The organism is Ruegeria sp. AH12 (assembly GCF_056541465.1).
Genome location: NZ_JBQFYL010000001.1, coordinates 1 through 55831, shown reverse-complemented (window position 1 = coordinate 55831; position 55831 = coordinate 1). Strand labels below are relative to the sequence as shown.

Here is a 55831-nt window from a genome sequence, read left to right as displayed (position 1 = left end):
CGCGGGCTATGGCGGGGTTTTGCACAAGGTGCCCTATGCCAGGGATCAGGAAGACCCACAGGCCCTGTTTGCGAAAGCAGCCGAGGTCGACGCGAAACTGGTCTATCTGGCCAATCCTGACAACCCGATGGGCAGCTGGCATAGCGGAGCAGATATTGTTGCCGCGATGGACGCTCTGCCCGAGGGATGTTTGCTGGTGTTGGACGAGGCCTATGTGGAATGCGCTCCGGAAGGCACAGCAGCCCCTTTGCAAGCCGATGATCCGCGCGTGATCCGCATGCGCACATTTTCCAAGGCCTACGGCATGGCAGGCGCGCGGGTTGGATATGCCATTGGTGCGCCCGAGTTGATCCTGGCCTTCAACAAGATACGCAACCACTTTGGAATGAACCGCGCAGCACAAGCGGGGGCACTGGCTGCGTTGGCAGATCAGGCTTGGCTGACCGAAGTGCAACACCGCATTGAAACCGCACGCCACCGCATTGGCGAGATCGCGCGTGAGAATGGGCTGATCGCTTTGCCTTCGGCCACAAATTTCGTCGCAATTGATTGCGGTGAAGATGGCGAGTTTGCCAAGGCGGTGTTGGCATCCCTCGTGGCGCAAGGCATTTTTGTTCGGATGCCATTTGTTGCCCCGCAAAACCGCTGCATCCGCATCAGTTATGGTACCGAAGATGATCTATGGGCTTTGTCCAGGGCTCTGCCGATCGCGTTGCAGGCTGCGCGGTCGGGTGGATCGGCAGGTTGAGTTAGGGGGCCCTGCCCCCGCCGCGCTGCGCGCGCCTCCCCCGGGATATTTATGGCCAGATGAAGCGGATCAGGCCTGGTTGGCCAAAGTCGTCGCAGCAGCCTCGAGCGCGCCGTTGCCGCGTGGTATGTTCAAGGCCGCCATTGCAGTTTCCACGCCGCCTAGCATCGCCATAACCATCTGAGCGTTTACATGGCCCATATGGCCGAGGCGGAAACAGCCGTCCCAGTCCTCCATCCCCAATCCAATGCCGAGCGTAAGACCGAGGTGATTTTCGGTAAAGTTGCGCAGCGGTGTGCCACGCCTTTCGGTCAGGCGCAGGGCGGTGACCGCATGGCTGCGATAGGCCGGATCGGTGACATTGAAATGGAGGGCACCGCCCTGCGCCCAGACCTCGCAGGCCGCCCAGATCGCTTTGGCAAGGTGCCGGTGACGGGCCCAGACGTTTTCGATACCCTCTGCATGAATCATGTCGAGCGCTGCACGTAGACCATAAAGGTGATGTGTCGGCGCGGTGCCGTCAAAATATTGGTAGAATAATTCAGGATTGGCGCGCGGCTGCCAATCCCAATAGAGCGAGACACGAGGCATTGCGGCCCGTTTTGCCTGCGCTTTGTCGTTAAAGAAGACAAAGCCCATTCCGGGCGGCGTCATCAGCCCTTTTTGGCAGGCGGTGACTGTCACATCGACGCCCCAGGCGTCCATTTCGAACCGGTCGCACCCGAGTGAGGCGATGCAATCCGCCATGAACAGCGCCGGATGGTTCAACTCGTCCAGCAGCGCGCGCAAGGCTGGGATATCATTGCGGATCGAGCTGGATGTATCCACATGGACGGCAAGAACTGCCTTGATCTCATGTGCTTGGTCGGCCCGCAGCACATCCGCAATTTGCTCGAAATCCCACGGAGAAGATGTGCCGAAATCAATCGTTTTGACCTTGGCGCCAATCCCTTCGGCCATCTCGGCCCAGCCATAGGTGAAACGACCAGAGGCCGGGGCCAGAACGGTTTCGCCGGGCGCGATCACGTTCGACAGCGCGGCCTCCCAGGTGCCGTGGCCGTTGGCGATATAGATCGCGACATTCTGGTCGGTGCGGGCCACGCGCTTAAGATCCTGTGTCAGCGCGGGCATCATCTCGATCAGCGCGCCGTCGTAAATGTTGGGCGAAGGACGGTGCATGGCCTGTAGCACCGCGTCGGGCATCACCGAAGGGCCCGGAATGGCCAGATACTCGCGCCCATGCACGAGGGAGGTTTGGTTTGTCATGAGGGTAACCTGCTTAACTTGTGGCCTACCCTAGCGTTTCGCCTTGCGGCGTCAATCCGTCAGGTGGGTCGCCTCACGCGCAAGCGCTTCGATCCCGGACCAGTCGCCCTCTTGAACCATCTGCTTTGGCGCGACCCAGCTGCCACCGGCGCAGATCACGTTGGACAGCGAAAGATAGTTGCGGGCATTCGAGGGCGATACTCCGCCTGTAGGGCAGAAAGTGATCTGAGGCAGGGGCGCCCCTATGGCTTTCAGGGCCGGTGCGCCGCCCGAGGCCTCGGCAGGGAAGAATTTCAGCATGTCATAGCCCTTTTCCAGCAGGGCCATCGCCTCACTCGCGGTGGCCGCGCCAGGCAGAAGGGGCAGGCCTTCGGCTTCGCAGGCGGCGATCAGAGCATCGGTCGCGCCGGGCGAGACGCCAAACTGCGCGCCCGCCTCTTTGGCGGCGCGGACGTCTTCGGGGGTGACCAGCGTGCCTGCGCCCACGACGCCTCCGGGCACGTCCGCCATGGCGCGGATGGTCTCCAACGCGGCCGGGGTGCGCAAAGTGACTTCAAGCGCGGGCAGGCCGCCTGCAACCAGCGCCTCGGCCAGAGGGCGGGCGTGGGCAGCGTCATCCACGACCAGCACGGGAACGATGGGGGCCAGCGCGCAGATCTCGCGGGTGCGTTGGGTTTTGGACATGGGTTAAACTCCGAAAATGCTGGCACCTGTGTCGGCGGACCCGACATTCTGGCGGAACGCGCCGAAGAGGTCGCGGCCGACGCCGTGCTGGTTGGCAGATAGATCAGCAGTGGCTGGGGTACGGTCGAGGACGCCGGGTGTGAGGATTTCAAGCTCACCCCTGACCGCATCAACGCGCAGCAGATCACCGTCTTGCAGATAGCCGATGGCACCACCGTCCAGCGCCTCAGGGCAGACATGGATGGCGGCGGGAACCTTGCCCGATGCACCAGACATGCGGCCATCGGTGACCAGGGCGACCTTTTGGCCCCTACCCTGAAGGATCGAAAGTATCGGCGTCAGCGAGTGCAGCTCGGGCATGCCGTTGGCCTTCGGGCCCTGGAATCGAACAACGACGATGACGTCATCAGTGAACTCTCCGGCCTTGAAGGCGGCTTTGACGTCGTTCTGGTCGTGAAACACACGGACAGGTGCTTCGACCACCTGGTGTTCGGGTGCCACGGCTGAGACCTTCATCACGCCGGTGCCCAGATTTCCGGTCAGGCGCGACAGGCCACCGGTGGACTGAAACGGATCCTTGGCCGGACGCACGATCTTTTCATTCAGGCTATGGCCTGCACCGTCTTCCCAGACTAACTCGCCGTCTTTCAGCTTGGGTTCCTTGGTGTAGTTGTGAAGGCCCTGCCCCGCGACGGTCAGTGTGTCAGGGTGCAGCAGCCCATCATCCAGCAGTGTGCTGATGGTAAAGCCCAAGCCCCCGGCGGCGTGGAAGTGGTTCACATCGGCCAGACCGTTAGGATAGACCCGCGCGACCAGAGGGACCACGGCAGAAATATCCGAGAAATCCTCCCAATCCAGAACAATGCCGCCCGCGCGCGCCATGGCGATCAGATGGATCAGCAGGTTGGTGGAGCCACCCGTGGCCATCAGGCCAACGATACCATTGACGAAAGCGCGTTCGTCGAGGATCTGGCAGACCGGTGTGTAGTGGTTACCCAAAGCGCTGAGAGACAGGGCGCGGCGCGCGCCTTCCTCGGTCAGAGCATCGCGCAGAGGCGTGTTGGGGTTGACGAAGCTGGAGCCCGGCAGGTGCAGGCCCATGAACTCCATCAACATCTGGTTGGTGTTGGCGGTACCGTAGAAGGTGCAGGTGCCGGGGCCATGGTAAGCTGCCATTTCAGCCTTCATCAGGGCGTCGCGACCAACCTCTCCGGCAGCGAATTGCTGACGGATCTTGGCTTTTTCGTCATTCGGCAGACCGCTGGTCATCGGACCAGCCGGCAGGAAGACGGCAGGCAGATGGCCAAAAGCCTGCGCGCCGATGATCAGGCCTGGTACGATCTTGTCGCAGACTCCCAGAAACACCGCCGCGTCATAGGTATTGTGGCTGAGAGCCACGCCCGTCGCCAGCGCGATCACATCGCGCGAGAACAACGACAGCTCCATCCCCGCCTCGCCTTGGGTTACGCCGTCGCACATGGCGGGAACCCCGCCTGCGACCTGTGCCGTGCCACCTGCCGCGCGGATCGCTTGACGGATCAGCTCGGGATAACGCTCAAACGGCTGGTGAGCCGAGAGCATGTCGTTATAGGCGGTGACGATGCCAAGATTCCCAGCCGTCCCAGTCGCCATCGAGTTCTGATCCTCACCCGCACCGGCATAGGCGTGCGCCTGACCGCTGCAGGACAGATGCGCACGGGCTGGGCCTTTGGATTTGGCCTGCTCCATCCGTTCAAGATGCGGGCCGCGCAAGTCGGTGCTGCGGTCGATGATACGTTTGGTGACGTCGGAAATAACTGTATTGACCATGATTACCCTCCGATCTGACGCCAGCGGCGTCCATCGCGATGCATCAGCATCAATGCTTCTTCGGGCCCTGAACTGCCCTGATCGTATTTTGCGGGCTTGTCGCCACGCTCTTCCCAGCCGTGAATGATGGGATCGACCCAGGCCCAGGCAGCCTCGGCTTCGTCCCCGCGCATGAACAAAGTCTGATCGCCGCGGATCACGTCCATGATCAGGCGTTCGTAAGCGTCGGGGGATTGACCATCGTCGCCCAGCGCGTCGGCAAAGCTCATGTCCAGCGCCACGTCGGACAGACGGAAACCGCCCTGCCCCGGTTCCTTGATCGTGGTGCGCAAAGTGATGCCCTCATCCGGCTGCAAGCGGATCACCAGCACGTTGCCATGCAAAGGGCCAACATTCGGGAAAATCGTATGCGGAGGATCGCGGAAGAACACGGCGATCTCAGATTCACGAGCCCTCAGACGTTTGCCCGTGCGCAGGTAGAACGGCACACCCGCCCAGCGCCAATTGCCGATATGCGCCTTCAGCGCGATATAGCTTTCAGTGCGACTGGCCGGGTCACCAACATGATCCAGATAGCCATCGCTGCCCTTGCCCGTGCGATACTGACCGCGCGCGATATCTTTGGGCTCAACGGGTTCCAGCGCTTCGATCACTTTGACCTTTTCATCCCGCACCGCGTTGGGTGCAAATTTCGAAGGTGGCTCCATCGCCGTCAGACACAGCAATTGCACCAGATGGTTCTGGATCATATCCCGCATCGCGCCGGATTGATCATAGTAAGCGCCGCGCCCCTCAACCCCCACCGTCTCAGCCACTGTGATCTGGACATGATCGACATGTGTGGCGTTCCAGAGCGGTTCGAACAAGGAGTTGGCAAAACGCAGCGCCATCAGGTTCTGTACGGTTTCTTTGCCCAGATAATGGTCGATACGATAAATCTGATGCTCTTCGAAACAGGCGCGCAACCCTTCGTTCAACGCCTTGGCCGAGGCCAGATCATGGCCAAAGGGTTTTTCCACCACGATCCTGCTGTCAGGCGTGGCCAATCCATGATCGTGCAGCCGTTGCGCGATACCCGAAAACAGGCTGGGGCCCACGGACAGATAGAAAGCGCGCACCACATCAGGTCGCAGCGATTTTGCCAGATCAGGCCATCCTGAATCACCCAGCGCATCCACTGGGACATAGTCGACGCGTGACAGGAACCGATCCAAAATGCCCTTATCGTACTTCGGGGCAAACTCATCCATTGACGCGCGCAGTTGTTTGCGAAACCCTTCACTGTCCATGTCCGAGCGCGCCGTACCAATGATACGCGCATCTTCGGGCATCTGACCGACCTCAAAACGGTGATACAGCCCGGGCAGGATCTTGCGTTGCGCCAAATCGCCCGTCGCGCCAAACAGCACGAGGTCAAACGGGTCTACAGGAATTACACGTGAGACCATGGCCTGGTTCCTTTTGCATCCACCTGTGCCAGCTTATCATGCCCCATGATTTGAGAAGGTGACACTGCCATCATAAGAATGTTAACGCTAACATTTGTGGTTGTAATAAGAAGATAGACCCAAGAAATCAAGCATGGATTTGCGCAAAGCCGCAGGTTTTCCGGTTAGCTCTGGCTACGCAACCACTCCATCACCGAAGGTCGAACGGATTGCTCGCCCCGGTGGCGCGCATCGGCGATGATCTTGCGCACCTCCTGAAGGTTCGAGCGCAACAACAGGCTTTTCACAGGACCAATCGAGGCTGGACGCATCGACAAAGTCCGAATTCCCATCGCCGCCAAGCACAGGGCCTCAACAGGCCGGCCCGCATCCTCACCACAGAAGCTGAGCGGCGTATCCGAGATATCGCAACGTTCAACCACGCGTTCGATAAAGCTGAGGAAGCTGACATTCAGGGTGTCATACCGCCTACGCACTAGCTCGTTTTCGCGATCGGCCGCAAAGAAAAACTGTTTTAGATCGTTGCCACCGATTGAAATGAAATCGACCTCATCAAAGAACTTCTGCGGTGCAAACCCCAAAGACGGCGTCTCGAGCATCGCGCCGACTTCCAGCGTTTCGGGCAGCACATGACCCAGCCGCTTTTCCCGCTCGATGGTCTTGTTGACCTCCCATCGGGCTTCACGAAACTCATCGGCCTGTGCGACAAAGGGGAACATAACCGTTAAGGGCCGCCCATTCGCAGCGCGGATCAGCGCCTGCAGCTGCATCCGCATGACGCCACGCTTATCCAGACCCACGCGGATCGCGCGCCAGCCAAGGGCCGGGTTTGGCTCGGCCACATGTTTCATGTAGGGCAGCACTTTGTCTGAACCGATATCCAGCGTGCGGAACACCACGCGCTTTTCGCCAGCTGCATCCAGTACGCGCTGATATTGCGTAACAAGTTCAGACCGCTTCGGCATCTGATTGCGAACCAGGAACTGAAGCTCGGTCCGGAACAAGCCAACCCCTTCGGCCCCCGAATTATTAAGCGACGGCAGGTCTGCCATCAGGCCTGCGTTCATAACCAGGTTCATCCGTGCGCCGTCCTGCGTCACGCATGGTGTTTCGCGGATCGAGGCATAGCGTTCCTGCGCTTTGGCCTGCATGGCGATCTTGTCGCGGAAGGCGCTGACCACGGTATCCTCGGGGCGCAGGTGCACAACACCTTGGTCGCCATCGACCAGGATATGATCCCCATTGAGCGCCTCGGTCGTGATGCGCCCCACATGGACAACCAATGGGATCGCCAAGGCACGTGCCACGATGGTCGCATGACTGCCCACAGACCCTTCCTCAAGCACAATCCCTTTCAGCGAGCGGCCATATTCCAGCAGATCGCCGGGGCCAATATTGCGCGCAATTAGAATCGGATCCGGTGGCAGGTCTGAGCTGTCAGTTTTACCCTGCCCCGTCAGGATCCGCAGCAGGCGGTTGGACAGATCATCCAGATCGGCCAACCGTTCGCGCAAATAAGGGTCGGTCACCTGCCCCATACGGGCCCGCGCCTGCGATTGCTCTTTCTCAACCGCCGCCTCGGCGCTGAGGCCCAGCGCAATGTCTTCCTCCATACGGCGCATCCAGCCTTTGGAATTCGCGAACATCCGGTAGGCTTCCAACACTTTCAGCTGGTCAGAGTCCCCGCCCTGAGAAATCTCCAACATCTTGTCGACGCCAACGCGCAACTCTTCGACCGCCTCGACCAGTCGCTCACGCTCGCGATGTGGATCATCGGCAATCGGGTTGGTAATAACAACGCGCGGCTCGTGTAGCCAGACATGCCCTTCGGCTGACCCTTCCTGCGCCGGTCCGCCCCGCAGCAGCACGGATTGCTGGTGCAATGGAGACAGCGCCGCACCTTCACCGACGAACGCGCCCAGCTCGGCCATTTCGGCCAACACCATGGCGACAACTTCCAGAGCGTAGACCTCATCAGCAGAATACTCGCGCGCCTCGCGTGACTGAACGACCAGTACGCCTAGGTTTTCGCCCAATCGCTGTATCGGAACACCCAGAAAAGACGAGAACCGTTCTTCACCGGTTTCCGGCATGTAGCGAAAACCTTTGGCCGATGGCGCGTCGGCGGTGTTCACGATCTTGCCAGACTTGGCCACCCGACCTACCAGCCCTTCACCCATCCGCATCCGCGTTTTATGTACCGCCTCGGGCGATAGGCCTTCGGTTGCGCAAAGTTCCAGCGTTTCCTCGTCTCGGAATAGATAGACCGAGCACACCTCGGCCCGGATGCTATCGGCGATCAGATGAGTGATCCGGTCAAGCCGTTCCTGACCGGCGGCCTCGCTCGCCATTTCTTCGCGCAGCCGTCCCAGCAGCTTGCGGGATTCAGTTTCGGTGCCGTCCGCCATGGCCCACCCAAATTAGTGCGTCAGGCAAGACCTTTGGCTGAAATGCTCAGGCCGCCTTGTCCAGTTCAAAGGCATCATGCAGTGCCTGAACAGCAAGTTCCATGTATTTCCGATCCACAAGAACGGAAATTTTTATCTCAGAGGTTGTAATGACCTTAATGTTGATCCCCTCATCCGAGAGAATCTTGAACATTTTGGCCGCAACGCCGGATTGCGAGCGCATACCGATTCCAACCACCGAAACCTTGCAGACGTCATTATCGGCAACCAGTTCGGCATAGTTCAGCTCGCCCGCATCCTTGATCGCCAGCAGCGCTTTTTCAGCGCGCGCGACCTGATCGGTCGGGCACGAGAAGGTCATGTCTGTGCGACCTTCGTCCGAGATATTCTGTACGATCATGTCGACATTGACGCCCTCATCGCTGAGCGCGGTAAAGATGATCGAGGCGATCCCGGGTCGGTCGGCCACCGAGACCACAGTCATCTTGGCTTCGTCGCGGGAATAGGCCACACCGGCCACAACATTGGATTCCATAATATCCTCCTCATCGCAGACCAGCGTGCCTGCATTGTCGGATTGTTCTTCGAAACTGGACAGCACCCGCAGGCGCACCTTATAGCGCATCGCCAACTCGACCGAGCGGGTCTGTAGAACTTTTGCGCCCAGAGAGGCCAGTTCCAGCATTTCCTCGAACGAGATTTTCTCGAGCTTGCGCGCCTTCTCGCAGATGCGTGGGTCGGTCGTGTAAACACCGTCCACATCCGTGAAAATATCACAGCGCTCGGCCTCGAAAGCGGCAGCAAAGGCCACGGCTGTCGTGTCTGAACCACCCCGACCCAGCGTTGTGATACGCCCTTCTGGGCTCAGGCCTTGGAACCCGGCGACAACAGCCACTTTCATGCCTTCCCCGAACTTCTGGTTCAGGTTGTCGGTCGGGATTTCTTCGATCCGTGCAGAGGAATGAGCGCCATTGGTCAGCAGCGGAACCTGCCAACCCTGCCAACTGCGCGCCGGGATATCCATTTCCTGTAGAGTCAACGCCATCAGACCTGCGGTCACATTCTCGCCCGAGGACACCACAGCGTCATATTCACGCGCATCGAACAGGGGTGATGTTTCATTGACCCAGCCCACCAGCTCATTGGTCTTGCCTGACATGGCCGAAACAATGACGATCACGTCATATCCCTTGGCCACCTCAACGCCCACACGCTTTGCCGCGCGGCGGATACGGTCAAGATTGGCAACCGATGTGCCACCGAATTTCATCACGAGTACGGGCATGAGGCCAACTGTCTCCGTGCCTTGGGCTGTTAGTTCCGTGCCTCATATGCGAGGGGGGGATCAAGGGCAAGGGCGCAATCAGGCTTTGCCTGCGACCCAGGGCTGCTTTACAATCAGCTAGCACAGTGTCAGCCTGTCCTTTGCAATCATTCCAAGAGGTTATTTATGCTCCGCCTTGTCGCCGCCTTCGCCGTTCTATCCTCTCCCGCCGTTGCGCAGGTCGCAAGCGTGGCAGGAACCGATGGAAAGAATGCTTTGGGCACTGTCCCTTGCGCGGTCAATGCCGGTGACCCGCTGCAAAGCTGCAATGCCGAGTTGCGCCGTCGCGATGATGGCAGCGTCACCCTGGCGGTGGCCTTGGGCAATGGCGAGGTGCGCAACATCTATTTCACCGATGGCGTGCCGGAGTCCAGTAGTTCACCTTCGAAACTCAGCTACGAAACACGCGGTGATCTGCTGATTATATTCATCGAACCCGGAGAGGTTTATGAACTGCCAAAGGCAGCGCTGAACACTCAGTAAGCATGCGGCTGGCCGTCATAGGTTTCAAAACAACCGGTATTCTCCAATGAGAGCGCATCAAAGCGTTTGATGAGGCCTGAAACGGCCTCATCCACGTGAATATCCGCTGACGATCCGCCCATATCCGTCTGTACCCAACCCGGATGGTAAATCCCGACTGCAATGCCATCTGCCCTTAGATCGGTCGCCAGATTACGTCCCAGATTCAACGCTGCCGCCTTCGAGGCACGGTAGATATAACTGCCACCTGGCGCCCGCGAATGTGATGCCATTTGTGATGAGAGAATTGCGATTTTGCCGCCAGCTGCCTGCAAATTCGGTAGCAAAGCCTGAATGGTTAGAAATACACCGGTAACATTCGTCGCAAAGCTCTGTGCCCACATGTCCGCCGGATAGCCTTCAAGGCCCTGACCCTTGTCAAGATAGACGCCTGCATTGCAGATCAGCAGATCAAGCGGTTGCCCTTCTAGTTGCCGCGCCATCGCCTGATGATGCGCGTTGTTTGAGACATCCAACCGTATTTCAGCACTATTGTCGCGGGCCGTGCCGGTAACACTATGCCCGTCAGCGCGATACTGATCCGCCAGAGCCTTCCCGATTCCGCGATTGGCTCCGGTAATCAGTAGATGCATGGATCAATTCGTCTTTCTGCTGGGCACAAAGGGCAACGGGGCGACGGGCACGCCGTCTTCGATCAGCGCTTTCGCCTCATCTGGCTTGGCCTCGCCATAGATCGAGCGTTCGGGTGCGTCGCCCAAATGCATCTTCCGGGCTTCGCTGGCAAAATCTTTGCCAACATAGTCCGAGTTCTCCTCAACCTTGCGGCGCAGCTCGGCCAGCGCTTTCTCTATTTCAGGCGCGGGTGTCGCCACGCTGATCTCATCGGATCCGGCGGGCGCTGTTGCGTCGGGTTTAGCCGCGGCCTTACGTGCAGGACGTACCCGTGGTGTCATGATTGCTTTTTCCACCTGCGAACAGCCGCAGACCGCACAGGTCACAAGACCTGTTGCTGCCAGCTTGTCAAACGCTTCGGCTGACTGGAACCAACTGTCGAATGTGTGGCCTTCGACGCATTTCAACGCGTATTGAATCATTTTTCACCCAAAGAAGCGATGGCCGAATAGATACCGACCGGCAAGACAATATCAAGCCCTACCAAGGGATGATCAATGCAGGCCGGACTTAAAGCTACGTAAAATGACGGCAAGTTCGGGTGAGGCCACCTTGGACGCTGCTTTTTTCAGCGAGCACCATTGCCGCTTGCGCTGCCCTTTTTCCGGAAACTCCTGTGCCAGGGATTTCACGTGCAGCGGATACACGTCGACCATACACAAAACCGGCCCTTTTCTGGGTCGCATCTTCACAAAAGGGAACTGTCCCAGCGATTGGTCACTGCATTTTCCGACAACACCCGCCTCTTCCCAGGCTTCCTGCGTTGCAGTTTCGGCCGCCGTTAATCCGGGCATCAGCCAGCCTTTGGGGATGATCCATCGCCGGGTTTGCCGTGTCGTGATCAACAGAACCTCCGGCCGGCCCAGCTCAACCCGATAACATAAGGCAGCTGCTTGCGGCAAAATCGCAAGATTTTCCACACCGTGCCATAGCTCGTATGAAAGCCGGGCGCTCATCGCGACAATCCCTTTCACAAGAGGTTCAAGCCTGTCTGCCAGGTCGCTGATTTTTATCCTATTTTGCGAACCTGATAGTTTTTGATACCACATCATGCGGTTCAAGCCAAGGTTGCTGGTCTCAGGCTACATTCTGGACGACAGCATACGAACCAGTTGATCGTGCGGAATATCGGCATCAATCGCCAATCGGCGCAGACCAAAATGAACATGCGCGATTTGCTGATAGTAGCGGGTATAGATATAATTTGTTCCGCCACCTGCGAGTGCCCCCAGCACCGGCACCGACTGCGCAGCGAGTTTTTGCCCCAGAACGATCGATAGCCGCGGCGCAACCGCTGCGATCAGGCGCTGCATGGCTGGTCCGGTAAGCGTCAGGCGCACGGAAAAGAACCCCAAATCAGCCCCATCATCATATGACAATGGGCCCGCAGCTGACAAAACGCGAACGCAATCGAATTTGACGTTTTCCTCAGCCGGGTCAAAGCCTTCGCGCGCGGCCGCACCCTGAATTGAGCGCAACAACATTGCAGTGGTTGCCGGCAGTTCAACCAATGACGTCGATAGGCCGCCAATACCACCTGCCGCGCCCATCGCGGTTGTAACCGCCGTATTCACCCATGGTTCCTGATCCGGTACAGCGCGCCTTGAGCCTTGCGCTGCCTGAATGGCCAACCATAGAGCGCTCTCAGTCGCTCCGGTCAGGCCTTGACGTACGGGTTCAGGCAACTGGTCAATCAGGGATTCAGCCGACCCACCCAGTGCATTCAGTAGTCGAACCCCGGCACCGCCCGCAGTTCTATAGTGCTGCGCCAAGCGGTCCAGCTCTGCCTCAGCATCTATGTCTTCAACAAGAACCACATCCTGCATCTGATCCCTCCGTTCTTTGAACAGATCGGGGTTTGCAGTCAGAGTTTCAATAGGTCAGCGTGTCCATCTTGTGACGAAACCCGCCACATTAGCCCATCCGCCAGGGATTAAATCCAGCCCCAGAATACGATCCGGGTTCGTCGGAGGTGGCATCTCGACACCTCTCAACCGGGCGAAGCCGAAGCGAGAATAGTAAGGCTCGTCACCGACCAGCATGACGCGCTGCCATCCCAGATCGCGCCCGGCCTCGAGACCGGCGTGGATTAGATACCCGCCCAAACCTTCACCTTGGCGCGTGGGGTGTACTGCGACTGGCCCCAATAGCAGCGCATTGTCTGTGCCGACATGGACCGGCCAGAACCGGATGGCGCCTGCCAGAATGCCCTGCCCATCGCGCGCGACCAAAGAGAGCCCGGAAACAGGCGGAACATCGTCGCGTAAGCGATAGGAAGACAGCGCTTCGCGCCCCGGTGCAAAGCACAGGTCATAAAGGGCTTCAACCTCCCACCAATCGTCCGGCTCTTCCGGCCTGATCCCGAATTGCTGCACGCCTGCCCTCTTTTCCTTGCTGGCATTCGCCCTAGCACTTCGATACGCCTTGGGCAAACGCTTGGAGACCATATGTTCTATCGCCCCGAAGACGGCCACGGACTGCCGCATAATCCATTCAACGCCATCGTCACCCCCCGCCCGATCGGGTGGATATCAACGCGCAGCCCAGACGGAATCAACAATCTGGCCCCTTATTCCTTCTTCAACGCTGTCGCCTATACCCCACCGCAGGTCATGTTCGCCTCGACGGCGTCTAAGCCGGATCAGGATGGTACTAAAGACAGCGTTGCCAATATCGAAGCAACCGGCGTGTTCTGTGTAAACGTTGTGGCTCAGACCCATCAGGATGCGATGAACGCAAGCTCGGCCGCATTGCCGAAAGACACGGATGAATTTCACCATGCGGGACTGACGCCAGAAGAATGCGAAACCATCCCCTGCGCGCGGGTCGCCAACGCTCCGGCTGCGCTCGAGTGCAAACTGACCCAGATCATCACTTTGCCAGGCGAAGCAAACCGAGTTGTTTTTGGCGAGGTTATCGGCGTGCATTTGCGCGATGACTGTATGAAGGATGGCAAGTTCGACGTGACCTCATTTCAACCCCTGGCACGACTTGGATACCGCGACTATTCCGTGGTGTCAGAAGTGTTCAGCCTATCTAGGCCCGATGAATAATGCCCCTGCCCCACGCCTCACGCCGATACCCGGTGACCCTGCCCAATGGAACCGAACATCCGGGGACTGTGTTCCTGAACCAGGCCATTGATCATCCTTGCATTGAAGCAGGTGACTACAGCTATGCCTCGGATTTCGACGCGCCAACGGATTGGGCCGCTCGCCTGGCTCCGTTTCTATTTCCGTTTTCCCGCGAACGACTCGTGATTGGTAAGTTCTGTCAATTCGCCCACGGTGTTCGATTCATAACGTCATCTGCTAACCATGCGATGGATGGGGTGACGTGCTATCCCTTCCCGGTTTTTGATCCCAAGAAGCTGTTGGAGTATCAGCCAGACACGCGAGACACCGTAATCGGCAATGATGTCTGGATCGGTTACGGTGCCCTGATCCTGCCGGGTGCAAGGATCGGGGACGGGGCGATCATTGGTGCCGGATCGGTGGTGCGCGGTACGATCCCACCATATGGCATCGCAACGGGTAACCCTGCCGAGGTTCGGAAGTTCAGGTTTCCGCCTGACGTCATCGAGCGGTTGCTTGCCTTGGAGTGGTGGAATTGGCCTGCCGAGCAGATCGAGCGCGCCGAAGATGCGCTGGTTTCGGGCGATGTTGATGCGTTGGAACGTATCGCGCACTAAGAAAAGGCGGCCACCATGGCCGCCTTTTTTGGGATCAGTGGCCGCCCAGAATTCCGGTTCGCACAGAGTAGTCGACAGCCAGACCGTAATCCGGGTCATCGTCGCTATCGACCATCAGGTGACCGGCCTTGTTGAGCAGCCTGTGGCAGTCGCGGCTGAGATGACGCAACATAACGCGTTTGCCGGCAGCCTCGTATTTGCCAGCGATGTTTTCGATGGCCTGCAGGGCCGATTGATCCACCACCCGGCTTTCTGCAAAGTCCACAATCACGGTGTCAGGGTCGTTTGACACATCAAACAATTCAACGAAACCGTCAGACGATCCGAAAAACAGCGGGCCTTGGATTTCATAAACCTTAGCACCTTTTTCAGTCTCCGAGTCGCGAGTGACAGCATGGATGCGCTTGGCGTTGTTCCACGCATAGGCCAGCGCCGAGACGATTACACCGACAACCACTGCTACGGCGAGGTCTTCCATCACCGTCACAACCGTGACCAGCACGATGACGAAGGCATCCGTCAACGGTACCTTCCGCATGATCTTGAAGGAGTTCCAGGCGAAGGTGCCGATCACCACCATGAACATCACGCCAACCAGTGCGGCCAGCGGGATTTGTTCGATCAAAGGCGAGGCAAATAGGATAAAGATCAGCAGGAACAAAGCCGCAGCGATCCCTGCAATCCGCGTGCGGCCGCCGGATTTTACGTTGATCATCGACTGCCCGATCATCGCGCAGCCGCCCATGCCGCCAAAAAAACCAGTTACGATATTCGACGCGCCCTGTGCGATGCATTCCTGCGAGGCTCCGCCGCGTTTGCCGGTGATCTCGCCCACGAGGTTCAGGGTCAGCAGGGATTCGATCAGGCCGATGGCTGCCAGAATAACAGCGTAGGGCAGGATGATTTCGAGCGTTTCCCAGTTCAGCGGAACCATCGGAATGTGGAAAGCTGGCAGGCCACCCTCGATTGACGCCAAATCGCCTACGCGCGGAACATCCAGACCCAAACCGATCACAAGCGCCGCGACGACCATAATACCTGCCAGAGGCGCAGGGATGATGCGCGTGATGCGCGGCATCACCCAGATCACCGCCATGGTCAGTGCTACAAGGCCCAGCATGGTGTAGAGCTGAAGTCCCGACAGCCATTCACCACCGCTCATCCCATGGCCGGTGTTTTCCATTGTACCGGGTACTTTGAACTGACCCATCTGGGCCAAAAAGATCACGATGGCCAGACCGTTCACAAAGCCCAGCATCACCGGATGCGGCACAAGGCGAATGAAGCGGCCCCAGTGCATCGCACCTGCGATGACCTGTAAGATGCCCATCAGAACAACGGTCGCGAACAGATATTCCACCCCATGCTGCGCCACCAAGGCCACCATGACCACGGCCAAAGCCCCCGTTGCGCCCGAGATCATACCTGGGCGGCCACCGATCAGGGCCGTGATCAGACCAACCAGGAAAGCCGCGTAGAGGCCCACAAGCGGATGAACGCCCGCAACAAACGCAAAAGCCACGGCTTCCGGAACCAACGCCAGCGCAACGGTCAGACCTGATAACAGCTCAATCCGCAGGCGCGAGACGGTCAACCCCTCATCCGGTACCCAACGCAGATCGGGTTTGGCTATACGGTTGGCAAAGCTTGCCAGCATGGCTCGGGGCATGGGACGGTCCTGTGGGTCGTTATGTTCGCGCGAAAGGGGCCTTCTACCGGGTAAGCCACGGCTGAGATACCGCATTAGCGGGAACCCGCTATGCGCTAGATGCATGGCTTGGTAAGGTTTGCCCGGTGTTGCACACAAACAGTTGACTGCACTTGCCAATTCGCGCGCCGCCCCGCAGAAATCGGGTATCAGAAATTCGCATCGGAGGCCGAACGTGACCCATACCAAAATCGCCGTCATCGGAGGATCGGGCATTTATGACATCGATGGGCTGGAAAATGCAGAATGGGTCACGGTTGATACCCCTTGGGGTGCCGCCTCGGATCAGATCCTGACCGGATCGCTGAACGGCGTCGAGATGGCCTTTCTGCCTCGTCACGGACGTGGGCACGTGCATTCACCAACCGAGGTGCCCTATCGTGCGAATATCGACGCGCTGAAGCGTCTAAAGGTGACTGATGTCATCTCGGTCTCGGCCTGTGGGTCGTTTCGCGAACACATGGCACCCGGAGATTTCGTGGTCGTCGATCAGTTCATCGACCGAACCTTTGCGCGTGATAAGAGCTTTTTTGGCACAGGCTGCGTTGCCCATGTCAGCGTTGCCCACCCAACTTGTCCGCGCCTAAGCGATGCGTGTGAGACAGCTGGCAAGGCCGCAGGCATCACCATCCACCGCGGCGGTACTTATCTGGCGATGGAGGGGCCCCAGTTCTCAACCCTAGCCGAATCCAAGATGTATCGCGAGCAATGGGGTTGTGATGTGATTGGAATGACCAATATGCCCGAGGCGAAACTCGCCCGTGAGGCCGAGCTTTGCTATGCCTCCATCGCAATGGTCACAGACTATGACAGCTGGCACCCGGACCACGGAGAGGTCGACGTGACCGCCATCATAGCGACACTGACCGGCAACGCCGAAAATGGCCGCGCGCTGGTCAAAGGCCTGCCCGCCTTGCTGGGGGCCGAACGCGCACCCTGCCCGCATGGCTGCGACAGGGCGCTGGAATATGCGATCCTGACCGCGCCGGAGAAGCGTGATCCGGCGCTGCTGGCCAAGCTGGATGCAGTGGCGGGACGGGTTCTTTAGTCCTTCAAGGCACTTCGGTTCGGGCTTGTGTGCCTATTCGATGCGCACCAGCTCCCACTCCGCCTTCTTGCGCGTCAGCCAGCCAATCTTGAGAACCTGATGCTTGGGCGCCCGGTTCAGGCAGTGATCACCGCAATCCTTTGGAATAATGCTGGAGCGTGACAGCTGGACGAGTGTCGGCTGGTCCGGGGTGTCTCTATCGTAGTAGACCATGTCTACAATGAACACGGACTGGTCCGGCATTCGCACATACTCGATCACGCGATCCAGGCAATTGCGTTCCAACTTCGTATTCAGCTCATCACTTCGATGTATTTTGTCGAACTCCCAGACAACATCCGCATCTTCCAAATTCATCCCGGCCAGAATCTTCTCGCCGACAAATTGTCCAACTTGCGAAATCGCGTCGTGAAGACCTTTTCCCCATTCGTTGATACCAGCAAATCTGACCCGCGCGATTGGGTACTCGTCCGCCATGTGCAGCGTGCAGAGTTTGATCGACGCAAATTCACCGGTCGAATGATCAAATGCATAAGCATCGCCTGGCTTCGGGCTGCCCAGCCAATTTGCCGGAATGCTGTTGCGATTGTAGCGCAGGTCAGCCTCGTCAGCGTCCAGGATCAGAGGCGCACAGAATGAAAAGACTGCAACTACGCCTGCGATCACCAGCAAATACGCTGCGCGCTTGTGTAAAGTTTCCAAAATCGATGTCAGTTTCATGGCTGCACCGTGGGACAACACAATTCCCCACCACAATCCGAATATCCTTCGGGGCAGCCATTGGCAGCAACGTATGCTGGAACAAGCAAAGAAAGGAGCAAAAGCCCCGCTGCAAAACGTTTCATACTAAAATCTCCACCTTAAAAAACGATGTTGTTGTAGCACAAGCTCAGACAATAAGCGAATCTGAGATAAATTACTCAACGCACGGGCGCAATTGGGATTGCCGCTTCTGGTTGACTTCGGCGCAGTCTGAGTTCTAGCTATGGCGATTGTTTTCAAGGAGAAGGGCGACTCATGTCCCTCGACCTCTGGCTGGCCTTCGTCGCCGCATCAACCGCCCTGCTTTTGATCCCGGGACCGACCGTGCTGCTTGTGCTCAGCTACGCATTGTCCAAAGGGCGCAGCGTGGCCGTGGCCTCGGCGACCGGAGTTGCATTGGGCGATCTGATCGCCATGACCGCCTCGCTACTTGGCCTGGGCGCTTTGGTGCTGGCGTCGGCCACACTCTTTTCCATTCTGAAGTGGGTCGGCGCGGCCTATCTGGTTTGGCTTGGGATCAAGCTGCTGCGCAGCGCGCCGTCCGGCGGGTTGGCCCCGTTGGAAACAGGCCGCGATGTCACCGCGCACAGCGTTTTTGGACACGCCGCCGCTGTCACGGCCCTGAATCCGAAATCCATCGCCTTCTTCATTGCCTTTGTTCCACAATTCATACGCCCCACAGACCCGCTGGGCCCACAATTTGTCATCCTGATCGCCACATTCGTCGGTCTCGCCGGGCTGAATGCGCTCGCCTATGCATTGCTGGCAGATCGGTTGCGTATGATGGTCGGACGCGCGGGTGTGATCACCGCTCTGACACGGTTCGGAGGGGTCGCGTTGATCGGAATGGGGCTGGCGACCGCTGTCTTGCGCCGCCCGGCCTAGGCTAGTCTTCGGCGTTTTCTTTCATGAAACCGCGAATGAAGCGGCGAATTTCGCGTGCGGCCGAGGTGTCCAGCTCTTTGCACAGTTCAACAAACGCATCGCGTTCATCCTTATCCAGACGCAGCACTAACTGACTGTTTTTCTTAGTAGAACCTTTACCGTCTTTCTTCGCCACGCGTCTTATTCCCGTCAAAACCTTGATTCTCTACGCGATGCAATGTATATACACAGCATAGAGGTTGTAGATATCGTGCACCTAACAATAAAAAAAGGATTATGGCAATGAACCTTCATACCGCCCAAGCATTTCTTTTGCGAGATCAGCGCAATTGGCGCAAACCACACCTGTCGTGGCTGCCGGCAGCATTATACCGCTACTACGGTCTACCAAACGCCGTTTCCAAAAGCCGCAAATAGGCACAATCGCGCAGTCTTTTCTTGCATGGTTAGCCCCGATAGGCCAAACACCGCCGGGTGTTTTGTCGCCAAAGGGTTGCCTCATGTCCAGAACCAAAACGGTCAAAGATTACATCCGAACCATCGTCGATTTCCCACATGAAGGGATCATGTTCCGCGATGTGACGACGCTTTTTGCCGACCCACGTGGCTTTCGCATGGCCATCGACCAAATGCTGCACCCTTACGCAGGTGAGCGCATTGATAAAGTCGTCGGTCTTGAAGCACGCGGGTTCATTCTGGGCGGTGCGATTGCCCATCAGCTGAGCGTTGGATTTGTACCCATTCGCAAAAAGGGTAAGCTACCCGGCACCACCATCAGTCAGGACTACAAGCTGGAATATGGCGAAGCCATCGTAGAGATTCACGATGACGCCATTCAACCGGGCGAGAAAATCCTTGTGGTTGACGACCTACTGGCAACCGGCGGCACCGCTGCTGCGGGGATCAAGTTGATCGAACGTTTGGGGGGCGAGATCGTCTCGTGCTCCTTCATTATCGACCTGCCCGAACTTGGCGGCCGAAAAGTGCTGGAAGAAATGGGCATGGATGTGCATGTTCTGTGTGAGTTCGAAGGACTCTGACCCGAAAGAAATCACTTATTTTTGAGTGGAAATTTCAAATGGCGCGGGCATAGCCCGGGTAAGGCAGTTTTCAAGCCAATTCTTTGCACGTTTGCTGTGATCTTTTTCCTTAGATGACCGTATCCCGTATGATGCTACTGAGAGCATCCCAACTTAGGGAGACTACGCTATGTTTCGCAAATTCGCCGCCGCAAGTGTTGCAACAATCCTCTTCAGCACCTCGGCCATGGCCGATGGTCACGGCAAAGACATCGTGGACACCGCTGTCGCCGCTGGCAGCTTTGAAACACTCGTTGCTGCTGTGCAAGCCGCCGAACTGGTTGAAACGCTGAAAGGTGAAGGCCCGTTCACCGTGTTTGCCCCAACAGATGAGGCCTTTGCGGCCCTGCCCGAGGGCACGGTTGCTGATCTGCTAAAGCCAGAAAACAAAGACCAGCTGGTGGCAGTTCTGACTTATCACGTTGTTCCGGGTAAAGTGATGTCTGGCGATCTGTCCGACGACATGACCGCAGCCACCGTTCAGGGCGGCGACATCACCATCGATCTGGATTCGGGCGTTATGGTCAATGACGCAAATGTGGTTCAGGCCGACATTGAAACGTCAAACGGCGTCATCCACGTCATCGACAAGGTGATCTTGCCATCGTCGTAAGCGACTATCGATCACGGCCCGGTCATACCTGGGCCGTGATCATACCTTAAGAACCGCGCCTGGGTTCATGATCCCTTTAGGGTCCAAAGCGGCCTTGATCGCACGCATGGCGGACAGTTTGGCCGGGTCGGAAAACCGTTCCAGATCATCCGTCTTCAACCGCCCGACGCCATGTTCTGCACTCACCGAGCCCTCAAACGCATGGACAAGCTCGTGCACGGCCTGTTTGACCACCATGCGATCTTCTGCAAAGTCCGAACGGTTTTGTCCCTTAGGGGGAAACACGTTGTAATGCAGATTGCCATCCCCCAGATGACCAAAACAATTGATGCGGAATGGGCCCAATGCGTTGATGATCTCGGCCCCGTGCTGGATGAACTCAGGGATTGCCGAGATGGGTACGGAAATGTCGTGGCTGGACACCGACCCAATCAGGCGATTGGCTTCGGGAATACGTTCACGAACTGCCCAAAGGTCCTGGCGCTGCGTTTCGCTTTGCGCCACCACCCCGTCATTGACCAGCCCTCTTGCATTGGCAACACTGAACAATGCCTCCAATGCCTCAATGGGATCGTGCCCCTTAGGCAGTCCCAATTCGACTAAAACCGACCAATCCGGCGCGGTTTCAAAGGGTTGGCGTACATCCGGCAAAACCTCTGCGAGAAAGTCAAACCCCTGCCGATGGATCAGTTCGAATGTGCTGACCACCTCGCCCACCTGATCCCGCGCTACAGCGAGCAGGTCAATCGCAGCCGTGGGGGAGGCCACCTGAAACATCGCCGTCCCAGTTGCAGCGGGCTGCGGATACAGCTTCAGTGACGCCGCCGTAATGATCCCCAACGTTCCTTCGGACCCAATCAGAAGGTTGCGCAGATCATAACCAGTATTGTCCTTCCGCAATCGGCTAAGGCCATGCCAGATCTCCCCACTTGGCAACACGGCTTCAAGACCAAGACAAAGATCGCGGGCGTTTCCATAACGCAGCACATTGACGCCGCCCGCGTTGGTCGCAAGGTTGCCACCAATCCGGCAAGAGCCCTGCGCGGCCAGCGATAAGGGAAACAACCGGTTCACCGCCTCAGCCGCGGCCTGAACATCCGATAGAATGGCACCTGCTTCGACGATCAGGACGTTTTCCGTGGGATAGACCTCTCGGATCGCGGTCATGCGTTCCAACGATATCAACAGCGGCGCTGGACCATCGCTTATCACCTGCCCGCCAACCAAACCTGTGCCACCTCCATAAGGCAGAACGGCAACCGCCTCGTCAGACGCCAAGCGGACAAGCGCAGATACCTCTTCAACCGTGCGCGGTAACGCCAGCAGCCCCACCTGCCCGGCAAATCGACCGCGCGGTTCTTCCAGATACCGCTCTTCGATCGGGCGCAGCACATCAATGCCCACAGAAGCCCGGATCAGGTCGGCAATTCGGTCATCGGCAGAGTTCAGGGTCATAGTTCTTACTTGCCCAAGGTGCGCAGCACCCACAAGCCTTATTCCAGATCAATCAGATATTCCGGTTCAAGCACCACCACGGTTGGCCGATCCGGCAACGTGCGCAGCGAGACGGTGATCTCCGATACCCCCTTGCGCACAACCGGGAAATCATCCCGGATATCCACCAGGAACCGATCCAGCGAGAAACCGGAAAACCAATGCATAGGAATGATGACCGAGCTTTCCAGCCGCTTCAGAACCGAGATCATATCCGGCAAAGGCATGGTCGTGCCCCCATCCACGGCTGCCATGACAACGTCCAGCCGCCCAAGGGCCGCAAATTGCGCGTCCGATGGCACATGGTGCAGATGCCCCAAATGGCCGATGCAAAGGCCCTCGACTTCGAACACAAAGATCGAATTCCCCCGCTCTTCAACCCCGCCATAGGCAGACCGAATATCGGTAGAAACATTCCGCACAAGCAATTCACCCAGATCAAGGTGATGATCAATGCCCTGGCCAAATTCCCCCCACCCTGGCAGGACATGCGGGATTGCAGGATCAGGGTTCGCGGTCCAATGCGTGCTATGCGCATGGTTCATTGTGACGACGTCCGGGATAAGATCGGCGCCACCGATGAAACCAGTGAAATCTGTGACAGCGTTCAAACCGCCTCGCGTTTGGATCAAAAACGACGCATGCGCCACGTAGCTGATCCGAACCGAATACTCCGGCACACGGTCCTGCCAGGCGGCCTTGTAGATATATTCAATTCCAGGTGCGGCATCAGCGATGGCGATGCAATGGCTTGGCCGCCGCTCCTGCGCAACCGCCCCGCCTGAAATTACCATCAATGCTGCAACAAACCAGCGCATGCTCCAACTTTAGCGCAGAACGCCACCAAGTCATGCCTTTTTGCTGCGGTCCCACCCTATCGAAACTCTACCGGCTTCGCGCAATCGATCCCCTGCTTCATCTGGCCAAAAATATCTCGGGGGAGGCGCGGCTTGCCGCGACGGGGGCAGAGCCCCCTACCCCGCGTCGGTCTTGCCGCGCCGGTCTGATCGTAAGCTGGCATACAACACATGCGTCCGCCACCGGCCATTGATCTGCAAATACGATTGCGCAACGCCTTCATATTTGAACCCGGAACTTTCCAACAATCCCCGAGAGGCCGCATTCTCAGGCAGGCAAGCCGCTTCAATCCGGCTCAGATCCAGTCGCGTGAAAGCGTGGTGCACCATCGCGCCAATCGCTTCGCGCATATACCCGTTGCGCGCAAAGGCCTGACCTGTCCAATAGCCCAACGTGCCCGCCTGCGCAGGGCCACGCCGAATATTGTCCAGCGTGATCGCACCCACCAGCACATCATCTTCGCGCCGAAACAAAAACAGCGGGATCGCAGTTCCACTGGCCACAGACCGCTGGGCCCAATAGACCCGGTTAGTAAAGGACTTCCGGCTCAGGTGGTCCTTAGCCCAAATCGGCTCCCACGGGGTGAGATAATCTTTCGACGCCCGGCGCAGCGCAGTCCAGGTGCCGAAATCGGAATGCACGGGCGGTCGCAAGCTCAGCCGCTCGGTTTCGAGTTTCAGCTTGCGTCTGCCCAACAGCATCACGCCGCACGCCTCTCCTGCAGATCAGCCAGTGAAGGCGCACCAGAGACAGGACCATACAACGCCAAAGCGGCTGGCGCGCGTGCTCCCATCTGTTCAGCAAAGACCCGCACGTCCTCGGTGCTGACCGCGTCGATCTTGGCAACAGTATCCTCAAGCGAGGGCACCCGCCCCCAGATCTGCACCAGACGCGCCAGACGCTCAGCCCGGTTCGAGGGGCTTTCCAGCCCCATCAGCATCCCGGCTTTCATCTGCGCACGGGCACGAGCGACTTCTTCTTCGCTCATATCTTCGGCGGCGCGCTTCATCTCGTCTATCGTGATGGTTGCCAGCTCTGCAACCTGATCCGCAGAGGTCCCCGCGTAAATCGTGGTCGTGCCGGTGTCCGCGTAGGCCCCGGTCTGTGCAAAGATCGTGTAGCAGAGCCCGCGCGACTCACGCACTTCCTGGAACAGGCGCGAGGACATGCCGCCGCCCAACGCCGTCGAATAGATCTGAGCGGTATAGATCCCGTCATCGCGATAGCCGGGGCTTTCCAGCGCCAGTGCGAAATGCGCCTGCTCCAAATCCTTTTCTTGCCGGGCTTCACCACCGGTGAAGCGGGCGGCTTCGGGGATCAGACCCTTGCGCGGTTGCAAGTGGCCAAACATCTCTTCGGCCATTTTCATCAGGGCGTCGTGGTCAACAGCGCCCGCCGCTGACAGGATCATTTGTTCGGGGCCATAATGCTCGGCCACGAAGCCCGAAAGGTCCTCACGCGAGAAAGAGCTGACCCGCTCGGTTGGCCCAAGAATGGTGCGGCCGAGTGGCTGGTCGTGATAGCTTTGTTCCTGCAGCCAGTCGAAAATCACATCGTCGGGCGTGTCGTAGGCCTGCCCGATTTCCTGCAGGATCACCCCACGTTCAACCTCTATCTCACGCGGATCAAAAACTGGGTTCAGAACGATGTCACCGATCACGTCCATCGCCAGCGCCACGTCATCCTTCAGAACACGGGCGTAATAAGCCGTCACCTCGCGCGAGGTATAAGCGTTAATATAGCCGCCCACATCCTCGATCGCCTCGGCAATCTGCAAGGCCGAACGGCGCTCGGTTCCCTTGAACGCCATATGTTCAAGGAAATGCGCGATCCCGTTCTGTTCGATCCGTTCATGCCGCCCGCCGGCGGTCACCCAGATGCCGATGGCCGCAGATTGCAGCCCTGGCATATGTTCACTGACGATACGAAAGCCGTTCTTCAGTTGGTCTTGTCTGACTGTCACTCAGCGATATGCCTTCTGATATGATCCTCAAGGGCACCCAGATCATTGGCAATCCGCGTCACCCGTTCCGGACGTTCATACAGATCAGACATGCGGGATGGAAGAGGCGGATGTTCCCCGCTCGCCTTCTCGACCGCCGCCGGGAATTTCGCGGGGTGCGCCGTGGCTAGAGTGATCATCGGCACATCTGCCGCACGATGCGCTTCGGCCACCTTGATACCAATGGCCGTGTGCGGACAGACCAGTTCAGCGCTGTGGGCCAGCGTATGCTTGATCGTGTCCAATGTTTCATCTTCGGACACGCGGCCCGAGTCGAAGCTTTCGCGCAGCGCTTCCATCGCGCCCTGGCTGACGTTGAAGCCGCCGGCTTTCAGCTCATCCATCAACTGAGCGACCGCGCTGCCATCCTCGCCGTAGGCATAATACAACGCGCGTTCGAAGTTCGAGCTGACCTGAATGTCCATCGACGGGCTGATCGAGGGGATGGTCTCACCCTTGAAATATCCCTCCCCCGACAGGCAGCGGTGCAGAATGTCATTCTGGTTGGTCGCCACGACCAAACGGTCGATCGGCAAACCCATACGTTTGGCCAGATAGCCTGCGAAGATGTCCCCGAAATTGCCGGTTGGCACGGTGAAACTGACCTTGCGATGCGGCGCGCCAAGGCTGACAGCGGCCGAGAAGTAGTAGACGATCTGCGCCAGAACGCGAGCAAAGTTGATCGAGTTGACACCAGCCAGCTTCACGCCATCGCGGAAATCGAAATCGTTGAACATGTCCTTCAACGCGGCCTGACAATCGTCGAAGTCTCCATCCACGGCCAAAGCATGTACATTGCTGTCCGCAGGCGTTGTCATCTGGCGACGCTGCACTTCGGACACACGGCCATGCGGGAACAGGATGAACACGTCCACCGCATCCAGCCCCCGGAATGCCTCAATCGCGGCCGAGCCGGTATCGCCACTGGTCGCGCCCACGATGGTCACGCGGTCGTTGCGGCGTTTCAGGGCCACCTGGAACAGCTGACCGATCAGCTGCATGGCAAAATCCTTGAAGGCCAACGTTGGCCCGTGGAACAGCTCCAACAGGAAGTGGTTTTCGTTCAGCTGCTTAAGCGGCGCTCGGGCGTCGTGGCCGAAGCCTTCGTAGGCGCGGGTGATGATCTCTTTGAACTCATCCTCGGCGAAGGAACCGCTGACATAGGGCCACATCACGCGAAACGCGATCTCCTCATATGACTGACCGGCCATGGCGGCGATCTCATCATGGCTGAGCGTCGGGATTTCAGCCGGCAGGTACAGGCCACCATCACGGGCCAGCCCGGTCAGCATCGCCTCTTCAAAGCTCAGTTCAGGCGCTTGGCCACGGGTCGAGATGTATTTCATTGCGGGTCACTCTCAGAAGGGGCGCGATTGCGCCACAGGAAGTATCCGGTCATCGCGGCCCAGACGAGGGCCAATCCAAACCATGTGATTGCATATTGCAGGTGATCATTGGGAATGCCGGCCGTGTCGACCGGCAGCGGAGTCACGCCCGGATCGGTCTGAGAACGGGCAATCAGCAGGATCGGCTCGGCCCCCAGAGCGGCTGCCAGATTGGGCAGGTCTCGGGCGAACCAGATGTTGCTGTCGATATCGGCCTCGGGCGTGTAGCTGTCGATCTCATCGGGCCAATGCAGGTTGCCTGTCACTTCCATCGGGCCTGTCAAACGGTCGGTCTGTTTGGCCGTCGTGGGTACAAACCCCCGGTCCACCAGAATGGTCCGATCCTCGGTGCTGAACGACTGGATGATACGATATCCGGCCCCAACCTGCTTGACCGAGACCAGAACGTGGATCTCGCCCGGCTGCATTTCCCCAGAAACCGAAACTGGAAGGTATTTGTGTTCGCTTTCGGAAATCTGCGACGGCAGGCCAATCGGAGCTGCGGAAATGCGCGCTTCAATTTCAGCCATCACCCCCTGTTTCCAGGCCAAGCGCTGCACCTGCCAGATGCCCAGCGACAACAGCACGCCCAAACCAGCGAAACCGAAGATCAGCAGAAACAAAGTACGGCGCATATTAGATGATCGCTCGTTGCAGGAACCGGCGTCTTGTTAAGGGGCGCGTGCACCGAAATGCAACCAAGCAATTGTATGGGGCGCAATCTTGCGCCCCGGATAGAGAAAAAGCCGCCCGAAAGGGCGGCTTTTACAGCTAAACAGCCTCAACGGCGTTACATCAATGGGGCCTGACCCCAGATGTAGACAGCGAAGAACAGGAACAGCCAGACAACGTCAACGAAGTGCCAGTACCAGGCCGCAGCCTCGAATCCGACATGCTTTTCAGGTGTAAAATCACCCTTGAGCGCGCGGATCAGACAGACCGATAGGAAAATCGTGCCGATGATTACATGTGCGCCGTGGAAACCCGTCGCCATGAAGAAGTTCGAGTAGAACTGATCGCCGCCGAAGACCCAGTCTTCGTGGGCCAGCAACTCATAATATTCAAACGCTTGCAGCGCGGTGAAGGCGATGCCCAGAACGATACCGATGGCCAGACCGTTGATCAGCGCCTTGCGATCATTGTCATGCACCAGCGCATGGTGCGCCCAGGTGATCGCACAGCCCGACAGCAACAGGACCAAAGTGTTGATCAGCGGCAGGTGAAACGGGTCAACCGCGTGAATATCCGGCTGGATGTATTCGGTACCCGCATAGTCATACATCGGATACATCCGATGCTTGAAGAACGACCAGAACCAGGCAAAGAAGAACATCACCTCGGACATCACGAACAGGATGAAGCCATAGCGCAGGCCGATGCGCACGACCGGTGTGTGATCGCCCTGGCGGCTTTCGACCACGACTTCGGACCACCAGGCGAACATGGTGTACAGAACAGCCACCAAACCGGCCCAGAACATCCATGGCGTGATGCCATGCATCCACAGGACGGCTCCGAACAGCATCACAAAGCCCCCAATCGCGCCGACAAGCGGCCAGATTGAGGGGTTCAGAATGTGGTAATCATGGTCTTTTGCGTGTGCCATCAGTGTCCCTCACCTAAAGGCGTTAGTTCGTATTTGTATCTGCCTGCGCGTCCAGGGCTGCATAGCCCTCGGGCAGGTCAATTTCGTAGAATGTATACGACAGAGTGATCGTATGCACATACTTTGCTTCCAGATCCTCGACCATTTCAGGGTCGACGAAGAAGGTTACCGGCATCTCAACCCGTTCGCCGGGCTGCAGCACCTGTTCCTCAAAACAGAAACAAGCGATCTTCTGGAAATACCCGCCTGCGGAATAGGGCGCTACATTGTAGGATGCCTGCCCGGCAATCGGGCGATCGGTCGGATTGTAAGCCTCATAGAAAGCCAGCCCTGTCTCACCGATGCGCACTTCCATCTCACGTTCGATGGGCTTGAACTCCCAAGCCATACCCTTGGCTTTGGAGGCGTCAAAGCGCACTGTGATCGTGCGATCCAGAATGTCATCAGGGGCGGCCTCAGCCACACCCGTTGTGCCACCAAAACCGGTTACGCGGCAGAACCAATCGTAGAACGGCACCGCCGCCCATGCCAGGCTGCCCATAAGGATAACGACCCCGACGGTTTGCAAAACCGTTTTCTGTGGACCAGACATCGCCATCAGTTCTGTACCTCCTGCGCGGCCATACCGAAATCAGTACCGGAGACTTTCACAACCGTCAGGCCGAAGATGATCAGGATAAACGCTGCCAGCGTCAGGCCGACGCCAAGATTGCGGCCAAAACGGCGCTGATGCAATTCGTGGCTTTTGCGCAGGCTCATGACCATCCTCCCAGACCGTAAGGCTTCAGAAGCGCCTCAACCAGAATGGCACCGAAGTGAAGGAACAGATAAAGCAGCGACAGCTTGAAGAAAGAGCGTTCAACCCTGAAGTTATCCGCCTCGGCATCATCTTCGGTGCGCCGCGAAATCTGCCAGGCACCGCGCAGGAACAACGCGTTGAGGATGATGGCAACCGTCAGGTAAATCGGCCCGCCGATGCCCGAAAACGCAGTGCCGAGGGCCAGCAGTGCTAGCAAAACGGTATAGGCCAGGATATGCCAACGAGTTGATTTGCGTCCATGGGTCACGGTTAGCATCGGCACGCCTGCATCGTCATAGTCCGAACGCATGAACAGCGCCAGCGCCCAGAAATGCGGAGGCGTCCACATGAAAGTCAGGGCGAACATCAGCCAGGGCTCAATCGACATCGTACCTGTCACCGCAACCCAGCCAATCACTGGCGGGAACGCGCCCGCAGCGCCGCCGATGACGATATTCTGCGGCGTCGTGCGCTTCAGCCACATCGTGTAAACGACGACATAGAAGAAGATGGTGAAGGCCAGAAACGCACCTGCAAACCAATTGGTTGCGAGCCCCAGCATGATCACCGACAGGCCCGACAGCGTCAGACCCAGCGCCAGCGCCTCACCCGCATCCACCTTTCCCGACGGGATCGGGCGGGATTTGGTGCGCTTCATAACGCGGTCGATATCTGCGTCCCACCACATGTTCAGCGCACCAGAAGCGCCGCCACCGATGGCGATGAACAGAATCGCACAAAAGCCCACAAAAGGATGTACCGGGGTTGGCGCTGCTAGCAGACCAACCAGAGCCGTGAAGACAACCAACGACATCACACGCGGCTTCAGCAGGGCGAAGTAGTCGCCAAAGCTGGCCTCGTCCGCCTTTGCGGCCGCAATGCTGGCATTGATGCTTGCGTCGGTCATTTCAGGTCCTTTAGGGCGAAGGCTGCACGATGGTCCGCGCAGCTTGCTCGTTCGTGGCAGATGGGCTTACCCCACCCAGATGGCTATCAGTTCGAGGCCACCTGATAAGCTTGCGGCAGCCCCGCATACTCATCAATGGCACCCTTAAGCCACTCTTCATATGCCTCTTCGCTGACCACCTTTACGGTGATCGGCATATAGGCGTGGTCCTTGCCGCACAGTTCCGAACACTGGCCAAAGTAGACGCCTTCTTTTTCGGCTTCGAACCACAGTTCAGCCAAACGTCCGGGCACACCGTCCTGCTTCACGCCGAAAGAGGGGATCGTCCAGGAATGGATCACGTCAGATGCGGTCACCTGCATGACAACGATCTTACCCACCGGTACGACTACGGCAGTGTCAGTTGCCAGCAGCCATTCGTCATCACTATAACCGGAATCGGCCAGTTTCGCGCGCATTGCGTCATCCAGAACGAACGGTGTGACATCCGCATCTGCGGGGCGAGCACCTTCGTCCAAGGTCGCCGGGTGACCCAGCAGATAGCTGTCAAAGGCAAAGTCGTGGTCGACATACTCGTAGGTCCAGTACCACTGGTTGCCCACAACCTTGATCACAACATCGCCTTCGGGAATTTCCTGCTGTTTGAACAGAACCGGCAGCGAAAACGCACCAATAAAGACCAGAATAATGATGGGGCCCAAGGTCCATGCGATCTCGACCGGGGTATAGTGCGAAAAGCGCGCCGGGGTCGGGTTGACGCGCGAATTGTAGCGCACGATGCAATAGACAAGCAGAGCCGCCACAAAGATACAGATTGCGGTGATGATCACCAGAATCATGTTGTCCAACCTGTGAATGCCTTCCGCAAGGCTGGTCGCCGCGGGCTGGAACCCAAGGCCGCCATCGACCGGCTTACCAATGATCTCAAGGTCCTGAGCCATGGCGGGAAGGCTGGAGAGGGCTGTCATCAACCCTGAAAGCATCAAAGCATTCTTCATGTTCTGTCCTGATCGTTTGATCTTTGCGTCTCTCGCGAAAAGGTGTGAATCGGTCGCACCTCTCCCGTTGTCTTTGGCCGCGTTAAAAACCATATTCCGTCGGGTAGATAAAGCAAAATGCTTGCGTCAAACAGACGCTATTTTTGATCTGGATCAAACCCGAAAGGCTCTAACCCATGACTCAGGCCCCGTTTCGCCCCTTTGAAAGCGCACTTCCGCAGGACGAAGCGCTGGCAGTTTTGCAATCGGCAACCGCCGGGGCCGAAGACGGAGAGCTGTTTGTCGAGCGCCGAAAATCGGAATCGCTTGTTTTTGATGATGGGCGGTTGCGCACCGCATCTTATGATGCATCTGAGGGGTTTGGTTTGCACGCGGTCCAAGGCGAAGTGGCCGGCTACGCGCATTCTACGGATGTTTCGATCCCTGCTCTGAAGCGTGCAGCCGAAACCGCGCGCCTCGCGGTGGGCGATGGTGGCGGGACGCTGGCCGAAGCCCCGCGCGCCACAAACACTCGGCTTTACACGGACGAGGATCCGATCGAATCCGCCACCTTTCCTGTAAAGATCGACACGCTGCGCGAGATTGATGCCTTTGCCCGGGGGTTGGACCCGCGCGTTGTACAAGTCAGCGCCACAATCGCGGCAACCGTGCAAGAGGTCGAGATTTTGCGCCCTGACGGCGTACAGGTGCGCGACGTGCGTCCGATGACTCGGGTGAACATCTCGGTCATCGTCGAGCAAAACGGCCGCCGCGAAAGCGGCTCAGCTGGCGGCGGCGGACGCGTTGGCCTAAGCGGGCTGATCGATCCTGCCGACTGGCAGAACAAAGCCCGCGAGGCTTTGCGGATTGCGCTGGTCAATCTGGAAGCGATACCCGCCCCCGCTGGTGTCATGGAGGTCGCTCTCGGACCCGGCTGGCCGGGCATCTTGCTGCACGAAGCCATCGGACACGGGCTTGAGGGCGATTTTAACCGCAAGGGCAGCTCGGCTTTTGCGGGGCTGATGGGTCAGCAGATTGCGTCAAAGGGCGTGACTGTGGTCGACGATGGCACTATCGCAGATCGACGCGGCTCGATCACCGTGGATGACGAAGGCACGCCCAGTTCACGCACCGTGTTGATCGAAGACGGTGTTCTGACCGGCTATATGCAGGATCGCCAGAACGCTCGCCTGATGGGGGTCGTGCCTACCGGCAACGGACGTCGCCAAAGCTATGCCCATAAACCGATGCCAAGAATGACAAACACCATCATGCTCGGCGGCCAGGACGATCCGGCTGCTTTGGTCGCGGATATTAAGGACGGTATCTGGGCCGTCGGCTTTGGCGGCGGTCAGGTGGACATCACAAATGGCAAATTCGTTTTTTCCTGCACCGAAGCCTACCGGGTTGAAAACGGCAAAATCGGCGCTCCGGTAAAAGGTGCCACCCTGATCGGAGACGGCCCCTCGGCCCTGAAGCGCATCCGGGGATTGGGCAATGATATGGCGCTGGACCCAGGCATGGGCACATGCGGAAAAGACGGTCAATGGGTTCCTGTAGGGGTTGGACAGCCAACCGTTTTGATGGATGGGCTGACTATTGGCGGTTCTGCTACCTGAGTCGGAATCGTCATTTCCGGGTATTCGAGGTTAATGCAGCCTGCCCGCTTGGCTGTGTATTTCTGGGCGGTCAGCTAAATGCGCCTAGAAAACTTGCATGAATTTGTGCTTCGTTATCAGATGGATAGCGAAACATAGTGTTAGTAGACGCGACCGAAACGCAGCAAATTTTCATCGATTTACAGGCTGTTAACCCGCCCTGACGTAAACCAGTTTTGCAATCAGGCGGAGCATCGGATGACCGAAGAGCAGCTTTCTTCCAATCACCCCCCACTCCCACCCACCACGGAAGAGGACCGGTTTTCCTGGCTTCGTCTGTTGCGCTCACGCAAGGTTGGCCCTGCAACATTTCGTCGGCTGCTGCGTGAACATGGCTCGGCGCAGAATGCGCTGGCCGCGCTGCCTGAAATGGCACGCGCTGCCGGAATAGAAGGGTATGAAATCTGCCCCCCCGGCGTGATTGAGGCGGAGCTCAAGGCCGCAAAGGCCGCCAAAGCGCGGCTTTTGTGCCTTGGGGCCGCTGATTTTCCAGAGGCATTGAACGATCTGAATGATGCCCCGCCGATGCTATGGGCAATTGGCGATGTTTCACTTTTGCATAAACCCGCAATTGCGATGGTTGGGGCCCGCAACTGTTCATCACTCGGCGCGCGGATGGCGCGCGGGTTGGCAAAGGAGCTTGGGCAAAAAGACCATGTTATCGTGTCGGGCTTGGCACGCGGCATCGATACCGCAGCGCATACGGCATCGCTTGAAACAGGGACAATCGCTGTCATGGCGGGCGGCGTCGATGTCATCTACCCGGCCGAGAATACAGAACTTGCCCACACTATTGCGACCAAGGGCCTAAGGCTATCTGAGCAACCCGTCGGTGTCACACCACAGGCGCGGCACTTCCCGCGCCGCAACCGGATCATATCAGGGCTGGCTCAGGCTGTTGTTGTGGTCGAAGCTGCTGCAAAATCCGGCAGCCTGATCACGGCCCGGGACGCGTTAGACCAAGGGCGGGAGGTTCTTGCAGTGCCCGGGCACCCGTTCGATGCACGTGCCGCCGGATGCAATCTACTGATCCGAGACGGGGCGACGTTGGTCAGATCCGCCGATGATGTGATCGACGCGCTGCCGCTACCGCAGCCCAAACTGTTCCCCCAAGCCGAAGCAAGGGGCGAAACGGTCCCCCCTTCCCCCGCCAACTCAGCGGCTCTGCATGATGAGGTGTTGCTGCGCCTGGGCCCGTCCCCCATAGCCGAAGACCAGTTGATCCGCGACATCGCCGCAAGCGCGGGCGAGATTGGCCCGGTCCTTGTTGATCTGGAGCTGGAAGGGCGGATTCAACGCCAGCCCGGCGGGCTGTTGTCATTGGCCAGTTAACCGACGAACCTGCTGGCTCAGACCGTGTGGGGCGATGAGAAACCGCGCATCAGCCTAGACGCCAAAGGAACGCATTGACAATTCGATCTTGTCGCACACATCTTGCACGGCCATAAAACGCGCAAAGTCTGTCGAGCAAGGATTCATCTTAAATGCCCGTAGTTGTTGTAGAATCTCCGGCCAAAGCCAAAACGATCAATAAGTATCTTGGTCCGGACTACACGGTTTTGGCCTCGTACGGGCATGTTCGTGACCTGCCACCAAAGGATGGATCGGTCGATCCGGACCATGAATTTTCTATGACATGGGAAGTCGGCAATGACAGCCGCAAACATGTCAAAGCCATCGCCGACGCCTTGAAAGAAGATAATGCGCTGATCCTTGCCACTGACCCGGATCGCGAGGGCGAGGCGATCAGTTGGCACCTGCAAGAAGCACTGACCAAGCGCCGCTCGATCAAGAAAGACACGCCTGTCAGCCGGGTAACCTTTAATGCCATCACCAAAGAGGCCGTGACCGAGGCGATGCAGAACCCACGCCAGGTCGACATGCCGCTGGTCGAGGCCTATCTGGCGCGCCGCGCGCTGGACTATCTTGTGGGGTTCAATCTGTCCCCCGTTCTGTGGCGCAAACTGCCGGGTGCCCGGTCGGCAGGCCGCGTGCAATCTGTCTGCCTGCGCCTGATCGTCGAACGCGAGATGGAGATCGAAGCGTTCAAGCCAGTCGAATACTGGTCGGTCCGGGCGCTGTTCGATACCCCACGGGGCCAGACCTACGAGGCGCGTCTGGTCACTCTGGCGGGAAAAAAGCTCGACAAACACGATCTGGCCAATGCCACGCAGGCGGAACTGGCGGTTCAGGCAATCACCAGCCGCGCACTCAGCGTGACCTCGGTCGAGGCGAAACCGGCAGCCCGCAACCCCAGTGCGCCCTTCATGACCTCAACCCTGCAACAAGAAGCCAGCCGTAAGTTCGGCATGGGTGCACGTCACGCGATGCAAGTGGCGCAGCGGCTGTACGAGGCGGGCTACATTACCTATATGCGGACCGACGGTATCGATATGGCCCCCGAAGCCGTGGCTGCCACGCGCGACACCATAGCTGACAGATATGGCAGCGAATACGTACCAGACAGCCCGCGTATGTATAAGAACAAGGCCAAGAACGCACAGGAAGCGCATGAATGTATCCGACCAACGGATATGACGCGCGATGCCAAGGCGCTGAAAGTCACCGATGAAGATCAGCGCAAACTGTATGATCTGATCTGGAAACGCACGATCGCCTGCCAAATGGCGGCGGCACGCCTTGAACGGACCACGGTTGAGATTGGCAGCGACGATGGGCAGGTCGGCCTGCGCGCGAACGGTCAGGTTGTTCTGTTTGACGGCTTCATGCGCGTTTATGAGGAAGGCCGTGACGACGTTGCCGATGATGACGAAAAGCGCCTGCCGCAGATTATGCAGGGAGATCCGGCGCCATTTGCCAAAACCTCGCTGAAAGATCAGGTCTCAAAGGCAGAAGACAAGGCCGCTATCCTATCCGATAACGAATCCGTTCTGGCCCTGCAGCACCACACCCAACCTCCACCACGCTATACCGAGGCCACTTTGGTCAAACGGATGGAAGAATTGGGGATTGGGCGTCCGTCGACCTATGCCTCGATCGTGACCACGATTCAGGACCGCGAATATGTACGCAAGGACAAGAACCGGCTGATCCCCGAAGAAAAGGGCCGGATTGTCACGATCTTCCTGCTGAACTTCTTCCGCCAATATGTGGGTTATGAGTTCACGGCCAATCTGGAAGAGGAGCTGGACGACGTCAGCGCAGGAGACCGCGACTACAAGGACCTTCTGGGCAAGTTCTGGCGTGATTTCTCGGCTGCGATTGGCGAGACGTCGGAATTGCGGATCTCCGAAGTGCTGGACAAGCTGGACGAAGCGCTTGCACCTCAGCTCTATCCGCCCCGCGAAGACGGGTCAGATCCGCGTATATGCCCAAAATGCGGGACTGGGCAATTGCATCTGAAAACCTCACGAACCGGTGGATTCGTTGGATGTGGAAACTACCCCGAATGCACCTATACCCGTCCGATTGCCGGAGAAGGCGCAGAAGGTGATGAACGATTGCTGGGTGAAGACGCAGGTGACGAAATCTGGCTTAAATCCGGCCGGTTCGGCCCGTACGTTCAACGCGGCGAACCGACGCCTGAGAATAAGAAACCCCCGCGCGCCTCTCTGCCGCGTGGATGGAGCAAGGATGACATGGACCTTGAGAAGGCCCTGACGCTGTTGTCCCTGCCCCGCCAGATCGGTGAGCACCCCGAGGGCGGCATGATCAGTTCAAACTTCGGTCGTTTCGGGCCCTATCTGATGCATCAGCTGGCGGATGAGGCCAAGCCGGTATATGCCAATCTCAAAGACCCCAACGATGTGTTCGAAATCGGTATGAACCGCGCCGTCGAACTGTTGGCCGAAAAGCGCGCCAATCCGGGTCGCGGGCGCCGCGCCGCTGCAAAACCGCTGAAAGAGCTGGGCGAACACCCCAATGGCGGCGCGATGCAGGTGCTGGACGGGCGTTATGGTCCATATGTGAAATGGGAAAAGGTCAATGCGACAATCCCCAAAGACATCAAGCCCGAAGATGTGACGCAAGAAATGGCCGTTGAACTGGTCAACGAGCGCGCAGCCAAGAAAGGCACCAAGAAAAAGGCGGCACCCAAAAAGAAGGCCGCCAAAAAGGCGGCCGGGTAGGTAGAAATACCACCACCCCCTTGGTTTCATTGACTTCCCAATGACGTGGCGGCACAACCTGCGCATCACCATGTCATTGGGGGAGTTTTCCATGAAGAAAGTCTATGCCAATGCCTCCGAGGCGCTCGACGGAGTGCTGTCGGATGGCATGCTGATTGCGGCGGGCGGATTCGGCCTGTGCGGCATTCCGGAGTTGTTGCTTGAGGCGATCAAGGATTCGGGTGTCAAGGACCTGAGCTTTGCGTCGAACAACGCGGGTGTGGATGATTTCGGCATCGGCATCCTGCTGCAAACCAAGCAGGTCAAAAAAATGATCAGCTCTTATGTCGGTGAGAACGCCGAATTCATGCGCCAATATCTGAGCGGAGAGCTGGAGCTAGAGTTCAACCCCCAAGGCACGCTAGCCGAAAGGATGCGCGCGGGTGGTGCTGGAATCCCCGGCTTTTACACCAAAACCGGCGTGGGCACCGTGATTGCCGATGGGAAAGAGCACAAAGACTTCAATGGTGAAACCTACATCCTTGAAGAGGGTATCTTTGCAGATCTTGCCATCGTGAAGGCCTGGAAGGCCGATGACACTGGAAATCTGGTGTTCCGCAAGACCGCTCGCAATTTCAATGTGCCGGCTGCCACCTGTGGCAAGATTTGTGTGGCCGAAGTGGAAGAGATTGTTCCGCGTGGCTCACTGGACCCGGATTCAATCCATCTGCCCGGCATCTATGTGCATCGCATCATCCAAGGCAGCCATGAAAAGCGTATCGAACAGCGCACCACTCGCACGAAGGAGGATGCATAATGCCCTGGGATCGGAACCAAATGGCCGCGCGCGCGGCAGAGGAGCTGGAAGACGGCATGTATGTGAACCTCGGTATCGGTATTCCGACGCTGGTGGCGAACTATGTCGGCGACAAGGACATCACCCTGCAATCCGAAAACGGTATGCTGGGCATGGGCCCTTTCCCATTTGAGGGTGAAGAAGACCCAGACCTGATCAACGCAGGCAAGCAGACAATCACCGAACTGTCCCGCACATCCTACTTCGACAGCGCCACATCCTTTGCCATGATCCGAGGCGGCAAAATCGCCGCGGCGATCCTGGGCGCGATGGAGGTGGACGAGAAAGGCGATCTGGCTAACTGGATGATCCCTGGCAAGCTGGTCAAAGGCATGGGCGGCGCGATGGATCTGGTGGCAGGTGTTGGGCGTGTCATCGTTGTGATGGATCACACCAACAAACACGGTGACTCGAAAGTTCTGAAAGAATGCACCCTTCCGCTGACCGGCAAAGGCGTGGTTGATCTCATCATAACCAACCTGGGCGTTCTGGACGTTGTCGAGGGTGGTTTGAAGATCGTCGAACTCGCGGATGGTGTCAGCGAAGACGACATGCGCGCTGCGACTCAGGCTAAAATCGTCGATTAAACAATCGTGTTCAGCCAATGGCCCGCTCGGAGCGGCGGGCCTTTTTAGTTGGCGGTTTGAAACACGCAACCGTCAGAGATCAGATCAGGTGGTGTCGAACAAAGCGCACGCGCGATCTGAAACGCCGCCAGAACTTTAGGCACATAGTCCCGTGTTTCGGCATAGGGTGGCACACCACTGTGTTTTCTAACGGCACCCTCGCCCGCATTGTATCCAGCCAGAACCAGAATCGGATCATTGCCGAACTCTTGCATCAGCCAATTCAGATATTTCACACCACCGGAGATGTTTTGATCCGGCTGGAAACTGTCATTCACGCCGAAACGCGCTGCAGTTGCGGGCATCAGCTGCATCAATCCCTGCGCCCCAGCGGAACTGACGGCATCCGCACGACCGGCCGATTCGACTGCAATCACAGAAAGCACCAAGGCGGGCGAGACATTTGTGCCCACTGTTGCACGCAAGATATCCACGCCCTGTTGCTGTGCAATGTTCTGCAAGGTCTGAAGCCTGGGAGATTTGATACTCGTTGCTGACAGGGCTTGGATAGCGTCCTCCAATCGGCCAGCCCGAGCCTGGGCCAATTCTGGCGATATCCGGTCCCAGAACGCTTTGTATGAACCTTTGGGGTTACTTTTGACACCTCCATCCGGTGTGGTCGCTGGCGGAACTTTGGCTTTCTTGATGACTTCGGGCACAACCAGTTCGGCCCCTGTACTGGGCGCGGATGGTCTTGCGGCATGCTCTTGCGGAGATATCTGAACGGTTACGCGTGGGCGTTCACCGGGTTTCGGCGCCTTGATCCTTTTATATACACCACGTGGTTCGCGTTCAGTTGCCCCTAAAGGCGCAACACTAACGGTTAGGAACACCAACACACCGGCGCATTTAAGTGCGTCCCGGAGATTCATTTGCCTGCCTCATGCTCTCTTTTTTCGAAAGTTGAACCGCAAAACGTCTCGCAAGGCCAGAAAAACAAAGCGAATTGGGGCAATTTCGCCTCATTTGGCGCTTTTTTGCACCGCCCGGCACGGTGAAAAGGGTGGTGCTAAATATTTTTTCTGTTTTTTATCAGTTGGTTAGATAATTCGTATCAAAAAAGTTAAATCAAACAGAAAAAAATATCGGTTTGGCCCAATTCCTGCCATGCGTACCCGTCAAACATAAGCCCATACCGAGACGGACTGGAGCGGACTGAGAGAGAAAGCTCTGAAAGACGCCAAGGTTCAACAGACTTATTTAGATCCTTTAGGAGGGACATAACATGATCAAGTTCATCAAGAACTTCCGCAAAGACGAAGACGGCGCAGTAACAGTTGACTGGGTTGTTCTGACCGCAGCAGTCATCGGCCTGGCTGCCGTTGCATACCAGCAGATTTCGGCTGGCGCGACTGGCCTGGCGACCGACGTCAACACCGCACTGAACGCCGCAACCATTTCGACCGGCAGCAACTCCGCCGCAGGTGGTGTGACTTCGGCTGGTACGAACTCCAACTAAGCAATCGCTTAGCGTAAGATTTGAAACCGCGCCACTTCTGGCGCGGTTTTTTCTATTTGTGGAGCCCTCTCATTTGCTAGGCTGAATCGCGAAAAAAGTAAATTTCCGGTTTAGGTCGATTGCCCAGCAACGAGGATCGATCGCATCTTCTTATCGCCAAAGCGGCGCAATTTGAGGCAATTATTCGTAAACTGTGGCGCCAGGTACAATTTTTGGCCCTATTTCCGCCACGCATGTCACTCAAAAATATTCTTGGAATTGCAGAGTAAACGGCCCTCACTAGTGCCTGGGCCGAAACGGACTATGGCTCGGAGGGGTGAGATGTATAAGTTCATCAGACGGTTTTCGCACGACGAAGACGGCGCCGTCACGGTTGACTGGGTTGTATTGACGGCCTTGATTATTGGCATCGGTTCAGCCCTGTACTTGGCAATCGCCTCTGCAACCAACAGCTATGGCGGCAACGTGAACACCGCGCTTACATCCTCAACCGTAAGTACAGGCGACAATGACAATGCTGGCGGCTTTACAGTTGCAGGTACGGCAGGCGGCGGATCATCGTCCGGCGGAAGTTCAAGCGGCGGCTCGTCTTCGGGCGGCAGTTCAGGTGGCGGGGACGGCGGCTCCAGCGGCGGAAGCTCGGGCGGCGGTTAAAACTGATAGACGACACTCAGTTACAAAAAAGCAAACGCCGTAACAAATCGTGCGCGGCGTTTTTGTTGCGAAACCGGTGTGAGACGCACCGTTAGATCTCAGCAAACAGTTTCCGCAACAATATTAAGAATCCCGGGCGATTGACCAATTTGTCCCAGATTTCGACACAATTGCTCTGTAGGAATTATGCTGTTCAAAATTGCTGATACTGTCGCTAACCAGTCGACCGGCGAAAAAGTGAGGTACAAATATGCGAGCGGTATTCGGACTTGTTCTGATTGTCGGGGTAGCTCTGGCGGGGGGCGCTGTCTATATGGCGCGCAACTATATATCTGAGTACCAGAACGAGCTGGCCCGTCAGAAGCAGGCGGCAGCCGAGGCGCTGGCCAATGCTCAGGTTGATGTCATCCCCACTGTAACTGTTTACGTGTCGAATCGGCCGCTGAAGTACGGCGAAGCTCTGACACCAGAAGACGTTCGCGCCGTCGATTGGCCCGAAAACGCGATTCCCGAAGGCACGTTCACCGAGATGGCGGTCCTGTTTCCGGAAATTGGACCGCAGGAGCGTTTTGTCCTTCGCACCATGGAAAAGGACGAAGCGATTCTAGCGGTCAAGGTCACAGAGCCGGGCGAAAAGGCTGGCCTGACTTCACGTTTGGAAAAAGGCATGCGCGCCTTTGCGATCAGTGTTGACGTGGCATCCGGCGTGTCAGGTTTTCTGCGTCCAGGCGACAATGTAGATATCTATTGGACGGGTTCGAGCGGCACCGCCGAAGGATCAGCGGGTGGTATCACCCGTCTGATTCAGTCAAACATCCAATTGATTGCTGTCGACCAGACAGCGGGCTCTGACGTGTCACAAACGACAATCGCACGAACCGTGACGGTTGCTGCAACACCCGAGCAAGTTGCAGCGCTCGCCCAGGCCCAGAACACTGGTCGTTTGTCTTTGGCACTTGTTGGTGTGCAGGATGAATCGGTCGCATCTGCAATCGAAGTTGACCAAAGAAAGCTATTGGGCATCGAAGAAATCGCGCCTGCGCCTGAAAAGGCGAAAGAGCAGGTCTGCACCACACGCATTCGAAAAGGCGGCGACACGTTCGAAACCCAAATACCCTGCACAAATTAACGTCAATTCAGAACGTTATCGGTTCAGGCCGCGCAGAACGCGCGGCCTATTTTTTTGCCATTGTTGCCTATTGTCCACATAAACAAAATTCCGGAAACCATTGATTATTGCAATAAATTCGGTTTTCGCGCACTGTCTTACACATAGGGCATCAGACCCAAAAAACGAGGCGTGATCGGAGAGGCAGGTCACATGACAATACGTTCCTGGATCAGCGCAACCTTGCTGGGGTTGTCGCTTGTTATTGGCCTGGTCGGCGATGCCGCCTGGGCTGAAACCCTTCGCGTGGTGAAAAAGGGCACAGTGGAAACACTGGATGTTCCGATGAATCGCGCAATCGTTGTGGAAAGCGAACAACCGTTCGCCGAACTCAGCATTGCCAATGCGGGCATTGCGGATATTTCGTCGCTTTCAGACCGGACCATCTATGTTCTGGGTAAGACACCCGGCATGACCACTCTGACGTTGTTTGACGGCGCCGGCATGCTGTTGGCGAATGTGCGCGTTCGCGTAGCGCCTGACGTTACGGAATTTAAAGAACGTCTGCGTCAGATTCTGCCGTCGGAGCCGATTGAAGTCCGCACCGCCAATGACGGCATTGTATTGTCGGGCACAGTTTCAAGCTCAGCCAAACTGGCACGTGCGCTTGAATTGGCAGAACGCTATGCGCCTGAACGCGTATCGAACCTGATGTCGGTCGGTGGAGTTCAGCAGGTGATGCTGAAAGTCCGATTTGCCGAGATGAACCGCTCGGTTGCGAAACAGCTTTCCTCGTCGCTTTCCTTTGCGAGCGGAGACGTTTCAGGTGGTTTCAACCCTCAAAACCTTGTTCCACCTGTCACAGTGCAAGATGGCACACTGTTGTTTGGCTTTGGTGTCGGTTCAGCGCAGGTCAATGTGTTGCTCCAGGCGCTGGAAACCAAAGGTTTGGTTCGAAATCTGGCCGAGCCTAACCTGTCGGCCCTTTCTGGACAGGAAGCAGCGTTCCTTGCAGGTGGCGAAGTTCCAATCCCGGTACCCCAAGACGACGGCGTAGTCGCCATCGAATTCAAACAGTTCGGTGTTGAGATGAAGTTCACCCCACGCGTCGTGGATGGTGATCTGATCAACCTGGAAATGGGCACTGCAGTTTCGGCCATCGATACTAGCTCGAACTTCACGATCAACGGTGACATCGTACCAAGCTTTATCACCCGTCTGGCGAAGACAACGATTGAGCTGCGGGATGGCGAAAGCTTTGCAATCGCGGGTCTGCTTCAGGACAACTTTACCGATCAAAATAACCAGATCCCCTGGTTGGGCGATGTTCCGATCCTGGGTGCTCTTTTCCGCAGCGCCGACTATCAGCGCGAACAAAGCGAGCTTGTCATCATCGTAACAGCGCATCTGGTTAGCCCAACACGCGGCGAAGCCCTCGCGTTGCCAACTGATCGCGTCAAACCGCCCAGCGACTTTGACCTGTTCGTCACCGGCCGCGTCGCCCGCACAGAGCGTCAAGGTACAGGTGCTGCATCCGAAGTTGCCAAACAAGACTTTGGCAGCTCTTACGGCTACGTCCTGGATTGATGAGGAGGATAGACCAATGAACAAGTGGATTATCACCCTGGGTCTCACAGTCGCCATCTCGGCCTGTACACGCGAGGCGGGATATGAACTCGACCAGGGCGCATACGGCAACGCAACGCTCAACAATATCCAGGTTATGAATGGCGAGTTGACCTTTGCACAGATCCTAAGCCGCCGATTCGCCTCGGACGTTCCGGTTCAGATCAACTTTGCATTCAACAGTTCTCAACTGGACGCCTCGGCGCAGAGCGTTCTGCAGCGTCAGGCCGATTGGATCAAACAGTTCCCTGAGGCGCGTTTCCGCGTTTATGGCCACACCGACGCCGTGGGATCGACCAGCTACAACCAAAGCCTTGGCCTGCGCCGCGCGCAAGCTGCTGTTAACTATCTGGTACAACAGGGAATTTCACGCTCACGGCTCGAAGCCGTGGTATCGTTTGGTAAAACGCGCCCCCTGATTGACACGCCGAATCGTGATCGGCGAAACCGCCGGACGGTAACCGAGGTTTCGGGCTTTGCAGACGGTAGATCACAGCTGCTGGATGGCAAATATGCCGAAGTCATCTATCGCGAATATGTTGAGAGCGCGACAAGAGCGAGTTACATCCAAGAATCTTCGGATACATCCGGCGAAGGTGGATAATTTGCTCGAAATAGGCGACATCGTCGCCTATTTCCCTACAATTGGTTCTTTTGCGCCAAATTCTTGCCCAACTTCACAGCGACATTGTCAACAATTGGGTGACCTGCGGCCTGAATTGACCGCTTAGGGGCGACAGCAAATCAATCGGCGTGATCTCGTCCGCAAGAGATGCTGGCCTCTCTCAACGAGGGTAGTTTGTATGACCAGCGCGACGCCGCAAGACGACAACACCGGTATCCTGGCCTGCACGATCAGCCGGGACGTCCAGAACTTCGATCTGCTGATCGAAGATATGGAAGCCGCTTTGGGTGAGCGTTGGGGCGATCTTGGTTTTGCCGAAGCTTTGGCGTTTTTTGGTCAGCCCGAAGCGGATTCGATGCAATTCGTGGCCTTGGCCATTGACGGCGAAGACGAAGATAACCTTTCTCTGATGGGTGAAATCATCACCCAGGCGAAGGAGAAGAAGATCAAAGTAGTGCTGATTGCCGAGGATGTGACACCCGCATCGCTCCATCAGCTTTTGCGCAAAGGCGCGGATGAGTTTGTACCCTACCCTCTGCCCGAGGGTGAATTGCAAGAAGCAATAGAGCGTATGAACCAGCCGGATCCGGTTGCTGCTGCACAAGCAGCAGCAGTTCCGTTGGCGGGGGGTGACGCCAAAGAAGGCGCGATGTTTGTTGTCCATGGATTGGCCGGGGGTGTCGGCTCAACAACCATGGCCGTGAATCTGGCCTGGGAACTTGCTAACGTATCTGACAAGGACGCCCCAACAGTTTGCCTGATCGATCTGGATCTGCAATTCGGCACAGTTTCAACTTATCTCGACCTGCCGCGCCGTGAAACTGTGTTCGAGATGCTGTCCGATACAGCCGCTATGGATGATGAAGTCTTCTCGCAAGCGCTTCAAACATATGAAGAAAAACTGCAGGTTCTGACAGCACCGGCCGATATGGTACCTCTGGATCTGATCACACCGGAAGACATTCAGCGTGTCATCGACATGGCGCGCAAGCATTTCGACTATGTCATTGTGGACATGCCGAAAACGTTGGTTCACTGGTCGGAAACCGTGCTGCAGGCGTCCCATGTCTATTTTGCCATGATCGAGTTGGACATGCGGTCCGCTCAGAACGCGCTGCGCCTGAAACGGGCCCTGCAAGCCGAAGAACTGCCGTTCAACAAGCTGCGATTTGCATTGAACCGGGCTCCGAAATTCACTGATCTGAATGGCAAAGGTCGCGTAAAACGCATGGGCGAAAGTCTTGGAATTTCCATCGATTTGCAACTGCCGGATGGCGGGAAACCCGTGATGCAAAGTGGCGATCACGGTCTGCCACTTGCCAACGCTGCGGCCAAGAACCCGTTGCGCCGCGAAATCGCGAAGCTGGCAAAATCACTCCACAGCCTGGGCAGCAGCGACGCTGAGGCCGCGTAAAACCATCCCAAGGGGGGATCAGCCGTGTTTTCAAGATACAAGAAATCGTCCGAAGCGCAGCCGGTGCAAACACCGGCTAAAGCGCCTGCACCGGCAGCACCTGTAGATACCCCCGCACAAAACGCCATCGCTCGTAAGCCGGTTCAGAAGAAGGCCGCCGAAGCGACTGGTGTCGATCGCGATCGCAAGCGCAAGGAACGCCTGGGCGAAATCAAGATCGAGCTGCACCGTGAATTGCTTGAGAACCTGAACCTTGCTGCGCTGGAAAACGCTGATGAATCTGAACTACGCTCAGAGATCAGCGCGATTGCCAGCGAAGTTCTTGAAGCGCGTAACATTGTTCTGAACCGCGAAGACCGGACCCAGCTGAACAAAGAGCTATATGACGAGGTCACAGGCCTTGGCCCCTTGGAAACGCTGCTTCAAGACGACACTGTCAACGATATTCTGGTGAACGGCCCGCAACAGATATTTGTGGAACGCGCCGGTAAGCTGGAAATCAGCGACATCACGTTCAAGGACGAAAAGCACCTGATGCGGATCATCGACAAGATCGTATCCGCTGTGGGTCGTCGAGTTGATGAATCCAACCCCTATGTTGACGCTCGTCTGGCCGATGGATCGCGTTTCAATGCTATGGTGCCACCAATTGCGGTGGACGGCTCGCTGGTTTCCATCCGCAAGTTCAAAAAGGACAAGCTGGGCATTGACGACCTGGTCAATTTCGGTGCGTTTACCGAAGAAATGGCCGCCTATTTGCAGGCCGCAGTGTCGACCCGACTGAACGTTATCGTGTCGGGCGGTACGGGTTCAGGTAAAACAACCACGTTGAACGCGCTATCCAGCTTCATCGACGATGCCGAGCGTATCCTGACCATCGAGGATACGGCGGAACTTCAGCTGCAGCAGACCCATGTGGGTCGGATGGAAAGCCGCCCGCCGAACGTGGAAGGCAAGGGTGAGGTCAGCCCGCGCGACTGTCTGAAAAACGCACTGCGGATGCGCCCTGACCGTATCATCGTGGGTGAGACGCGTGGCGCCGAGGTCATCGACATGTTGCAGGCTATGAACACCGGTCACGATGGGTCAATGACCACGATCCACGCCAACTCGGCTCGTGATGGTATCTCGCGACTGGAGAACATGATCGCAATGGCCGGCATCGAGATGCCGATCAAAGCGGTCCGCAGCCAGATCTCGTCCGCTGTGAACCTGATCGTTCAGGCCAGCCGCCTGCAGGACGGCTCGCGTCGTATGACATCAATCACCGAGATCACCGGTATGGAAGGTGACGTTATTTCGATGCAGGAAATCTTTAGATTTCAACGTGTTGGATTGACACCTGACAACAAGATCATCGGTCACTTCACTGCAACGGGTGTACGCAGCCACTATTCGGAACGGTTCCGTCTGTGGGGCTTTGACCTGCCTGCGTCCATCTACGACCCAACCACAGTGTAGGAGAGCTTAGTATGAATGTGCCTATGGAGGCGATCATCTATGTCGCCATATTTGTGGGGGTCCTTGCCCTGGTTGAAGGCATCTATCTTGTCGCGTTCGGCAAATCCATCAGCCTGAACAGCCGGGTTAACCGCCGTCTGGATATGCTTGAAAAAGGCGCCGGGCGAGAACAGGTATTGGAGCAGCTGCGCAAGGAAATGCAGCAGCATATGAAATCGCAGAGCATCCCTCTGTATTCATTGCTTGCAGACAAAGCTCAAAAGGCCGCAATTGCGTTCTCGCCCCGGCAACTGATCATGATCATGTGCTTGGTCTCTGTTGTCGCATTCATGGGACTAAGCATTGGCACTGCGACAGAAATCACCCTGCGCATCGCCATCTCAATCGCGATCGGTATTGGCGGTGTCTACGCTTGGGTGAACCACAAAGCCAAGAAGCGGATGAGCCTGATCGAAGAGCAATTGCCCGATGCAGTGGAACTGATGGTCCGATCCCTGCGTGTGGGCAACCCGTTTGTTTCGACAATTCAGGTGGTTTCTAACGAAGTACAGGACCCGCTGGGAACTGAATTCGGTGTAATCGCCGATGAATGCGCCTATGGCCGCGATGTTGGCGAGGCGCTGAAAGACATGGCAGAACGATTGGATATGCAGGATTTGCGCTTCCTCGCCGTTGCTGTCGGCATTCAACAGCAATCCGGTGGTAATCTCGCGGAAATTCTGGCCGGTCTCGCACAGGTTATCCGCGCACGTTTTCGCCTGTTCCGCCGGGTCAAAGCCATCACGGCCGAGGCGCAGTGGTCTGGCAAGTTCCTGTCTGGTTTCCCAATCGCCTGTCTGGTGTTTATCCTGGTGAAAGACCCAGGCTATTACGACGAGGTTCTGGATCACCCTTGGTTCATTCCGGCGTGTTTCGTCGTTGGCATACTGCTGACGCTGAATCTGATCGTCATGAAGATCATCACCAACATTAAGGTCTGAGGGCGGTATCATGGAATTTCTGACCAGTATCAACGATATGCTCACCGAGAACCTTGGTGAGTTTGGCCCACTGATCGTTGTGGGCATTCTGGGCCTTGTGCTGATCGGCGTTGCCGTTTCGCTGATGATGAGTCAGCCAGAAGACCCGTTAAAAAAGCTTCAGCGCTCGACCGCTGCCCCAAAGGCAGCGAAGAAGGGTAAAAAAGACAAGTTGCGGCATGGCAGCCAGAACGAACAACTTGAAAAGTTTGCCACCTTTCTGGAACCCAAGGACCAAGAAGAATACTCCGCGGTCCAGCTAAAACTGCGGCAAGCGGGTTATCAATCAAAAGATGCTGTTCGCTTCTTTCACTTTGCGCAGTTCGCACTTGGAATCACTGGTATCGTTCTGGGCGTCATGCTGATCACGGTGTTGGCAGGGGATCAGGAATACACCAGCCAGCAACAGATCATCCGCGTACTTTTGCCCGGTGGCATTGGCTATATGATCCCAAAGTACTGGATCACGCGCCGGGTCGCGGAACGGCAAGAAGCGATCACATCGGGTTTCCCGGACACGCTTGACCTCATGCTGGTCTGTGTTGAGGCGGGGCAATCTCTGGATCAGGCGATTGTGCGTGTCGCAGGCGAGATGAAATCCTCCTACCCGGATATCGCTCAGGAATTCGAGGTTGTCGCTTACGAGATGAAGGCGGGCAAAGACAAAGATTCAGTTCTGCGTGACTTTGGTACCCGCTGCGGCGTTCAGGACGTCAGCTCTTTCGTGACGGTGATGATCCAATCGGCCACATTCGGTACATCAATCGCTGAAGCCCTGCGGGTTTATGCCGGTGAGATGCGCGATAAACGGGTCATGCGGGCCGAAGAGGCCGCAAACAAGTTGCCTACGAAAATGACTCTGGTCACAATGATGCTAACGGTACCACCATTGTTGATCATTCTGGTTGGCCCTTCTGCAAATGTCATTTCGAGCTTTGGCCGCGGATAAAGCGCTAATGAATACAAAACCCAGGTGCGTCCGATCTGGACTTCGCCGACTGCTTCAAGCCACGGTGGTGATAGCCACCGTGGCTTCTTGTGATCAACTTGGTCAACCCAACGGGTTGGATGCGCCGGGCATCGACCCCGATGGTCAAACAAGCGACAACATCGCGACCGGCAACAGGTTGATGGCCGCAGGGGAATATGAACTTGCCCTGCAAAGTTTCAGCCGCGCCGCGCTTGAACAGGGGATGACGCCACAAGTCCTGACATCGATGGGAACCGCCAATCTTGGATTGCGGCGTTTGGGTCAGGCAGAACCTTTGCTACGGCGCGCGGTTGAAGATGACACTAAATGGCCCGTGGCCTGGAATAATCTGGGCGTATTGCTGATGGAGCAGCAGAAATACCCCGAAGCCGCTCAGGTATTCCAACGTGCCTTCGCCCTGGACAATGGCGAAAGTGACGCAATTCGGGACAATCTGCGCTTAGCACTCGCAAAAATGGAAAATCCTGTTAATACTACTCCTCAAGAACAAGAATATACGCTGGAACAGCGCGGCGACGGGCAATTTACGCTGCGCAAAATCCAGTAAACGAGGCAAGAGCAGTAAAGGACGCAAAAATGCGCCAACAATTCTTGATTCCGTCACTCATTCTGAGCGGGCTTATTCTATCTGCATGCGAAAAAGAATCTGCCGAAGAGCGGGTTGAACGCACATTTCAGGAAGTGAACGTCATTGACGAAACCAACCTGAACGACGTTCTTCTGAACGCCTCAGATCCCAACGAAGCGGTGACCTATTTTCAGGGTGCCGCCGCCAAGAACCCCAACCGCATCGATCTTCAGCGTGGACTGGCCGTCTCGCTGGGTCGGGCAAAACGTACCACCGAAGCAAGCGCTGCCTGGAAACGGGTGACGACCATGAAGGGAACCAACAGCTCTGACAAGGTTGAATATGCGGACGCGCTGGTTCGAAATGGCGATTGGGCGCAGGCCAAATCGGTGTTGGATTCAGTTCCCCCAACCTATGAAACCTTCAAGCGCTATCGTCTTGAGGCTGTTGTGGCTGATTCCAGAAAAGAATGGAAACGCGCTGATCATTTCTATGAAACAGCCATGGGTCTGACGACCCGTCCTGGCAGCGTCATGAACAACTGGGGCTATTCTAAACTGACCCGCGGCCAGTATGCGGAAGCAGAGCGCCTGTTTTCCGACGCCGTTCGGCAGGATAGTTCGTTGTTTACGGCAAAGAATAACCTGGTTCTGGCCCGCTCGGCCCAGGGGAACTACAGCCTGCCTGTTGTGCCGATGTCGCAGATCGAACGCGCGCAATTGTTGAACACGATGGGCATTTCAGCTGTCAAACAGGGCGACATCAATACCGCGAAGAACCTGTTCCGCGAGGCGATCTCGACTCATCCGCAGCATTTTGACGAAGCGGTCAGATCTCTGCGCGCGCTTGAGAGTTCCACCTAAATGGAAATTCCTGTTCGCGCGGCGATCTGGTTCTTGCCGTTCATCCTGCCGATTTGCCTGTATGTCGCCTTTACCGACATGCGCGATATGAAAATCAAGAACCATGCGGTTGTGGCTCTGGCTTTTATCTATGTGGTTGTCGGGTTGATTGCCCTGCCCCCTTGGTCTACCGGCACAATCAGCGGCTCGCTAGGCCCCTTCCCGGTCGCCTTCTCCCCGTATGTCTGGCAGTTGCTGCATCTACCCATTGTGCTGGTTGCGGGCATTCTTTTGAATGCCATCGGTGCTTTCGGTGCGGGCGATGCCAAGTTTCTGGCCGCGGCAGCGCCCTTCGTCTGGATACAAGACCTGGGCGTTCTGATCGCGATTTTGCTGGCAACAGTGCTGGGCGCCGTTGCCACTCATCGGCTGGCCCGCCACACCAGACTGCGCACCATCGCCCCTCATTGGGAAAGCTGGGATCGCGGCAAGAAGTTCCCGATGGGCCTTGCTCTGGCCGGGGCTTTGGTCATGTATCTGATTTTGGGCACTGTTTACGGTTCGTGAACTATCATCTGTGCGCCATGTCACTGCCTTGGTCCCGCCACAAAGCTGAGCCAGATTTCCCACAAGTGGCCCCTTTGCGGGCATATGTGTGATTTCAGGATAGACGAGCGCCGCGCATGAATATGCAAACCTCCGCCGTGATGGCCCCTCCTGCGCCTAAGGGATTGGGCGAAATGCAGCTCCCGCTGGTGATGATGCGGGACATTCTGCTGAAAACAGTCTTTCGCAAGAATGCCAGCACCGTATCCGAAGTGGCCGAGGCAATCTGCCTGCCCGGCGCTGTCACACAGGAACTGATTGACATCGCGCGCGAGCAGAAACTGCTGGAAGCCACGGGCACCCTGAACGCCAATAGCGGCAACGAGATGGGCTATCAACTGACCGACGCAGGCAAAGCGCGTGCGTTAGATGCGCTGAGCCAGTCGGAGTATTTCGGCGCGATGCCCGTACCGCTTGATGTGTACCGCGAACAGGTCAAACGCCAGTCGATCCGCAACATTCAGGTCACGCGTGAGCAATTGGTTGGCGCGATGGGCCATCTGGTACTGCCTGACAGCTTGTTGGACCATCTCGGCCCCGCGGTCAGCGCAGGCCGCTCGATCCTGATGTATGGCCCTCCGGGCAACGGGAAATCCTCGATCTCGAACGGTATTCGGGATGCGTTGGGCGACAACGTTTATGTCCCCTATGCCATTGAATATGCTGGTCAGGTGATCACCGTCTATGACCCGATCGTTCACACCGCGATCGAGCAGGAAGCTGACGATCCCAACAGCCTGCGCCGCCGCAAGCGGTTCGACTCGCGCTATGTGCAATGCGAGCGCCCAACTGTTGTGACGGGTGGTGAACTATCACTCAGCATGCTGGATCTTGTCTACAACCCCACCGCGCGAACCTATCAGGCCCCGCTGCAGCTGAAATCGACCGGTGGCATCTTCATCGTGGACGACCTTGGCCGTCAGGCGGAACCGCCGCAGGCGCTGGTCAACCGCTGGATTGTTCCGCTGGAAGAAAACAAGGACATCCTTGGCCTGCAATCGGGTGAAAAGTTCGAGGTGCCGTTTGACACGCTCGTTATCTTCTCGACCAACTTCCACCCGAACGAAATCTTCGACCAAGCCGCCCTGCGCCGGATCTTCTTCAAGATCAAAATCGACGGCCCCAATCAGGAGAACTTCCTGAAAATCTTCGCCATGGTGGCACGCAAGCGCGGCATGCCACTGGATGAGGCCGCTCTGGTCCACCTGCTGAAGGTCAAGTACCCAACCATCGACAATATCTACGCAAACTACCAGCCGATCTTCCTGATCGATCAGATGATCTCGATCTGCGAATTCGAGGGCATTCCCTATCAGATGAGCCCTGATCTGATTGACCGCGCCTGGGCCAACATGTTCGTCAAGGACGAGAAAATCGTCAAATAACGCCGTGCTATTCCGGCACGAGGGCGGTTAATCTGCGCCTATGACGCAGATTCCCGCCCGGATCACCGATTGGTTTTCGGCCAAAGGCTGGTCCATCCACCCCCATCAGCAAGACATGTTCGACCGGGCGCGTGATCCTGCGACGCTGCTGATCGCGCCAACTGGGGGCGGCAAGACAATGGCCGGGTTTCTGCCGTCTCTGGCTGAACTGGCCGAAGGCGCACATAGCGGGCTGCACACGATCTACGTCTCACCGCTAAAGGCTCTGGCGGCGGACATAAAACGCAACCTGCGTTCCCCGGTCGACGAGATCGGCCTGCCTATCCGTATCGAAGATCGCACCGGCGACACCTCGGCCACGCAGAAGAAACGCCAGCGCGCGGACCCACCGCATATTCTACTAACGACGCCCGAAAGCCTAGCCTTGCTAACCTCATATGAGGATGCGCCGCGCATGTTTGATGGGGTGCAGCGTGTGATCGTCGATGAAATCCACGCCCTCGCTGAAAGCAAGCGCGGAGATCAGTTGATGCTGGCACTGGCGCGGTTGCAAACCCTGTGCCCGGACCTACGTCGCGTGGGCCTATCTGCAACGGTCGAAGACCCGGAAGGGATCGCCCGCTTTCTGGCGCGTCACCCGGACCCCTGCCGGATCATACAGGCCGATCCCGGCCCCGACCCCGACATCGCGATGCTGGAAACAGACGAAATGCCCCCCTGGTCCGGTGGTGGGGCGGCCTATGCGATCCCGGCTGTTCTGGATCAAATCCGCCAACACAAAACAACTTTGATCTTTCACAACACCCGCGCGCAGGCGGAAATTTTCTTTCACAACCTGTGGCTTGCCAACGATGAGGGCCTGCCTATCGGCATCCATCACGGCAGTCTGGACCGTCAACAGCGCGAGCGTGTTGAGGCCGCCATGGTACGCGGTGATTTGCGCGCCATTGTCTGCACCGGCTCTCTGGATTTAGGGATCGATTGGGGCGATGTCGATCTGGTCATCCAAATCGGCGCACCCAAGAATGTCAAACGGTTGGTGCAACGGATCGGGCGGGCAAACCATCGCTACAACGCGCCGTCCAAGGCGCTTCTGGTGCCCGCCAACCGGTTCGAAGTGGTGGAATGCATCGCGGCACTGGAAGCTGCGAAGGCGCATGAGCTGGATGGTGACCCGCGCGGCGCAGGGCCCCGCGACGTGCTGTGCCAACACATCCTGATTGCGGCCGCCGCGGGCCCATTCGATGCGGATACGCGGTTCACGGAAATCACGTCCGCCGGGCCGTTTTCCGATCTGACCCGCCCGGAATTCGACGCCTGTCTGGATTTCTGTGCAACTGGAGGCTACGCCCTACGCGTCTATGACCGCTGGCAGAGACTACAACAGCGCTCTGATGGGCGGTGGCAGTTGCGCGACCCCCGCGCCGCTGCACGTATCCGCATGAACCTTGGCACCATTCAGGACACCGATACGCTCAAGGTACGGTTGAGGCGTAACAGGGGTGGCAAGCCCTTGGGCGAGGTTGAAGAGGCGTTCGCAGCCTCTCTTACCCCCGGCGATACTTTCCTGATCGGCGGTCAGATCGTGCGCTATGAGGGGCTGCGGGAAATGGTGGTCGAGGTCAGCCGTCGTGCTGATAAGAAACCCAAAATTGCCACCTTCGCAGGAACGAAATTTGCGACCTCCACCCAGTTGAGCGACCGCATCCTGCGCATGTTCGCACAACCCGATTGGCCTCAGTTGCCCCGTCACACAGCAGACTGGCTGGCCTTGCAGAGGGACATATCCCGACTGCCCCAACGTGATCGCCTTCTGATTGAGAGCTTTCCAAGCGACGGACGAGAGCACCTATGCGTTTACGGCTTCGCCGGACGCAATGCCCAGCAAACTTTGGGCTTGCTGCTCACCAAGCGCATGGAAGAAACCGGGTTCGCGCCCTTGGGTTTTGTTGCAACAGACTACGCGACTTTGATCTGGGGCTTGGATGCGGTGACCGATCCCAGCCCCCTGTTCCAACTCGACGCCCTACGAGAGGGGTTGGACACGTGGCTGGCCGGCAATGCCGTCATGAAACGAACCTTCCGCGCCTCGGCCACAATCGCGGGGTTGATCGAACGCAACACCGGCGGGCAACGCAAAAGCGGACGGCAGGCCACGTTTTCGTCAGATATCCTCTACGATACGCTGCTGAAGTATGACCCTGACCACCTGCTGATGCAGATCACCCGAGAGGAGGCCATGCGCGGGCTGGTTGATTTTGGGCGTATCGAGGCAATGGTCGCACGGATCGGAGATCGGATTGATCTGCTGCGGCTTGACCGTATCACACCGTTGGCCGCGCCTCTGTTTCTGGAGGTTGGAAAGATCCCGGTCAAAGGCGCGGCCGAGGAACGGTTGCTTGCAGAAGAAAGCGCGCGGCTGCTGGAAGCTGCCGGGCTGAACCAACTGTAGGCCCTTGCACGTGGAACAGAAACAGGCAAAGAACGTATCATGAACGGCTTGGATTTTCTGTTTTGCGGTCAGGCGCTGCGTGCCCTTCCCTCTGGCGCACTGTGGTGGGCTGATCGGCGGATGCTGTGTGTTTCGGACCTGCATCTGGGCAAGTCCGAGCGGCTGGCACGGCGCAGCGGATTGACTCTGCCACCCTATGACGGCCGCGAGACACTGGATCGGCTATCGGCTGATCTGGATGCGTCAGGTGCTGAAACCGTTTTGTGCCTGGGCGACAGCTTCGATGACCTTGATGCCTCAACCGCCTTGGCAGCGTCCGAGAAACTGCAGATCGCCAGGCTGCAGGCCGGTCGGGAATGGATCTGGATCGAAGGCAACCACGATCCCGGCCCTATCGAACTGGGCGGCACACATCTGGCGGAGTGGGCCAAAGGTCCTCTGATTTTTCGCCATATCGCCGAGGCAAATGCCAAGGGCGAAGTCTCGGGTCATTTCCACCCAAAGGCGCGCCTATCGATCCGGGGTAGATCAATCTCTCGCCCGGCATTCTTGGTGGATCAAAATCGGCTTATCCTGCCAGCCTATGGCACCTACACAGGTGGATTACGCAGTTCCGACCACGTTCTGTCAGACCTGATGCAGAGCGGCGCTATGGCCATTTTGACCGGGCCAAACCCGCAGATGATCCCGATGCCGCGCACGGCCTAGATCAACCCATCTTCTTCCAGCATCGGCTTGTATTTGCGGCTGACCGGCACCAGATCACCATTGACCAAACGTAAGAAGGTTTTGCTGCCGGTCTTTTCAACGCCCGCAATGGATGCATCTGTGACCCAATGTGAGCGGTGAGAGCAGTGGCCGGGAACAGGCTCCATCTCGGCAATCGCGTCCGTAAACCGGGACCTGATCGAAAACACGCCTTCTGAGGTAACAACATCCACGTTGTGATCTCGGACTGTCAGCCGGTAGATCTGACCCTCAAACCCTTCAGGCAAGCGTTTTGACAAGCGCGGCAATTCCGGCGGCTTAGGCCCCATGCTATCGGCATGAAGATCACCGCGACGCACAAGCACAAGGCCTGTGGAAAACAGCACGCCATATGCTGCAACCGACTTAACCTCGGGCACCACCTTTCCGGTATACGTAAACAGACCCCAAGCCAGCAGCCACAACAGCGGTGTCAGAAACACCAGGATCACCGCCGCGAAAGCCAAATCGCGCAGCGGCAGTTTCAATAGTATCAGCTTGTCTCGCAAAAGCATCCGTGTCGCCCAGATCGCGCCCAATGCGATTGTCATAACTCCGACCCAAAACAACAGGCGCAATCCATAGGGAACATCAGCATCCATGAAGGGGGGGAAGGCATATGACAGCAACGGAAGAAAAATGAACGCGGCGCACATGCGCTGGGGTGTAAGGGCCGTTCTGAGCTCACTGACTTCGGTATTCATACTTATCTTCAGATGCACCGCGCCAAATCAACATCAGACATATCGGCGAAGATGCAGACTAACTTAGTAACCATCTGGAAAATAATATTTATCACGATTTGCTTCACAAGGAAAGCTTTTCAAAAAATACCGCGCCCGTGGTCATGCGGGCGCGGTAAATCGTATCTTAAACTAGCTGGTTCTGGTTGCAGTTCCGGAACGCAGAACTATGCCGTGAGGCCTTCTGGTTCTGGCAGGCTGTTTGCGCGGCATGCGGCGGTGAGGGTGTTTGCGAGTAGGCAGGCGATGGTCATGGGGCCGACGCCTC

Annotated in this window: 55 protein-coding genes and 1 pseudogene (1 of these 56 cut by a window edge); 28 read left to right on the top strand and 28 right to left on the bottom strand. The window is 57.2% G+C overall.

Annotated features, from left to right (window positions below; translation table 11 throughout):
- Window positions 1-748: the 3' portion of a pyridoxal phosphate-dependent aminotransferase gene (locus ACR0EL_RS00280; protein ID WP_480497227.1), read on the top strand. It extends 374 nt beyond the left edge of the window; the window shows 748 of its 1122 coding nt (coding positions 375-1122); its start codon lies beyond the left edge, outside the window; its stop codon occupies window positions 746-748.
- A gap of 69 nt (window positions 749-817) precedes the next feature.
- On the opposite strand, the gene ACR0EL_RS00275 is transcribed toward ACR0EL_RS00280, so the two are convergent.
- From ACR0EL_RS00275 to ACR0EL_RS00250, 6 genes are all read right to left on the bottom strand, one after another.
- Window positions 818-2014: a pyridoxal-phosphate-dependent aminotransferase family protein gene (locus tag ACR0EL_RS00275; RefSeq protein ID WP_480497225.1), complete on the bottom strand. Its 1197-nt coding sequence runs from the start codon at window positions 2012-2014 to the stop codon at window positions 818-820.
- A gap of 51 nt (window positions 2015-2065) precedes the next feature.
- On the bottom strand, window positions 2066-2698 hold the full coding sequence (locus ACR0EL_RS00270; protein ID WP_480497223.1) for a bifunctional 4-hydroxy-2-oxoglutarate aldolase/2-dehydro-3-deoxy-phosphogluconate aldolase: 633 nt from the start codon (window positions 2696-2698) through the stop codon (window positions 2066-2068).
- 3 nt (window positions 2699-2701) lie between these two features.
- Window positions 2702-4507 (bottom strand): phosphogluconate dehydratase, encoded by a 1806-nt coding sequence (edd, locus tag ACR0EL_RS00265; protein WP_480497221.1) that lies wholly within the window; start codon window positions 4505-4507, stop codon window positions 2702-2704.
- Window positions 4508-4509: 2 nt separating this feature from the next.
- The gene (zwf, locus tag ACR0EL_RS00260; RefSeq protein ID WP_480497219.1) at window positions 4510-5955 is read right to left on the bottom strand and encodes a glucose-6-phosphate dehydrogenase; all 1446 of its coding nucleotides are present in this window, start codon (window positions 5953-5955) and stop codon (window positions 4510-4512) included.
- 164 nt (window positions 5956-6119) lie between these two features.
- Window positions 6120-8363, bottom strand: coding sequence for a phosphoenolpyruvate--protein phosphotransferase (gene ptsP / locus ACR0EL_RS00255; RefSeq protein ID WP_170530932.1), 2244 nt, complete (start codon window positions 8361-8363; stop codon window positions 6120-6122).
- 46 nt (window positions 8364-8409) lie between these two features.
- Window positions 8410-9648, bottom strand: coding sequence for an aspartate kinase (locus ACR0EL_RS00250; protein ID WP_480497217.1), 1239 nt, complete (start codon window positions 9646-9648; stop codon window positions 8410-8412).
- Between the two features lie 165 nt (window positions 9649-9813).
- On the opposite strand from ACR0EL_RS00250, the gene ACR0EL_RS00245 reads away from it, so the two are divergent.
- The gene (locus tag ACR0EL_RS00245; protein ID WP_480497215.1) at window positions 9814-10170 is read left to right on the top strand and encodes a hypothetical protein; all 357 of its coding nucleotides are present in this window, start codon (window positions 9814-9816) and stop codon (window positions 10168-10170) included.
- Here the strand turns inward: ACR0EL_RS00245 and ACR0EL_RS00240 are convergent.
- The 5 genes from ACR0EL_RS00240 to ACR0EL_RS00220 form a co-directional block, all read right to left on the bottom strand.
- Window positions 10164-10802, bottom strand: a complete 639-nt coding sequence (locus ACR0EL_RS00240) for an SDR family NAD(P)-dependent oxidoreductase (protein WP_480497213.1) — start codon at window positions 10800-10802, stop codon at window positions 10164-10166. The two genes, ACR0EL_RS00245 and ACR0EL_RS00240, sit on opposite strands and share 7 nt — an antisense overlap.
- Window positions 10803-10805: 3 nt before the next feature.
- Complete coding sequence (locus tag ACR0EL_RS00235; protein ID WP_480497211.1) at window positions 10806-11264, bottom strand: DUF1178 family protein; 459 nt, start codon at window positions 11262-11264, stop codon at window positions 10806-10808.
- Window positions 11265-11336: 72 nt separating this feature from the next.
- A complete protein-coding gene (locus tag ACR0EL_RS00230; protein ID WP_480498385.1) occupies window positions 11337-11894 on the bottom strand; it encodes an NUDIX hydrolase in 558 nt (185 codons plus the stop codon).
- A gap of 30 nt (window positions 11895-11924) precedes the next feature.
- On the bottom strand, window positions 11925-12668 hold the full coding sequence (locus ACR0EL_RS00225) for an EcsC family protein (RefSeq protein WP_353013679.1): 744 nt from the start codon (window positions 12666-12668) through the stop codon (window positions 11925-11927).
- Window positions 12669-12722: 54 nt separating this feature from the next.
- Window positions 12723-13217, bottom strand: a complete 495-nt coding sequence (locus ACR0EL_RS00220) for a GNAT family N-acetyltransferase (RefSeq protein ID WP_480497209.1) — start codon at window positions 13215-13217, stop codon at window positions 12723-12725.
- Window positions 13218-13289: 72 nt separating this feature from the next.
- Here ACR0EL_RS00220 and ACR0EL_RS00215 point away from each other — a divergent pair, with 72 nt between their 5' ends.
- Together ACR0EL_RS00215 and ACR0EL_RS00210 are read left to right on the top strand one after the other, a co-directional pair.
- The gene (locus tag ACR0EL_RS00215; protein WP_480497207.1) at window positions 13290-13895 is read left to right on the top strand and encodes a flavin reductase family protein; all 606 of its coding nucleotides are present in this window, start codon (window positions 13290-13292) and stop codon (window positions 13893-13895) included.
- Window positions 13895-14533 carry a CatB-related O-acetyltransferase gene (locus tag ACR0EL_RS00210; protein ID WP_480497205.1) on the top strand — a complete coding sequence of 213 codons (639 nt, stop codon included), beginning with the start codon at window positions 13895-13897 and terminating at the stop codon, window positions 14531-14533. The genes ACR0EL_RS00215 and ACR0EL_RS00210 overlap by 1 nt, the downstream gene beginning before the upstream one ends.
- Window positions 14534-14567: 34 nt before the next feature.
- Here ACR0EL_RS00210 and ACR0EL_RS00205 read toward each other — a convergent pair whose 3' ends face one another.
- Complete coding sequence (locus ACR0EL_RS00205) at window positions 14568-16202, bottom strand: SulP family inorganic anion transporter (protein WP_480497203.1); 1635 nt, start codon at window positions 16200-16202, stop codon at window positions 14568-14570.
- A gap of 214 nt (window positions 16203-16416) precedes the next feature.
- Between ACR0EL_RS00205 and ACR0EL_RS00200 the strand changes: the two genes are divergently transcribed.
- Complete coding sequence (locus tag ACR0EL_RS00200; RefSeq protein WP_480497201.1) at window positions 16417-17289, top strand: S-methyl-5'-thioadenosine phosphorylase; 873 nt, start codon at window positions 16417-16419, stop codon at window positions 17287-17289.
- A gap of 33 nt (window positions 17290-17322) precedes the next feature.
- On the opposite strand, the gene ACR0EL_RS00195 is transcribed toward ACR0EL_RS00200, so the two are convergent.
- The gene (locus tag ACR0EL_RS00195; protein WP_353013686.1) at window positions 17323-18009 is read right to left on the bottom strand and encodes a hypothetical protein; all 687 of its coding nucleotides are present in this window, start codon (window positions 18007-18009) and stop codon (window positions 17323-17325) included.
- A gap of 297 nt (window positions 18010-18306) precedes the next feature.
- Here ACR0EL_RS00195 and ACR0EL_RS00190 point away from each other — a divergent pair, with 297 nt between their 5' ends.
- The gene (locus ACR0EL_RS00190) at window positions 18307-18936 is read left to right on the top strand and encodes a LysE family translocator (RefSeq protein WP_480497199.1); all 630 of its coding nucleotides are present in this window, start codon (window positions 18307-18309) and stop codon (window positions 18934-18936) included.
- 1 nt (window position 18937) lies between these two features.
- On the opposite strand, the gene ACR0EL_RS00185 is transcribed toward ACR0EL_RS00190, so the two are convergent.
- Complete coding sequence (locus ACR0EL_RS00185; RefSeq protein ID WP_170354960.1) at window positions 18938-19111, bottom strand: hypothetical protein; 174 nt, start codon at window positions 19109-19111, stop codon at window positions 18938-18940.
- Window positions 19112-19436: 325 nt separating this feature from the next.
- On the opposite strand from ACR0EL_RS00185, the gene ACR0EL_RS00180 reads away from it, so the two are divergent.
- Both ACR0EL_RS00180 and ACR0EL_RS00175 read left to right on the top strand, forming a co-directional pair.
- Entirely contained in the window at window positions 19437-19976 is a 540-nt protein-coding gene (locus ACR0EL_RS00180) for an adenine phosphoribosyltransferase (RefSeq protein WP_353013691.1), read from the top strand.
- Window positions 19977-20145: 169 nt separating this feature from the next.
- Window positions 20146-20628: a fasciclin domain-containing protein gene (locus ACR0EL_RS00175; RefSeq protein ID WP_353013693.1), complete on the top strand. Its 483-nt coding sequence runs from the start codon at window positions 20146-20148 to the stop codon at window positions 20626-20628.
- Window positions 20629-20667: 39 nt separating this feature from the next.
- Here the strand turns inward: ACR0EL_RS00175 and ACR0EL_RS00170 are convergent, their stop codons facing one another.
- The 11 genes from ACR0EL_RS00170 to coxB all read right to left on the bottom strand — a co-directional run bounded on the left by ACR0EL_RS00170 (window position 20668) and on the right by coxB (window position 30677).
- On the bottom strand, window positions 20668-22083 hold the full coding sequence (locus ACR0EL_RS00170) for an FAD-binding oxidoreductase (protein WP_480497196.1): 1416 nt from the start codon (window positions 22081-22083) through the stop codon (window positions 20668-20670).
- Window positions 22084-22121: 38 nt separating this feature from the next.
- Window positions 22122-22940, bottom strand: coding sequence for an MBL fold metallo-hydrolase (locus ACR0EL_RS00165; RefSeq protein WP_480497194.1), 819 nt, complete (start codon window positions 22938-22940; stop codon window positions 22122-22124).
- Between the two features lie 156 nt (window positions 22941-23096).
- The gene (locus tag ACR0EL_RS00160) at window positions 23097-23681 is read right to left on the bottom strand and encodes a GNAT family N-acetyltransferase (RefSeq protein ID WP_353013698.1); all 585 of its coding nucleotides are present in this window, start codon (window positions 23679-23681) and stop codon (window positions 23097-23099) included.
- Complete coding sequence (locus ACR0EL_RS00155; protein ID WP_480497192.1) at window positions 23681-24943, bottom strand: M16 family metallopeptidase; 1263 nt, start codon at window positions 24941-24943, stop codon at window positions 23681-23683. Before ACR0EL_RS00155 ends, ACR0EL_RS00160 begins: the two co-directional genes overlap by 1 nt.
- Window positions 24940-26328 carry a threonine synthase gene (gene thrC, locus ACR0EL_RS00150; protein WP_480497190.1) on the bottom strand — a complete coding sequence of 463 codons (1389 nt, stop codon included), beginning with the start codon at window positions 26326-26328 and terminating at the stop codon, window positions 24940-24942. The genes ACR0EL_RS00155 and thrC overlap by 4 nt, the downstream gene beginning before the upstream one ends.
- The gene (locus ACR0EL_RS00145; RefSeq protein ID WP_480497188.1) at window positions 26325-27002 is read right to left on the bottom strand and encodes an SURF1 family protein; all 678 of its coding nucleotides are present in this window, start codon (window positions 27000-27002) and stop codon (window positions 26325-26327) included. The genes thrC and ACR0EL_RS00145 overlap by 4 nt, the downstream gene beginning before the upstream one ends.
- Before the next feature lie 155 nt (window positions 27003-27157).
- Window positions 27158-27973 (bottom strand): cytochrome c oxidase subunit 3, encoded by an 816-nt coding sequence (locus ACR0EL_RS00140; protein ID WP_170530976.1) that lies wholly within the window; start codon window positions 27971-27973, stop codon window positions 27158-27160.
- Between the two features lie 22 nt (window positions 27974-27995).
- On the bottom strand, window positions 27996-28571 hold the full coding sequence (locus ACR0EL_RS00135; protein ID WP_480497186.1) for a cytochrome c oxidase assembly protein: 576 nt from the start codon (window positions 28569-28571) through the stop codon (window positions 27996-27998).
- The gene (locus ACR0EL_RS00130; RefSeq protein ID WP_480497184.1) at window positions 28571-28732 is read right to left on the bottom strand and encodes a hypothetical protein; all 162 of its coding nucleotides are present in this window, start codon (window positions 28730-28732) and stop codon (window positions 28571-28573) included. Before ACR0EL_RS00130 ends, ACR0EL_RS00135 begins: the two co-directional genes overlap by 1 nt.
- Entirely contained in the window at window positions 28729-29679 is a 951-nt protein-coding gene (gene cyoE / locus ACR0EL_RS00125) for a heme o synthase (RefSeq protein WP_480497182.1), read from the bottom strand. The genes ACR0EL_RS00130 and cyoE overlap by 4 nt, the downstream gene beginning before the upstream one ends.
- Before the next feature lie 86 nt (window positions 29680-29765).
- Complete coding sequence (gene coxB / locus ACR0EL_RS00120) at window positions 29766-30677, bottom strand: cytochrome c oxidase subunit II (protein ID WP_353013711.1); 912 nt, start codon at window positions 30675-30677, stop codon at window positions 29766-29768.
- Window positions 30678-30853: 176 nt separating this feature from the next.
- Between coxB and tldD the strand changes: the two genes are divergently transcribed.
- The 5 genes from tldD to ACR0EL_RS00095 all read left to right on the top strand — a co-directional run bounded on the left by tldD (window position 30854) and on the right by ACR0EL_RS00095 (window position 37824).
- Window positions 30854-32275 (top strand): metalloprotease TldD, encoded by a 1422-nt coding sequence (gene tldD, locus ACR0EL_RS00115; protein ID WP_480497180.1) that lies wholly within the window; start codon window positions 30854-30856, stop codon window positions 32273-32275.
- 237 nt (window positions 32276-32512) lie between these two features.
- Window positions 32513-33646, top strand: coding sequence for a DNA-processing protein DprA (gene dprA, locus ACR0EL_RS00110; RefSeq protein ID WP_480497178.1), 1134 nt, complete (start codon window positions 32513-32515; stop codon window positions 33644-33646).
- 152 nt (window positions 33647-33798) lie between these two features.
- Window positions 33799-36402, top strand: a complete 2604-nt coding sequence (gene topA / locus ACR0EL_RS00105) for a type I DNA topoisomerase (protein ID WP_480497176.1) — start codon at window positions 33799-33801, stop codon at window positions 36400-36402.
- A 91-nt stretch (window positions 36403-36493) separates the two neighbouring features.
- Complete coding sequence (locus ACR0EL_RS00100; protein WP_480497174.1) at window positions 36494-37198, top strand: CoA transferase subunit A; 705 nt, start codon at window positions 36494-36496, stop codon at window positions 37196-37198.
- Window positions 37198-37824: a 3-oxoacid CoA-transferase subunit B gene (locus ACR0EL_RS00095; protein ID WP_353013721.1), complete on the top strand. Its 627-nt coding sequence runs from the start codon at window positions 37198-37200 to the stop codon at window positions 37822-37824. Before ACR0EL_RS00100 ends, ACR0EL_RS00095 begins: the two co-directional genes overlap by 1 nt.
- A gap of 44 nt (window positions 37825-37868) precedes the next feature.
- On the opposite strand, the gene ACR0EL_RS00090 is transcribed toward ACR0EL_RS00095, so the two are convergent.
- Window positions 37869-38735 carry a lytic transglycosylase domain-containing protein gene (locus ACR0EL_RS00090; RefSeq protein WP_480497172.1) on the bottom strand — a complete coding sequence of 289 codons (867 nt, stop codon included), beginning with the start codon at window positions 38733-38735 and terminating at the stop codon, window positions 37869-37871.
- A gap of 353 nt (window positions 38736-39088) precedes the next feature.
- Between ACR0EL_RS00090 and ACR0EL_RS00085 the strand changes: the two genes are divergently transcribed.
- The 15 genes from ACR0EL_RS00085 (at window position 39089) to pdeM (ending at window position 54781) form a co-directional block, all read left to right on the top strand.
- Entirely contained in the window at window positions 39089-39322 is a 234-nt protein-coding gene (locus ACR0EL_RS00085) for a Flp family type IVb pilin (RefSeq protein WP_480497170.1), read from the top strand.
- Window positions 39323-39643: 321 nt separating this feature from the next.
- Window positions 39644-39976 carry a Flp family type IVb pilin gene (locus ACR0EL_RS00080; protein WP_480497168.1) on the top strand — a complete coding sequence of 111 codons (333 nt, stop codon included), beginning with the start codon at window positions 39644-39646 and terminating at the stop codon, window positions 39974-39976.
- A 250-nt stretch (window positions 39977-40226) separates the two neighbouring features.
- Window positions 40227-41105 carry a Flp pilus assembly protein CpaB gene (gene cpaB, locus ACR0EL_RS00075; protein ID WP_170530998.1) on the top strand — a complete coding sequence of 293 codons (879 nt, stop codon included), beginning with the start codon at window positions 40227-40229 and terminating at the stop codon, window positions 41103-41105.
- A 192-nt stretch (window positions 41106-41297) separates the two neighbouring features.
- Window positions 41298-42671, top strand: coding sequence for a type II and III secretion system protein family protein (locus ACR0EL_RS00070; RefSeq protein WP_480497166.1), 1374 nt, complete (start codon window positions 41298-41300; stop codon window positions 42669-42671).
- Window positions 42672-42687: 16 nt separating this feature from the next.
- Entirely contained in the window at window positions 42688-43314 is a 627-nt protein-coding gene (locus ACR0EL_RS00065) for an OmpA family protein (protein WP_480497164.1), read from the top strand.
- A 199-nt stretch (window positions 43315-43513) separates the two neighbouring features.
- A complete protein-coding gene (locus tag ACR0EL_RS00060) occupies window positions 43514-44749 on the top strand; it encodes an AAA family ATPase (RefSeq protein WP_170531003.1) in 1236 nt (411 codons plus the stop codon).
- Window positions 44750-44773: 24 nt separating this feature from the next.
- Window positions 44774-46210 (top strand): TadA family conjugal transfer-associated ATPase, encoded by a 1437-nt coding sequence (locus tag ACR0EL_RS00055; protein ID WP_353013733.1) that lies wholly within the window; start codon window positions 44774-44776, stop codon window positions 46208-46210.
- A gap of 11 nt (window positions 46211-46221) precedes the next feature.
- The gene (locus ACR0EL_RS00050; RefSeq protein ID WP_170531007.1) at window positions 46222-47190 is read left to right on the top strand and encodes a type II secretion system F family protein; all 969 of its coding nucleotides are present in this window, start codon (window positions 46222-46224) and stop codon (window positions 47188-47190) included.
- Between the two features lie 10 nt (window positions 47191-47200).
- A complete protein-coding gene (locus ACR0EL_RS00045) occupies window positions 47201-48178 on the top strand; it encodes a type II secretion system F family protein (protein WP_353013735.1) in 978 nt (325 codons plus the stop codon).
- Window positions 48179-48185: 7 nt separating this feature from the next.
- Window positions 48186-48767, top strand: a complete 582-nt coding sequence (locus tag ACR0EL_RS00040) for a tetratricopeptide repeat protein (protein ID WP_480497161.1) — start codon at window positions 48186-48188, stop codon at window positions 48765-48767.
- A gap of 29 nt (window positions 48768-48796) precedes the next feature.
- Window positions 48797-49651, top strand: a complete 855-nt coding sequence (locus ACR0EL_RS00035) for a tetratricopeptide repeat protein (RefSeq protein WP_170531013.1) — start codon at window positions 48797-48799, stop codon at window positions 49649-49651.
- Window positions 49652-50197, top strand: a complete 546-nt coding sequence (locus ACR0EL_RS00030) for a prepilin peptidase (protein ID WP_480497160.1) — start codon at window positions 49652-49654, stop codon at window positions 50195-50197.
- A gap of 116 nt (window positions 50198-50313) precedes the next feature.
- Entirely contained in the window at window positions 50314-51621 is a 1308-nt protein-coding gene (locus tag ACR0EL_RS00025) for an ATPase (protein WP_170531017.1), read from the top strand.
- 40 nt (window positions 51622-51661) lie between these two features.
- Complete coding sequence (locus ACR0EL_RS00020) at window positions 51662-54073, top strand: ligase-associated DNA damage response DEXH box helicase (RefSeq protein ID WP_480497158.1); 2412 nt, start codon at window positions 51662-51664, stop codon at window positions 54071-54073.
- Between the two features lie 39 nt (window positions 54074-54112).
- Window positions 54113-54781: a ligase-associated DNA damage response endonuclease PdeM gene (gene pdeM / locus ACR0EL_RS00015; RefSeq protein ID WP_480497155.1), complete on the top strand. Its 669-nt coding sequence runs from the start codon at window positions 54113-54115 to the stop codon at window positions 54779-54781.
- Here pdeM and ACR0EL_RS00010 read toward each other — a convergent pair.
- Both ACR0EL_RS00010 and ACR0EL_RS00005 read right to left on the bottom strand, forming a co-directional pair.
- Window positions 54778-55524: a LytTR family DNA-binding domain-containing protein gene (locus tag ACR0EL_RS00010; RefSeq protein ID WP_480497153.1), complete on the bottom strand. Its 747-nt coding sequence runs from the start codon at window positions 55522-55524 to the stop codon at window positions 54778-54780. The genes pdeM and ACR0EL_RS00010 overlap by 4 nt on opposite strands.
- Window positions 55525-55730: 206 nt before the next feature.
- Window positions 55731-55831, bottom strand: a pseudogene (locus tag ACR0EL_RS00005) (bifunctional methylenetetrahydrofolate dehydrogenase/methenyltetrahydrofolate cyclohydrolase); the annotation flags it as partial.

What these genes read in the sequence shown, in the direction of transcription:
- ACR0EL_RS00275 (WP_480497225.1), bottom strand. Translation starts at nt 2,014, where the DNA reads ATGACAAACCAAACCTCCCTCGTGCATGGGCGCGAGTATCTGGCCATT.
- ACR0EL_RS00270 (WP_480497223.1), bottom strand. Translation starts at nt 2,698, where the DNA reads ATGTCCAAAACCCAACGCACCCGCGAGATCTGCGCGCTGGCCCCCATC.
- edd (WP_480497221.1), bottom strand. Translation starts at nt 4,507, where the DNA reads ATGGTCAATACAGTTATTTCCGACGTCACCAAACGTATCATCGACCGC.
- zwf (WP_480497219.1), bottom strand. Translation starts at nt 5,955, where the DNA reads ATGGTCTCACGTGTAATTCCTGTAGACCCGTTTGACCTCGTGCTGTTT.
- ptsP (WP_170530932.1), bottom strand. Translation starts at nt 8,363, where the DNA reads ATGGCGGACGGCACCGAAACTGAATCCCGCAAGCTGCTGGGACGGCTG.
- ACR0EL_RS00250 (WP_480497217.1), bottom strand. Translation starts at nt 9,648, where the DNA reads ATGCCCGTACTCGTGATGAAATTCGGTGGCACATCGGTTGCCAATCTT.
- ACR0EL_RS00245 (WP_480497215.1), top strand. Translation starts at nt 9,814, where the DNA reads ATGCTCCGCCTTGTCGCCGCCTTCGCCGTTCTATCCTCTCCCGCCGTT.
- ACR0EL_RS00240 (WP_480497213.1), bottom strand. Translation starts at nt 10,802, where the DNA reads ATGCATCTACTGATTACCGGAGCCAATCGCGGAATCGGGAAGGCTCTG.
- ACR0EL_RS00235 (WP_480497211.1), bottom strand. Translation starts at nt 11,264, where the DNA reads ATGATTCAATACGCGTTGAAATGCGTCGAAGGCCACACATTCGACAGT.
- ACR0EL_RS00230 (WP_480498385.1), bottom strand. Translation starts at nt 11,894, where the DNA reads ATGATGTGGTATCAAAAACTATCAGGTTCGCAAAATAGGATAAAAATC.
- ACR0EL_RS00225 (WP_353013679.1), bottom strand. Translation starts at nt 12,668, where the DNA reads ATGCAGGATGTGGTTCTTGTTGAAGACATAGATGCTGAGGCAGAGCTG.
- ACR0EL_RS00215 (WP_480497207.1), top strand. Translation starts at nt 13,290, where the DNA reads ATGTTCTATCGCCCCGAAGACGGCCACGGACTGCCGCATAATCCATTC.
- ACR0EL_RS00210 (WP_480497205.1), top strand. Translation starts at nt 13,895, where the DNA reads ATGCCCCTGCCCCACGCCTCACGCCGATACCCGGTGACCCTGCCCAAT.
- ACR0EL_RS00205 (WP_480497203.1), bottom strand. Translation starts at nt 16,202, where the DNA reads ATGCCCCGAGCCATGCTGGCAAGCTTTGCCAACCGTATAGCCAAACCC.
- ACR0EL_RS00195 (WP_353013686.1), bottom strand. Translation starts at nt 18,009, where the DNA reads ATGAAACTGACATCGATTTTGGAAACTTTACACAAGCGCGCAGCGTAT.
- ACR0EL_RS00190 (WP_480497199.1), top strand. Translation starts at nt 18,307, where the DNA reads ATGTCCCTCGACCTCTGGCTGGCCTTCGTCGCCGCATCAACCGCCCTG.
- ACR0EL_RS00180 (WP_353013691.1), top strand. Translation starts at nt 19,437, where the DNA reads ATGTCCAGAACCAAAACGGTCAAAGATTACATCCGAACCATCGTCGAT.
- ACR0EL_RS00175 (WP_353013693.1), top strand. Translation starts at nt 20,146, where the DNA reads ATGTTTCGCAAATTCGCCGCCGCAAGTGTTGCAACAATCCTCTTCAGC.
- ACR0EL_RS00170 (WP_480497196.1), bottom strand. Translation starts at nt 22,083, where the DNA reads ATGACCCTGAACTCTGCCGATGACCGAATTGCCGACCTGATCCGGGCT.
- ACR0EL_RS00165 (WP_480497194.1), bottom strand. Translation starts at nt 22,940, where the DNA reads ATGCGCTGGTTTGTTGCAGCATTGATGGTAATTTCAGGCGGGGCGGTT.
- ACR0EL_RS00160 (WP_353013698.1), bottom strand. Translation starts at nt 23,681, where the DNA reads ATGCTGTTGGGCAGACGCAAGCTGAAACTCGAAACCGAGCGGCTGAGC.
- thrC (WP_480497190.1), bottom strand. Translation starts at nt 26,328, where the DNA reads ATGAAATACATCTCGACCCGTGGCCAAGCGCCTGAACTGAGCTTTGAA.
- ACR0EL_RS00145 (WP_480497188.1), bottom strand. Translation starts at nt 27,002, where the DNA reads ATGCGCCGTACTTTGTTTCTGCTGATCTTCGGTTTCGCTGGTTTGGGC.
- ACR0EL_RS00140 (WP_170530976.1), bottom strand. Translation starts at nt 27,973, where the DNA reads ATGGCACACGCAAAAGACCATGATTACCACATTCTGAACCCCTCAATC.
- ACR0EL_RS00135 (WP_480497186.1), bottom strand. Translation starts at nt 28,571, where the DNA reads ATGGCGATGTCTGGTCCACAGAAAACGGTTTTGCAAACCGTCGGGGTC.
- ACR0EL_RS00130 (WP_480497184.1), bottom strand. Translation starts at nt 28,732, where the DNA reads ATGAGCCTGCGCAAAAGCCACGAATTGCATCAGCGCCGTTTTGGCCGC.
- cyoE (WP_480497182.1), bottom strand. Translation starts at nt 29,679, where the DNA reads ATGACCGACGCAAGCATCAATGCCAGCATTGCGGCCGCAAAGGCGGAC.
- coxB (WP_353013711.1), bottom strand. Translation starts at nt 30,677, where the DNA reads ATGAAGAATGCTTTGATGCTTTCAGGGTTGATGACAGCCCTCTCCAGC.
- tldD (WP_480497180.1), top strand. Translation starts at nt 30,854, where the DNA reads ATGACTCAGGCCCCGTTTCGCCCCTTTGAAAGCGCACTTCCGCAGGAC.
- dprA (WP_480497178.1), top strand. Translation starts at nt 32,513, where the DNA reads ATGACCGAAGAGCAGCTTTCTTCCAATCACCCCCCACTCCCACCCACC.
- topA (WP_480497176.1), top strand. Translation starts at nt 33,799, where the DNA reads ATGCCCGTAGTTGTTGTAGAATCTCCGGCCAAAGCCAAAACGATCAAT.
- ACR0EL_RS00100 (WP_480497174.1), top strand. Translation starts at nt 36,494, where the DNA reads ATGAAGAAAGTCTATGCCAATGCCTCCGAGGCGCTCGACGGAGTGCTG.
- ACR0EL_RS00095 (WP_353013721.1), top strand. Translation starts at nt 37,198, where the DNA reads ATGCCCTGGGATCGGAACCAAATGGCCGCGCGCGCGGCAGAGGAGCTG.
- ACR0EL_RS00090 (WP_480497172.1), bottom strand. Translation starts at nt 38,735, where the DNA reads ATGAATCTCCGGGACGCACTTAAATGCGCCGGTGTGTTGGTGTTCCTA.
- ACR0EL_RS00085 (WP_480497170.1), top strand. Translation starts at nt 39,089, where the DNA reads ATGATCAAGTTCATCAAGAACTTCCGCAAAGACGAAGACGGCGCAGTA.
- ACR0EL_RS00080 (WP_480497168.1), top strand. Translation starts at nt 39,644, where the DNA reads ATGTATAAGTTCATCAGACGGTTTTCGCACGACGAAGACGGCGCCGTC.
- cpaB (WP_170530998.1), top strand. Translation starts at nt 40,227, where the DNA reads ATGCGAGCGGTATTCGGACTTGTTCTGATTGTCGGGGTAGCTCTGGCG.
- ACR0EL_RS00070 (WP_480497166.1), top strand. Translation starts at nt 41,298, where the DNA reads ATGACAATACGTTCCTGGATCAGCGCAACCTTGCTGGGGTTGTCGCTT.
- ACR0EL_RS00065 (WP_480497164.1), top strand. Translation starts at nt 42,688, where the DNA reads ATGAACAAGTGGATTATCACCCTGGGTCTCACAGTCGCCATCTCGGCC.
- ACR0EL_RS00060 (WP_170531003.1), top strand. Translation starts at nt 43,514, where the DNA reads ATGACCAGCGCGACGCCGCAAGACGACAACACCGGTATCCTGGCCTGC.
- ACR0EL_RS00050 (WP_170531007.1), top strand. Translation starts at nt 46,222, where the DNA reads ATGAATGTGCCTATGGAGGCGATCATCTATGTCGCCATATTTGTGGGG.
- ACR0EL_RS00045 (WP_353013735.1), top strand. Translation starts at nt 47,201, where the DNA reads ATGGAATTTCTGACCAGTATCAACGATATGCTCACCGAGAACCTTGGT.
- ACR0EL_RS00040 (WP_480497161.1), top strand. Translation starts at nt 48,186, where the DNA reads ATGAATACAAAACCCAGGTGCGTCCGATCTGGACTTCGCCGACTGCTT.
- ACR0EL_RS00035 (WP_170531013.1), top strand. Translation starts at nt 48,797, where the DNA reads ATGCGCCAACAATTCTTGATTCCGTCACTCATTCTGAGCGGGCTTATT.
- ACR0EL_RS00030 (WP_480497160.1), top strand. Translation starts at nt 49,652, where the DNA reads ATGGAAATTCCTGTTCGCGCGGCGATCTGGTTCTTGCCGTTCATCCTG.
- ACR0EL_RS00025 (WP_170531017.1), top strand. Translation starts at nt 50,314, where the DNA reads ATGAATATGCAAACCTCCGCCGTGATGGCCCCTCCTGCGCCTAAGGGA.
- ACR0EL_RS00020 (WP_480497158.1), top strand. Translation starts at nt 51,662, where the DNA reads ATGACGCAGATTCCCGCCCGGATCACCGATTGGTTTTCGGCCAAAGGC.
- pdeM (WP_480497155.1), top strand. Translation starts at nt 54,113, where the DNA reads ATGAACGGCTTGGATTTTCTGTTTTGCGGTCAGGCGCTGCGTGCCCTT.
- ACR0EL_RS00010 (WP_480497153.1), bottom strand. Translation starts at nt 55,524, where the DNA reads ATGAATACCGAAGTCAGTGAGCTCAGAACGGCCCTTACACCCCAGCGC.